The sequence below is a fragment of the Enterococcus mundtii genome (genome assembly GCF_013394305.1).
GTDB lineage: Bacteria > Bacillota > Bacilli > Lactobacillales > Enterococcaceae > Enterococcus_B > Enterococcus_B pernyi.
Window position 1 is genome coordinate 2,925,687 of record NZ_AP019810.1, and the last position, 57,671, is coordinate 2,983,357.

At 35.9% G+C, this 57,671-nt stretch carries 61 protein-coding genes and 1 pseudogene (2 of these 62 cut by a window edge); 44 read left to right on the forward strand and 18 right to left on the reverse strand.

The annotated features are described in order from the left end of the window. Positions 1–467 carry the end of an ATP-dependent DNA helicase gene (locus tag HZ311_RS14025; protein WP_178946763.1) on the forward strand. 1,882 nt of this gene lie to the left of the window's left edge, so the window shows 467 of its 2,349 coding nt (coding positions 1,883–2,349); the start codon falls outside the window, past its left edge; it ends in the stop codon at positions 465–467. A gap of 58 nt (positions 468–525) precedes the next feature. Here the strand turns inward: HZ311_RS14025 and HZ311_RS14030 are convergent, their stop codons facing one another. Continuing rightward, positions 526–1,020 carry a YajQ family cyclic di-GMP-binding protein gene (locus HZ311_RS14030; RefSeq protein ID WP_019723741.1) on the reverse strand — a complete coding sequence of 165 codons (495 nt, stop codon included), beginning with the start codon at positions 1,018–1,020 and terminating at the stop codon, positions 526–528. Between the two features lie 174 nt (positions 1,021–1,194). Here HZ311_RS14030 and HZ311_RS14035 point away from each other — a divergent pair, with 174 nt between their 5' ends. The 4 genes from HZ311_RS14035 to HZ311_RS14050 all read left to right on the forward strand — a co-directional run bounded on the left by HZ311_RS14035 (position 1,195) and on the right by HZ311_RS14050 (position 5,096). Continuing rightward, positions 1,195–2,124: a YitT family protein gene (locus tag HZ311_RS14035; protein ID WP_034691361.1), complete on the forward strand. Its 930-nt coding sequence runs from the start codon at positions 1,195–1,197 to the stop codon at positions 2,122–2,124. A 248-nt stretch (positions 2,125–2,372) separates the two neighbouring features. Then, a complete protein-coding gene (locus tag HZ311_RS14040) occupies positions 2,373–2,711 on the forward strand; it encodes a metal-sulfur cluster assembly factor (protein WP_019723739.1) in 339 nt (112 codons plus the stop codon). Between the two features lie 181 nt (positions 2,712–2,892). Further along, positions 2,893–3,870: a tyrosine-type recombinase/integrase gene (locus HZ311_RS14045; RefSeq protein WP_178946764.1), complete on the forward strand. Its 978-nt coding sequence runs from the start codon at positions 2,893–2,895 to the stop codon at positions 3,868–3,870. Between the two features lie 71 nt (positions 3,871–3,941). Further along, positions 3,942–5,096: an AbiH family protein gene (locus HZ311_RS14050; protein ID WP_178946765.1), complete on the forward strand. Its 1,155-nt coding sequence runs from the start codon at positions 3,942–3,944 to the stop codon at positions 5,094–5,096. A 32-nt stretch (positions 5,097–5,128) separates the two neighbouring features. Here the strand turns inward: HZ311_RS14050 and HZ311_RS14055 are convergent, their stop codons facing one another. Continuing rightward, a complete protein-coding gene (locus tag HZ311_RS14055; RefSeq protein WP_178946766.1) occupies positions 5,129–5,890 on the reverse strand; it encodes a hypothetical protein in 762 nt (253 codons plus the stop codon). Between the two features lie 107 nt (positions 5,891–5,997). Between HZ311_RS14055 and HZ311_RS14060 the strand changes: the two genes are divergently transcribed. Then, on the forward strand, positions 5,998–6,333 hold the full coding sequence (locus tag HZ311_RS14060; RefSeq protein ID WP_156233362.1) for a hypothetical protein: 336 nt from the start codon (positions 5,998–6,000) through the stop codon (positions 6,331–6,333). Here the strand turns inward: HZ311_RS14060 and HZ311_RS14065 are convergent. Continuing rightward, on the reverse strand, positions 6,328–7,044 hold the full coding sequence (locus HZ311_RS14065) for a hypothetical protein (RefSeq protein WP_178946767.1): 717 nt from the start codon (positions 7,042–7,044) through the stop codon (positions 6,328–6,330). The genes HZ311_RS14060 and HZ311_RS14065 overlap by 6 nt on opposite strands. Positions 7,045–7,297: 253 nt before the next feature. Here HZ311_RS14065 and HZ311_RS14070 point away from each other — a divergent pair, with 253 nt between their 5' ends. Continuing rightward, positions 7,298–7,870 carry a tyrosine-type recombinase/integrase gene (locus tag HZ311_RS14070; protein WP_178946768.1) on the forward strand — a complete coding sequence of 191 codons (573 nt, stop codon included), beginning with the start codon at positions 7,298–7,300 and terminating at the stop codon, positions 7,868–7,870. A 36-nt stretch (positions 7,871–7,906) separates the two neighbouring features. Here the strand turns inward: HZ311_RS14070 and HZ311_RS14075 are convergent, their stop codons facing one another. Together HZ311_RS14075 and HZ311_RS14080 are read right to left on the reverse strand one after the other, a co-directional pair. Next, positions 7,907–8,803: a hypothetical protein gene (locus tag HZ311_RS14075; RefSeq protein WP_178946769.1), complete on the reverse strand. Its 897-nt coding sequence runs from the start codon at positions 8,801–8,803 to the stop codon at positions 7,907–7,909. Between the two features lie 524 nt (positions 8,804–9,327). After that, positions 9,328–10,047 (reverse strand): hypothetical protein, encoded by a 720-nt coding sequence (locus HZ311_RS14080; protein ID WP_178946770.1) that lies wholly within the window; start codon positions 10,045–10,047, stop codon positions 9,328–9,330. Positions 10,048–10,393: 346 nt separating this feature from the next. On the opposite strand from HZ311_RS14080, the gene HZ311_RS14085 reads away from it, so the two are divergent. From HZ311_RS14085 to HZ311_RS14105, 5 genes are all read left to right on the forward strand, one after another. Beyond that, positions 10,394–10,960, forward strand: coding sequence for a recombinase family protein (locus HZ311_RS14085; protein WP_178946771.1), 567 nt, complete (start codon positions 10,394–10,396; stop codon positions 10,958–10,960). 218 nt (positions 10,961–11,178) lie between these two features. Beyond that, positions 11,179–12,273, forward strand: a complete 1,095-nt coding sequence (locus HZ311_RS14090; protein WP_178946772.1) for a hypothetical protein — start codon at positions 11,179–11,181, stop codon at positions 12,271–12,273. Then, positions 12,266–12,502, forward strand: a complete 237-nt coding sequence (locus tag HZ311_RS14095) for a hypothetical protein (RefSeq protein WP_177952423.1) — start codon at positions 12,266–12,268, stop codon at positions 12,500–12,502. The genes HZ311_RS14090 and HZ311_RS14095 overlap by 8 nt, the downstream gene beginning before the upstream one ends. A 462-nt stretch (positions 12,503–12,964) precedes the next feature. Next, positions 12,965–13,234 carry a hypothetical protein gene (locus HZ311_RS14100; protein ID WP_142973532.1) on the forward strand — a complete coding sequence of 90 codons (270 nt, stop codon included), beginning with the start codon at positions 12,965–12,967 and terminating at the stop codon, positions 13,232–13,234. Continuing rightward, positions 13,215–15,062 carry a hypothetical protein gene (locus HZ311_RS14105; RefSeq protein WP_178946773.1) on the forward strand — a complete coding sequence of 616 codons (1,848 nt, stop codon included), beginning with the start codon at positions 13,215–13,217 and terminating at the stop codon, positions 15,060–15,062. The genes HZ311_RS14100 and HZ311_RS14105 overlap by 20 nt, the downstream gene beginning before the upstream one ends. Before the next feature lie 1,014 nt (positions 15,063–16,076). Here HZ311_RS14105 and HZ311_RS16085 read toward each other — a convergent pair. Next, entirely contained in the window at positions 16,077–16,289 is a 213-nt protein-coding gene (locus HZ311_RS16085; RefSeq protein ID WP_395531053.1) for a hypothetical protein, read from the reverse strand. A gap of 582 nt (positions 16,290–16,871) precedes the next feature. Between HZ311_RS16085 and HZ311_RS14110 the strand changes: the two genes are divergently transcribed. From HZ311_RS14110 to HZ311_RS14130, 5 genes and pseudogenes are all read left to right on the forward strand, one after another. Continuing rightward, positions 16,872–18,014 carry a recombinase family protein gene (locus HZ311_RS14110; RefSeq protein ID WP_414458099.1) on the forward strand — a complete coding sequence of 381 codons (1,143 nt, stop codon included), beginning with the start codon at positions 16,872–16,874 and terminating at the stop codon, positions 18,012–18,014. Beyond that, positions 18,011–18,436 (forward strand): hypothetical protein, encoded by a 426-nt coding sequence (locus HZ311_RS14115; RefSeq protein ID WP_178946775.1) that lies wholly within the window; start codon positions 18,011–18,013, stop codon positions 18,434–18,436. The genes HZ311_RS14110 and HZ311_RS14115 overlap by 4 nt, the downstream gene beginning before the upstream one ends. A gap of 154 nt (positions 18,437–18,590) precedes the next feature. Continuing rightward, the gene (locus HZ311_RS14120; protein WP_178946776.1) at positions 18,591–21,302 is read left to right on the forward strand and encodes an ATP-dependent DNA helicase; all 2,712 of its coding nucleotides are present in this window, start codon (positions 18,591–18,593) and stop codon (positions 21,300–21,302) included. 95 nt (positions 21,303–21,397) lie between these two features. Next, a complete protein-coding gene (locus HZ311_RS14125) occupies positions 21,398–21,682 on the forward strand; it encodes a hypothetical protein (RefSeq protein WP_178946777.1) in 285 nt (94 codons plus the stop codon). A gap of 347 nt (positions 21,683–22,029) precedes the next feature. Continuing rightward, positions 22,030–22,203 (forward strand): annotated as a pseudogene (locus HZ311_RS14130) (iron-sulfur cluster assembly protein); the annotation flags it as partial. A gap of 290 nt (positions 22,204–22,493) precedes the next feature. Here the strand turns inward: HZ311_RS14130 and HZ311_RS14135 are convergent. After that, the gene (locus HZ311_RS14135; protein ID WP_023519548.1) at positions 22,494–22,997 is read right to left on the reverse strand and encodes a hypothetical protein; all 504 of its coding nucleotides are present in this window, start codon (positions 22,995–22,997) and stop codon (positions 22,494–22,496) included. Between the two features lie 250 nt (positions 22,998–23,247). Between HZ311_RS14135 and HZ311_RS14140 the strand changes: the two genes are divergently transcribed. From HZ311_RS14140 to HZ311_RS14155, 4 genes are all read left to right on the forward strand, one after another. Continuing rightward, on the forward strand, positions 23,248–23,736 hold the full coding sequence (locus tag HZ311_RS14140) for an ASCH domain-containing protein (RefSeq protein WP_010735623.1): 489 nt from the start codon (positions 23,248–23,250) through the stop codon (positions 23,734–23,736). Between the two features lie 73 nt (positions 23,737–23,809). Continuing rightward, entirely contained in the window at positions 23,810–24,184 is a 375-nt protein-coding gene (locus HZ311_RS14145; RefSeq protein WP_010735622.1) for a GNAT family N-acetyltransferase, read from the forward strand. Between the two features lie 175 nt (positions 24,185–24,359). After that, positions 24,360–24,551 (forward strand): VOC family protein, encoded by a 192-nt coding sequence (locus HZ311_RS14150; protein WP_023519549.1) that lies wholly within the window; start codon positions 24,360–24,362, stop codon positions 24,549–24,551. A gap of 24 nt (positions 24,552–24,575) precedes the next feature. Further along, positions 24,576–25,022, forward strand: a complete 447-nt coding sequence (locus tag HZ311_RS14155; protein WP_023519550.1) for a GNAT family N-acetyltransferase — start codon at positions 24,576–24,578, stop codon at positions 25,020–25,022. A gap of 211 nt (positions 25,023–25,233) precedes the next feature. Here the strand turns inward: HZ311_RS14155 and HZ311_RS15845 are convergent, their stop codons facing one another. Together HZ311_RS15845 and HZ311_RS15850 are read right to left on the reverse strand one after the other, a co-directional pair. Further along, positions 25,234–25,488 (reverse strand): hypothetical protein, encoded by a 255-nt coding sequence (locus tag HZ311_RS15845; protein ID WP_023519551.1) that lies wholly within the window; start codon positions 25,486–25,488, stop codon positions 25,234–25,236. 21 nt (positions 25,489–25,509) lie between these two features. Further along, positions 25,510–25,692, reverse strand: a complete 183-nt coding sequence (locus HZ311_RS15850) for a helix-turn-helix transcriptional regulator (protein ID WP_010735618.1) — start codon at positions 25,690–25,692, stop codon at positions 25,510–25,512. A gap of 260 nt (positions 25,693–25,952) precedes the next feature. On the opposite strand from HZ311_RS15850, the gene arsC reads away from it, so the two are divergent. Both arsC and HZ311_RS14170 read left to right on the forward strand, forming a co-directional pair. Then, complete coding sequence (arsC, locus tag HZ311_RS14165) at positions 25,953–26,387, forward strand: arsenate reductase (thioredoxin) (RefSeq protein ID WP_137072347.1); 435 nt, start codon at positions 25,953–25,955, stop codon at positions 26,385–26,387. Positions 26,388–26,731: 344 nt separating this feature from the next. Next, positions 26,732–27,262 carry a ClbS/DfsB family four-helix bundle protein gene (locus tag HZ311_RS14170; RefSeq protein WP_023519553.1) on the forward strand — a complete coding sequence of 177 codons (531 nt, stop codon included), beginning with the start codon at positions 26,732–26,734 and terminating at the stop codon, positions 27,260–27,262. An 85-nt stretch (positions 27,263–27,347) separates the two neighbouring features. On the opposite strand, the gene apf is transcribed toward HZ311_RS14170, so the two are convergent. Then, positions 27,348–27,944, reverse strand: coding sequence for an aggregation-promoting factor (apf, locus tag HZ311_RS14175; protein ID WP_016249999.1), 597 nt, complete (start codon positions 27,942–27,944; stop codon positions 27,348–27,350). 341 nt (positions 27,945–28,285) lie between these two features. Here apf and HZ311_RS14180 point away from each other — a divergent pair, with 341 nt between their 5' ends. Next, on the forward strand, positions 28,286–28,720 hold the full coding sequence (locus HZ311_RS14180; protein WP_023519554.1) for a universal stress protein: 435 nt from the start codon (positions 28,286–28,288) through the stop codon (positions 28,718–28,720). Positions 28,721–28,793: 73 nt separating this feature from the next. On the opposite strand, the gene HZ311_RS16005 is transcribed toward HZ311_RS14180, so the two are convergent. Next, positions 28,794–29,048, reverse strand: coding sequence for a hypothetical protein (locus HZ311_RS16005; RefSeq protein ID WP_010735611.1), 255 nt, complete (start codon positions 29,046–29,048; stop codon positions 28,794–28,796). A 170-nt stretch (positions 29,049–29,218) separates the two neighbouring features. Between HZ311_RS16005 and HZ311_RS14185 the strand changes: the two genes are divergently transcribed. Continuing rightward, complete coding sequence (locus HZ311_RS14185; RefSeq protein ID WP_010735610.1) at positions 29,219–29,482, forward strand: hypothetical protein; 264 nt, start codon at positions 29,219–29,221, stop codon at positions 29,480–29,482. Positions 29,483–29,504: 22 nt separating this feature from the next. Then, entirely contained in the window at positions 29,505–29,693 is a 189-nt protein-coding gene (locus HZ311_RS14190) for a hypothetical protein (RefSeq protein ID WP_010735609.1), read from the forward strand. Positions 29,694–29,856: 163 nt separating this feature from the next. Here the strand turns inward: HZ311_RS14190 and HZ311_RS14195 are convergent, their stop codons facing one another. Next, positions 29,857–30,042, reverse strand: coding sequence for a hypothetical protein (locus HZ311_RS14195; protein WP_019724087.1), 186 nt, complete (start codon positions 30,040–30,042; stop codon positions 29,857–29,859). Positions 30,043–30,201: 159 nt separating this feature from the next. Here HZ311_RS14195 and HZ311_RS14200 point away from each other — a divergent pair, with 159 nt between their 5' ends. Then, positions 30,202–30,573, forward strand: coding sequence for a YxeA family protein (locus HZ311_RS14200; protein ID WP_010735607.1), 372 nt, complete (start codon positions 30,202–30,204; stop codon positions 30,571–30,573). Positions 30,574–30,665: 92 nt separating this feature from the next. Here HZ311_RS14200 and HZ311_RS14205 read toward each other — a convergent pair whose 3' ends face one another. Both HZ311_RS14205 and HZ311_RS14210 read right to left on the reverse strand, forming a co-directional pair. Continuing rightward, positions 30,666–31,088 (reverse strand): hypothetical protein, encoded by a 423-nt coding sequence (locus tag HZ311_RS14205; protein WP_066026276.1) that lies wholly within the window; start codon positions 31,086–31,088, stop codon positions 30,666–30,668. 59 nt (positions 31,089–31,147) lie between these two features. Beyond that, a complete protein-coding gene (locus tag HZ311_RS14210) occupies positions 31,148–31,897 on the reverse strand; it encodes a C39 family peptidase (protein WP_178946778.1) in 750 nt (249 codons plus the stop codon). Between the two features lie 271 nt (positions 31,898–32,168). On the opposite strand from HZ311_RS14210, the gene HZ311_RS14215 reads away from it, so the two are divergent. Both HZ311_RS14215 and HZ311_RS14220 read left to right on the forward strand, forming a co-directional pair. Further along, on the forward strand, positions 32,169–32,366 hold the full coding sequence (locus HZ311_RS14215) for a hypothetical protein (protein WP_010735604.1): 198 nt from the start codon (positions 32,169–32,171) through the stop codon (positions 32,364–32,366). Between the two features lie 240 nt (positions 32,367–32,606). Then, complete coding sequence (locus HZ311_RS14220; RefSeq protein WP_010735603.1) at positions 32,607–33,095, forward strand: hypothetical protein; 489 nt, start codon at positions 32,607–32,609, stop codon at positions 33,093–33,095. A gap of 68 nt (positions 33,096–33,163) precedes the next feature. On the opposite strand, the gene HZ311_RS14225 is transcribed toward HZ311_RS14220, so the two are convergent. Continuing rightward, entirely contained in the window at positions 33,164–33,760 is a 597-nt protein-coding gene (locus HZ311_RS14225) for a nitroreductase family protein (RefSeq protein WP_010735602.1), read from the reverse strand. A gap of 372 nt (positions 33,761–34,132) precedes the next feature. Between HZ311_RS14225 and HZ311_RS14230 the strand changes: the two genes are divergently transcribed. The 6 genes from HZ311_RS14230 (at position 34,133) to pheT (ending at position 47,170) form a co-directional block, all read left to right on the forward strand. Beyond that, positions 34,133–35,596, forward strand: a complete 1,464-nt coding sequence (locus HZ311_RS14230) for a peptide MFS transporter (protein WP_010735601.1) — start codon at positions 34,133–34,135, stop codon at positions 35,594–35,596. 142 nt (positions 35,597–35,738) lie between these two features. Continuing rightward, a complete protein-coding gene (locus HZ311_RS14235; protein WP_023519559.1) occupies positions 35,739–39,269 on the forward strand; it encodes a PD-(D/E)XK nuclease family protein in 3,531 nt (1,176 codons plus the stop codon). Next, on the forward strand, positions 39,266–42,985 hold the full coding sequence (gene addA / locus HZ311_RS14240) for a helicase-exonuclease AddAB subunit AddA (protein ID WP_023519560.1): 3,720 nt from the start codon (positions 39,266–39,268) through the stop codon (positions 42,983–42,985). The genes HZ311_RS14235 and addA overlap by 4 nt, the downstream gene beginning before the upstream one ends. Positions 42,986–43,051: 66 nt before the next feature. Next, on the forward strand, positions 43,052–43,393 hold the full coding sequence (locus HZ311_RS14245) for a winged helix-turn-helix transcriptional regulator (protein WP_019724054.1): 342 nt from the start codon (positions 43,052–43,054) through the stop codon (positions 43,391–43,393). A gap of 308 nt (positions 43,394–43,701) precedes the next feature. Beyond that, the gene (pheS, locus tag HZ311_RS14250) at positions 43,702–44,745 is read left to right on the forward strand and encodes a phenylalanine--tRNA ligase subunit alpha (RefSeq protein WP_010735597.1); all 1,044 of its coding nucleotides are present in this window, start codon (positions 43,702–43,704) and stop codon (positions 44,743–44,745) included. A gap of 4 nt (positions 44,746–44,749) precedes the next feature. Continuing rightward, a complete protein-coding gene (pheT, locus tag HZ311_RS14255) occupies positions 44,750–47,170 on the forward strand; it encodes a phenylalanine--tRNA ligase subunit beta (protein WP_178946779.1) in 2,421 nt (806 codons plus the stop codon). A gap of 70 nt (positions 47,171–47,240) precedes the next feature. On the opposite strand, the gene trpS is transcribed toward pheT, so the two are convergent. Continuing rightward, entirely contained in the window at positions 47,241–48,254 is a 1,014-nt protein-coding gene (trpS, locus tag HZ311_RS14260; protein ID WP_178946780.1) for a tryptophan--tRNA ligase, read from the reverse strand. 253 nt (positions 48,255–48,507) lie between these two features. Between trpS and HZ311_RS14265 the strand changes: the two genes are divergently transcribed. The 8 genes from HZ311_RS14265 (at position 48,508) to cbpB (ending at position 54,923) form a co-directional block, all read left to right on the forward strand. Beyond that, a complete protein-coding gene (locus HZ311_RS14265) occupies positions 48,508–49,245 on the forward strand; it encodes an amino acid ABC transporter ATP-binding protein (RefSeq protein WP_010735594.1) in 738 nt (245 codons plus the stop codon). Positions 49,246–49,258: 13 nt separating this feature from the next. Then, complete coding sequence (locus HZ311_RS14270) at positions 49,259–50,074, forward strand: transporter substrate-binding domain-containing protein (protein WP_010735593.1); 816 nt, start codon at positions 49,259–49,261, stop codon at positions 50,072–50,074. Between the two features lie 12 nt (positions 50,075–50,086). Further along, positions 50,087–50,734 (forward strand): amino acid ABC transporter permease, encoded by a 648-nt coding sequence (locus HZ311_RS14275; protein WP_137072355.1) that lies wholly within the window; start codon positions 50,087–50,089, stop codon positions 50,732–50,734. A gap of 14 nt (positions 50,735–50,748) precedes the next feature. Beyond that, positions 50,749–51,405, forward strand: coding sequence for an amino acid ABC transporter permease (locus HZ311_RS14280; RefSeq protein ID WP_023519565.1), 657 nt, complete (start codon positions 50,749–50,751; stop codon positions 51,403–51,405). A gap of 212 nt (positions 51,406–51,617) precedes the next feature. Continuing rightward, the gene (gene racE, locus HZ311_RS14285; protein WP_019724592.1) at positions 51,618–52,445 is read left to right on the forward strand and encodes a glutamate racemase; all 828 of its coding nucleotides are present in this window, start codon (positions 51,618–51,620) and stop codon (positions 52,443–52,445) included. Then, the gene (gene rph / locus HZ311_RS14290) at positions 52,445–53,797 is read left to right on the forward strand and encodes a ribonuclease PH (RefSeq protein ID WP_041684412.1); all 1,353 of its coding nucleotides are present in this window, start codon (positions 52,445–52,447) and stop codon (positions 53,795–53,797) included. The genes racE and rph overlap by 1 nt, the downstream gene beginning before the upstream one ends. After that, entirely contained in the window at positions 53,798–54,310 is a 513-nt protein-coding gene (locus HZ311_RS14295) for a metallophosphoesterase (RefSeq protein WP_010735588.1), read from the forward strand. A 106-nt stretch (positions 54,311–54,416) separates the two neighbouring features. Continuing rightward, a complete protein-coding gene (cbpB, locus tag HZ311_RS14300; protein WP_010735587.1) occupies positions 54,417–54,923 on the forward strand; it encodes a cyclic-di-AMP-binding protein CbpB in 507 nt (168 codons plus the stop codon). 279 nt (positions 54,924–55,202) lie between these two features. Here cbpB and HZ311_RS14305 read toward each other — a convergent pair whose 3' ends face one another. After that, a complete protein-coding gene (locus tag HZ311_RS14305) occupies positions 55,203–56,120 on the reverse strand; it encodes a mechanosensitive ion channel family protein (protein WP_010735586.1) in 918 nt (305 codons plus the stop codon). Positions 56,121–56,297: 177 nt separating this feature from the next. On the opposite strand from HZ311_RS14305, the gene HZ311_RS14310 reads away from it, so the two are divergent. Further along, entirely contained in the window at positions 56,298–57,311 is a 1,014-nt protein-coding gene (locus HZ311_RS14310; protein WP_023519568.1) for a branched-chain amino acid aminotransferase, read from the forward strand. A gap of 66 nt (positions 57,312–57,377) precedes the next feature. On the opposite strand, the gene fabI is transcribed toward HZ311_RS14310, so the two are convergent. Next, positions 57,378–57,671, reverse strand: partial view of an enoyl-ACP reductase FabI gene (gene fabI / locus HZ311_RS14315; RefSeq protein ID WP_023519569.1) — the 3' portion only. The gene runs 462 nt beyond the window's last position; the window shows 294 of its 756 coding nt (coding positions 463–756); its start codon lies off the right edge, out of view; the stop codon is at positions 57,378–57,380.

The window sequence follows — 57,671 nt, forward strand, 5'->3', positions numbered from 1 at the left end:
CTCGCACACTTATCCAAGGAACCCAGTTGAATGAACAAGAACGAGAAGATTTCTTAGCAGAATTTATAGTCGAACCGCAAGAAACATTAGTAGGCTTTTGTGTACTTGGCGGCATTTTTTCAGAAGGAATCGATCTATGCGGATCACGCTTGATTGGTAGTATGATCGTTGGTGTGGGCTTACCACAAATGAATCATGAGCAAGAGTTGATCAAATCTTACTATGATGAAAAAGAACAACTAGGTTTTGCTTATGCTTACCAGTTACCAGGAATGAATAAAGTATTGCAAGCAGCTGGGCGAGTAATCAGAGATATGGAAGATCAAGGCATTGTGCTTTTAGCAGATCAACGCTTTGTCTCATCAAATTATCGTAAACTTTTCCCGCCACATTGGCACCAAGCAAAAGAAGTTCGAACAGTTGAGGCACTATCACAAACTATCCATCAGTTTTGGCAAGACCACTAAAAAAGGACAAAGCAAAATGCTTGTCCTTTTTTAGTGATATCTCAATAGTACCCATGAACTAACGGTAGTTTGTAAATTGCAATTCGATCGGCAAGTCTAGTTTTCTTAAAAGTGCGATCACAGCTTGTAGATCATCGCGATTTTTACCAGTTACTCGGATCTGGTCTTCTTGGATCTGTGTTTTCACTTTTAGTTTTTCATTTTTGATCGCGGTCGTGATCTTCTTGCCATTATCGCGGTCGATCCCATTGACTAGATCAGCAGATTGGCGTGCTTTACCACCTAAAGCGTGTTCCGTTTCAGAAAAGTGGATATTTTTGATTGGCACATTGCGTTTATTCAATTTTCCAAACAAAACATCTTTGATTTGTTCGATTTTAAATTCATCGTCACTTAGCACAACTAATTTATTTGTATTCTCTAACTTGATCTCAACCGTTGAATCCTTGAAATCGAAACGGTTAGTTAATTCTTTCGTGGTTTGTTGGATTGCATTTTTTACTTCTTCAACAGATACTTCTGAAATGATATCAAAACTTGCATCTTTTGCCATAATGTCCTCCTCGTTCATTCGGTTTTCTTTTATTGTAGCATAGGCTTATTTTTTTTGTGACATCTTTACTAAAATTCTTCTCATTTAAGTAGTCGCTATTTTATTTTCTGGAAGAAACTGTTATTCTTACATTTGGAATAAACTTGAAAAGGAGAGGTGCTTGTGAGCAGATTCATGACTGTCTATCAAAGAAACGAAAATCTTAAGAAAATAGTGGTTATCTTGATGACCGGTTTGTCTGCAGCGGTGGCATTGAATTATTTTTTGATTCCAGCCAACGTCTTTTCTGCAGGAATGAACGGGATTGCCCAAATCATTGCTTCACTATTATCTGAATGGGTCCATATAGATGTCGATACTGGAACGTTTATTTTTCTATTGAATATTCCTGTATTTATACTAGGCTTTTTAAAAGTCGGAAAACGTGCAACTGTACTTAGTTTCATCAACGTTGTTTGTGTGTCAGTCATGACGACAGTTTTACCGACAGGACAGGTAACAGATAATATACTGATGAATGCATTAGTCGGTGGTGTTTTACTTGGCGTCGGTGTCGGTATTTCTCTAAAAATGGGTTTTACGACTGGTGGAATGGACATCATTTCATTGGTTCTTTCTCAAACGACAGGGAAAACCGTAGGAAACTATATGCTGATTTTAAATGGCATTATCGTCGTAGCAGCTGGCTTCCTCTTTAATTGGGAAAGTGCTTTGTATACAATCATCTCGATCTATGCAATGACTCAAGTCATCGATGCGATCCATACGAGTCACCAAAAAGTGACCGCCATGATTGTCACTGTGAAACCAGAAGAAGTGACTGCTGAAATTGCGCAACGCATGGTTCGGGGGATGACTCTCTTACCTTCAGTTGGTGGATATTCAAAACGTGAAGGAAAAATGATCATGATGGTCATCACACGTTACGAAATGTATGATCTTGATCAAATCGTCCATGAGATCGATGAAGATGCGTTCATCAATATTTTACCAACGCATTCCGTTTTTGGTCGCTTTGCCAATGAGAACGAACAAAAAATGTATCGTTCAACAGGGGTTCTTCCTGAAATCAAACATGCATCTAAAAAGGCAAAAAGCAAATAAAAAAGTAATAGGCAAACAAATCTACCTCTTTGTTTGTCACCTTTGAACCGAATAACTGGTGGAAAAAGAAATAAGTTCTTAGGAACTAAGAGGATCTATAAAAAAATTTGAAAAACAATTTGCGTAGCTGTCACCTTAGTTCTTGAGGTGAAAGACTTCTGTCCAGACCTTGCTAGCCAAATGAATATTTACAAACCTCTTAAAAAAAGGTATGATAAACAAAAATTGTGAGAAGGAGAATCCGAAGAATGAGTGAACAAAAATGGTCTGCTGAAGAAGTAGATGAAATCAAAGAGCGAATTCTCACCGCGTTAGAAATGGTGATTGACCCAGAACTAGGAATCGATATCGTGAACCTAGGTTTGATCTATGAAATCGAATTTGACCCTGAAAATGGAGATACCGTTGTTAAAATGACTTTGACAACGATGGGCTGTCCGTTAGCTGATATCTTGACTGAATCGATCCATGATGCACTAAAAGAAGTGCCAGAAGTGTCGAAAGCAGAAGTCAAATTAGTCTGGTATCCCGCTTGGACAACCGATAAAATGAGTCGTTATGCACGGATTGCTTTGGGGATTCGTTAAGGATGCGTGTTGATTTAACAGCGTTTCTCACTCTTTTAGTATGTAGTCTAAGCCGATTTTTCGAACTTCGGATACCAGATAAAATGAGGGTATTTTCGATACGGATACCATATCCAATGAGGAATTAAATTCTGAACTCTTTTATTAACTTTTAGAAAAAGTTGATAAGGGAGTTTTTGTTTTGCAAAATTTCGGGTTAGAGGAACTACTAGAAGAAATGTTGTTCAATGAAAAGGCTAGAGGAATTTCACCGAAAACGATAAAGAAGCATCAGAAGTTTTTGAAACTGTTCTTTGAATTTTTGAAAAAAGAGCAGATATACTTTATTGAAGACGTGAAACCAAAAAGCATTCGGCAATTCATGTTGATGAAATTAGAAGAGGGATGTGCTGAAACATATGTGAATAGCCATCTAAGAAGCATCAGAGCGTATTTTAAGTATTGTGTAGATGAAGATTATGTCCGCTACGATAGAAACCCCTGTATGCGTGTTAAGTGGGTCAAAGAGCGAAAGGTAGTTATTCAGACATTTAATGATACGGAAATCAAAGAGATGTTGGGAGTAGCAAAGAAGTTAACTTCCTTTAAACCTCAGAAAATGGATAAGCAACACACTGGCTATCAAACAAAATTCACAAATCAAAGAGATTACTTGCTCTTACTAATTCTTATAGACACAGGACTTAGAATTAATGAGATAATGAACTTAAAAGATGTTCACATTACTAATAAGGAGTTATTCGTTGAAAATGGAAAAGGGAAAAAAGATAGGATTGTTCATTGCTCACCGTTGATTTACAAAGAATATATAAAATATAAGCGAGTAGCAAACAACTTTTTTGAATATAATGAAATAGAGAATATAGACAATTATGTATTTTTGACAAGAGAAGGCAAACAATACAACTATATATTAGCTGAACGAGCAATCATAAAAATTGGGAATCAATGTGAGATTAGAAAGTCAATTCGGGTAAGCCCACACAGTTTTCGGCATTATTTTGCCCAAAAATTGGTTCGGAATGGGACAGATATTTATAGAATTCAAAAACTACTAGGACATGCTTCAATAAAAACGACTGAGGTGTATTTGAGAAGTTTAAATATTGAAGATGAAATTAGTAAAGCGGTCAATTTTTCACCGCTGCAGACGATTTAGTAGTATTATTATTCTATTTTTATTATTAATGTAATGTATAATAGAATGGACAATATGTTAGGAGTGACAGAATGAATATTACTTTTTTATTGGGGAATGGTTTTGACATTCAATGTGGCTTACAAACTTCATATATTAATTTTTATGAATATATTTTGAAGAAAAAGTATTCTATAGAACTGACCCAAGATAGGAATGATAAATTAGTTTCAAAAATTGATAATATGATATATTCGGAGATTTACAAATCTAAGGATAATATCGACACTTGGGCTGATTTGGAGCTTCAATTAGGGATATTTACTAAACGATTAAAGGAAGAAAATCAGGATACAAAACTAGCAGATAAGTTTTTAGATGATTTTGAGGTTTTACGAGAAGATTTAAACGATTATCTTAAAGGCATTCAAATACAAGATGATATTCAAATTAGCGATGATTTTTCAGATATACTATTTACTACTATGGATAAATTTTTTTATAAAGTATTGGAACAAGAATATGATGAAATTAAATTTATGTTAAGTGAAAACACTAATAGTCACTTTAATTATCGCTTTATATCTTTTAACTACACCAACAGTTTGGAAATAATTTTGCAAAATTGTAAAAAGACTGCAAAAAATAATAGTTTTAATAGTTCAAACTTACAACAAATCCTTAATAAAGAAGTAATCAATGTTCATGGAGTAATTGACCGATTTTTAACATTAGGATTGAATGATGAGACACAATTAGCATCAGATTTTTTTGATAAAGATGATTTAATTGATTTACTTAAACCTGACTCACTTGCGAATAGCAGAGAGTATAGACGTAGAAATGCTGAAAATACTATTGAGAATAGTGATATTATTGTGATTTTTGGAATGTCGATGGGTTCGACAGATAAACATTGGTGGGAAAAGATTGCTGATGTTTTGTTAAAAGCTAAAAATAAAAAACTGATTATTCATCTATATGAAAAAGAACCTAGTTATTTATCTGGTAGAAAAGTAAGATTAAGAAGAGAAAAAAAAGAAGGTGAGTTCTTATCTCATCTAGATGATTTAGACTTGTCAGATGAAAAAATATCTCAATTAAGAAAACAAATCTATATTGTGATGGATAGTCCATACATTGTTAATGCGGATTTAAGAAAATATTTGAATCAAATAGGGGGTAAAACAGACAATATAATTGATTTTGGAACAAAAGATATCGAACTATCTGAAACAGCCACCTAGTTTTTCTAGGTGGCTGTTATGAATTTGATAGATTAGGTTTTGAATGAATCAAAAGAATATTCTTTTATTTCTAAACGAGACCTATATTCTGAGGAATCAAGATATTTTTCATTCATTTTAATTCTAGCTATAGGAGAAAAATATTGTCCATAATTTTTTAGATTTGGCAAGTAGTCAGATGTGCCTGCACAGATTATGCTATTTTTATTATTGCCTTTTAATTCACCCATTCTAAGTGTGACTTCTCTAATGGCTAGTTTCTTAAATCCTTTTTCAAAGAATAAGAAATTAGTTGTTCCAGTTACCATAGATTTATATGCTATACAATCAGGTTTTTCGTTATTAATTTGGTCTATTAGAACTATATCTTCATCGGACAATGGAATATTCTTGTCACATTTCTCTAAAATATATTCAAAACCAAATTGTATTCCATCGACAATAATTAGAGGTTCTTTATTTTCTAAAGTTGGAAAGGAACTTGTTAAATCATCGTATGCCCAGAACGTAAGAATATTGTTATTAGAACCATGCTTCTTAATTTCTTTGCGAGAAGTATCTGAACAGTCTGACCAATAAGACAATTTTTGATTTGGAAATAAATGAGAATATCTATTTGAAATATTACTATTTCTTAAATTACCATGAAATAGCTCACTGACAGTTTTTCCGTAAAAACTTGAATTAAATTCAACACATCTAAAAAAGTCGAATTCTTCAGTTATCAGTATGGGTAAAGTATTATGTTTATAAACCTTTGATAGATAAGAGTGATTGGAATATAATTTGCTCATTAGTTTCTTACTCCTTAAAATAAATTAAATTTGATATTCTATAAATTTGAAATCCTCAAAAAACGATGCTATAACAATAATATAACAATATTATTAGGAGGGAGGATATGATTTCTAGAGAGTATGAGTGGTATCATTATTTAGAATTTTTGATTACTGGAAGTATTATCGGTTCAAGCGTTCCATATAGTTTTTTCAGACTTTGGAATATGGAGAATGGATATTTTTTAATTGGATTAGGTATTCTTCTCTTTATTATATTTATTGTTATTCCCAACTTTAGAGAAATGGCTTTGGTAATACCTTTTCCTATCAGTATATTGTTGATTATTGTTTCAAGTGTTGATTTTAGTATAAATACTTATTTAGCAATATTTTTGATGATATTACTCTTCATATACTTTTTATACGATAGGATAGCTTATAAAGTCATGTTTCTATAAACTATTAATTCTTTCTCGATATTTTTTAATAGCAAAAGGACTCTTTATTTCAGAAATAATACTTTCATCTTTTTTGTTGTAGATATACTCGTATAAATTTTTCCATAGTAGTTCGAGTTCATCTAAATTCTTGTTAGTTAAAAGAAAACTTAAATCTGAGCCTTTTCTTATTTTCCTAAATAAGCTTGAATATCCCATTGATTTATATATTTTTCGATTAGGCTTTCTTTTTTGATAAAAGTCTTGCTTAAACCCACCCAAAGCAATCCTTTTCAAATCATCTATTTTGATATTAGATTTTCTGAAATAAGCAATGCCATTTGCTGACCGAGCTTTTAAAACATCTAATACGGACACTTTTATGGATATATAATTAATTCTATCTGTTTTTTCGTCAAGGTAGAATAGATGATGAGTTCGACAATCTTTTAGTATAATTATTGTGAACTCGTATCCTAAAAGTGTAGCTTCATAGATATGTCCCCACTCATGCCAAAAGGTAATTTGAGCGTTTTTTCCCATTTTTTTACTATTTATAAAGAATTGAATTATGAGTTGAATAAGTAGAGTATAGTTTCTAGTGTTTAAATATGCTATTGAATTCTGATGAATAAATTGTTTTTCAAAAAGTTCAGCTACACTATGTAGTTGTCTTTTTTTATTTAAAAAATCTTTCATTTTTTGCAATTCTTCGATGGTATAAATAGACATCAAATACCCCCCCTAATCAAATTTTATAATAAAATTGTAACTGATAAGAATTTATTAATAAAGCGTGTTCTACAAATTTGCAACCTCCAGATTATGATGCTATAAAGGTCCTTATAAGGGATACTTTTGTAATTTCTATCCATCACAAAGCCTATTCTATCAATAGCTATGATGTTGATTTAGTAAAGATGGATAGATTTATATTACAAGAGATAGAAAGTATCCATAAATCATTCATCATGGAGGGAGGAAAATGACACAGAGAAAAATTAATGTCAAACCAATTAAGTCCAAAGAGGTTCTGAATCAGTTTGCCACGGAATTATTGAAAAACAAACATGGACAAAGAGATTATACAATTTTCGTGTTTGGTATTTTTACAGGACTGCGTATTTCAGATATACTTAACCTAAAAGTTAGTGATGTCAAGGGAAAACTGAAAACTGATATTGTAGAGAAAAAGACAGGGAAGAAACGAACACTGAATCTGATGCAATTAACAAATCAAATCATTATATATCTAAACGAGGAACACGATGGACAAAGCGAGTGGTTATTTCCATCTCCTAGGGATAATACGAAACATTTAGCTACACATCAGTTCTATAAGATTATGCAGAAAACGGCTAATTTCCTTGATTTAGACTATATAGGAACTCATACCTTGAGAAAAACGTTTGGGTATAGTTATTATAAAAAAACAAAAGATTTATCGAGTCTAATGAAAATTTTAAACCATAGTAGTCAAGCAGTAACGCTCAGATATATAGGAATTGAAGAAGAGGAGATTCAGTCAAGTTTAGATAATTTTAATCCGTTTCAATAAAAAATATAGAAGCACAATCAATTAAGACTGTGCTTCTTATTTTGCATTCTTTTTTGTAATGGTATTATATTGTTTTCTATTTTCCCTACTTTTTACATATAGTATTTCTAAAGTTTTGTATTTTTCTTCGTCATTTGAAAAAGTCATTTGTTTACTAGACTTAAAGTAATTAGATAAATAATAAATGAATCCAAATAGACTATCAATCTTATATAAATTCCATTGTCGTTGTTCGTTTTTTACATAGAAAAAGAAACAATCCTCGCTTTGAATATAGATTAAGATATCATCTCGAATAAAGTCCGTATTGTTTTTCACTCGATAAATACTAAAATCTTTCAATTTTTCCTTGACTATAGGTAAATGTTGCATATCAGGAATTGCAACAATATCTAAATTATTTAAAGAATGCGTATGAATTGATTGATTCTTATCATAAATACTAGAAAAGTGAATAGGCACTTCAACATGATGCTGATTTATAAATTTGGAAAACAATTCTTTACTTTCTTTAGATAAGCATTGATTAAATAATTGAAAGGCTTGGGACTTTTGAGTAAAGTTTTTATGATTATAGATATTTCTTACAGAACTATAAAAAGAAGCAGTCACGTGTTTTTGCTGATTCGTAGCTATTGAAAGTTTATTTGTTCTAAAGCCTAAAGTTAGCATTTTTTGTAAGGCATCAGCTTGCAAGTCTAAATAATTTAAATTGTCTAAATCAAATTTTTTAGCATAGTAGAAGTGTTTAGATAACTTCTTTTTAGATACCCATTTATGCTTCTCTAACGTGCTTAAACGACCTTCTAAGCCGGTTCTGTTACATTGTAGCAGTTTTTCTAAGGTAGATTCATAAATCCCATTAGATTCCATAATTAGTTGTAATAATTCAGCACCATCAATCGCTCTTTTGTTGACAATATATTTTTTCAAATTCACTCCCTCCAATAATTTTTTTACATATTTTTTTCAATAATTTTCATTCTCAAAAGTATCCATTTTTACATAGTTGGGAAAGGTCGAAATACTCCAATTCTATGACCCTTACATAGTAGGGAATCCCTCGTTCAAATTTTAGAATTTTTTTTAGGTAGCTGCTGTTTTGAAAAATCACGGAGGTTTCCATTCGAAATTTCTAAAATTTTATCAAAAATCACCTAGTTTTCAAAAAGTTCTCATGAAAGTTCTCAAAAAGTTCTTATCTATAAAATCCGAAAAGTACTTTATGTAGGGTTGATGTAGGGTATGGAAATTGACGATGTAGGGATGAAGTAGGGGTAGAAAAATTAAGAGAAAAAAAGAGAAATTTCTCTTAAGTATCCATCTCGTAATTATCCATTTTCAATTTACTCCTACCTATATTATACCATCGGAAAAATGATGATGGAAATTTGAATGACATATCTAGAATTGTTGACAAAGAAAAAAACCAACAGTTTAATTCTGCTGGTTTACTGTTAGTAATAGTTTACTACTTTAAATCTACTTTCATAGCTTTTTAGTTGTTCTTTTAATTCTTTAGGGGCGTTTAGAGTTATTTGATTTCTTGGAATAGCCATAAACCCATCAGATAAATCTGTTATTGACGTCTTATTTGTTAAAGTTAATTCTTCTAACACAGAATTTTGAAATGGAGCATACCCAAAAGATGTAAAATGTTCCCCTAATGTCAATTTCTTTATTGATGTATTATCTCTTAAAAAATATTGAACTCCTAAATTTGTTACTTTTGTTTTGCTGAAATCTAATTCAAGTATAGTGTCACTTCTCATATTTGCTGTAGAAGTCACTCTATTTAGATTAGAATTTCCAACTATTTTTTCGACCCCTTGAAATCTAGTGCCAGAATTATTAAAATCAATAGTTTTTAAATCCTTACCACGAATAGTATTCGGTAATACTAGTGTTTTTAAATTTGATTTTATACTTCCATCTTCGTTATAAGCACTTGAAGTTAAACCGTTTATTCCAATTCCGTTAGTAGTAGAAAAATTTAAGTATTCTTGGTTTGCGACTCCTGTTAAATAATCTGTTGATTGTCCTAAACTATCGCTAAATACTCCAGATAAACTAGGCTTTAAAGTATCCTTGAATAGTAAATAGCTTATCAAAACAAAAATACCGAATATTACGATTGCTACAACTACAAATAGTCCTTGTGAGCTTCCATTAGTCATTAATAATACCTCCTTTGTGTTATTTTATCACCTCTTTATTATATCGAATCTGAGTGTTTTTACAAATTTTTAGTGTATAGAAATGCTGTGTATAATTTGATAAATAAGCAATTAATGCTTTGTTTAAGGGGATATAATAAAAAAGTAATGGCATGATTCATTTTATAGACAAAGGTTATATTTGATGAGATAATATAGTTACCTTGACGAAAACCATTTATAATGACCTCTAAATCTTTAAATGTTTTTCAATTGCCCTGACTATTCCCCAGTTTGTCAGGGTATTTTTGTATTTAAAATTATTTATTTAAACTAAACTAAGAAAAAGGAAAGGAGGAAACCATTTATGACAAGAACTATTGGTTATATACGCACAAGTAAAAACACACAAGACCTAGGATTGGAAGTGCAAAGAAAAGCATTAGAACGATTTGAGCCAGATGAATTATTTTCTGAACAAATCAGTGGGCGAAAAGAAAATCGAACAGAACTAGAGAAAGCGTTGAATTGCTTGGAAAAAGGTGACACTTTACTTATTTACAATTTATCAAGGTTGAGTCGTTCCTCGAAACAATTAGTAAATTTAATGTCTGAGCTTAATCAAAAAGGGATTCACTTAAAGAGTGTCCAAGAAGCAATTGATACTTCATCAGCAACTGGCAGACTATTTTACACGGTGTTAGCAGCAATAGCTGAGTTTGAAGCGGAGAGCATTAGCATACGAACAAAAGAAGCACTAGCAAACAGTGATAAGCCATTGGGGAGACCACCAATAAAAGAAAGTAAGCGTAAAAAAATCGTTGTTTTATATAAGGGAAATCATCTATCTTTAAAAGAAATTGCAGAAAAATGTGGGGTATCCGAAAAAACTGTTTATAATATTGCTAAAAAAGAAGGTCTTTCAAGAAAATGAGACTTGATAAATTATCAATCTAAGGGTAACATTATTAGAGGGAAGCAAGGTTTTACCGGCAATAATTCAACGTTTTTTACCGATACTAAATTAAAAAAATAATTTACATAAAGAAGACGATTGTATCAACATTTTTGAAGTTGATTCGATGGTCTTATTTTGTTGTGGCAAAAACGTTGATTTATTACCTCGCATGAGAGTGAGAAAGGATTGGTTTTGTGGGACTAAGTAAACGTGCAAAGATTGGTATAGGAATAATAGGAGCAGTTTTAATTTCTAGCTGGGGAGTTTACACCTATGTTCAAAAACAAAAAGAATTGAAAAGAGAGCTAACAATTGAAGAAACAAGAGATTTAAGACCGTTTTCTGCAGTAGATAAAACTTATTCAAATGAAGAAGGTCAATTAGTGATGACATTTAAGTTTGAAAAAGATTACATTGATGAAAACAAACGACAGAAAATGGAATATTATCTATACAATTCTCAAAATGATGAATTGACTAAGCTACCATTAGATTTAGAAGACAAAGTTGAATATACCATTGATTTAAAAGAAGCTATTCGACCAGAAATCATGAAATTCGTTAATACAGGAGATGGTCAATATCCGTATGACCCCTATAGATTTCAAGAATTGTTGAGGAACGAATTTGTGGACGAGCACCTTTATTGGATAGCTACTCCTAAAGATTATATAGAGAAATATACTATTGATAAATACAATAAGTTTGCAAAAGAAAATAGTTTTTTTACCACTAGTTCTGATATTGCTTTTGAATTGGATTTAACAGAGCAAAACAAAGATTCGTATAGAGGCGGTTACTCAACAATCAGTGAATATGTTTCAAGTTTAATTACGAATGACTTATCACCGCAAGATTTTGCCTATTTAGTAACAAAAGTGAGAGGAAATGTTCCAAGAAAAGTAGAAATTTTAAATGCAACTCCCTTTGAAGGTCAATATTCTGCAATATTAAAAAAGGGCTATTTCGCTAGAGGAAATTATGAATTTAGAAGAACAGGATATGTAGTCCCAGAAGATTTTGGCTTGCCAACATACAGTCCGATGAGTTTGTATATGCAAACGTATAGTGTTTCTGAAAGTGAAGAAGAAGCTTTAGCAGGAGATATATCAGAATGGAATCAACAAATTATTGATGACAAAGAAAAGTATGAAAAAGAATCTGACTTGATATTCTTTGATAAAAAGATTCAAAAGTTAGGAAAAATTGAAAATGCTCTATTTACTTTTCGTATAAATGATGAATTAGGACAGTGGTTGGAAATTACAACCGATGATGCAGATGAATAGTTTGGCAACGAAAAAATATGTTATTCATAAAGTGAAAAGGACTTTTTATAAAGCGAATGTAACGATTCCACAGTTGGTTGTAAACAGCATAGCCAATGAATTGTATAAAGAATTTGTCAAATGCTCAGAAAGTGAGCAACAATCTTTGTTGGATTCTGGTGAACTAGTAAAATTACTTTGGGATAAACATGTAGTGACTAAAGAAAAAGAATTGTTAGAACAGATATGAGTAAAATCATGTCTCTTTTTTTCTCGAAATCCATGTCAAAAACCACTTAAAAAATGACCCTTAAAAAACCCTTATTTATCAAGGGTTTTATGATTGTTGACAGAAATACAAGATTACTGTTATATCAACGTTTTAAAGTATAATTTTTTGAAAAACACCTCTCAGATGAAGCGAAACTTTTTTTATGGGGAATTACCCACTAGAATGAATCTGAGAGGTGTTTTTTAGTACGTAGATATATTTGAAATTTAAATAAACATTGGTATATCAGCTTATTTAGACAGTTTATTCTTTCTAAGAAAGTATAGAAATATGGTGTGTTAATCAGGATGGCTTTTTGATTAAAATACACCAATTTTTTTCATTGTCCGATTGTGATAGATTTACTTTACTTCAGCATTAGATGATGGTAATGTAAGGACCCATTTTTGATTAATATAATAATTTACGGAGGATAATTAAATGAATTCAGAAAAATTAACAGAAGAGGAATTAACTGAAAAGCAAGAAAAAGTCAAATCTTGGTTACATGTTTTAGATAAAATCTATGGGGTAAAAATGACCGTTTTTTCTAAGGCAGTTGGTATCCACAATCAAAATCTACATAATTTTCGAAAAGGAAAACGTGGATTGACAGAAGAAAAAACAGTATTATTAGAGAAAGTAATCGTTTTAAAATACGGTAGATTACTAATGCTGGAGGATAGTGAATATGAAGTGTTATCTAAGTAATATTATTAATAAAGAAAAGCCCAATCCAATTACCATCCGCAAAATATCTAACACTATTATGAACACGTTAGTAGAGATTTCTATTCAGGATTTTGCAGAAGAACTAACTTTGAATGGTAAAACCGTTGTTTTAGCTGAATTAAAAGAGCCTAAGTTGTCTAAGTATACAGAGATTATTGGTCAAGAATTAATAATGCTCGATTTTGATAATAAAGATGAAAATAATTTGTATACATTGGAAGACTTGGAATCTGATTCGTTGATGCAGGAATATGCTTGTTTTATATATAAAACGTTTAGCGATAAAAATTCTAACGTAGATAAATTTCGTGTGGTTTTTCGATTAGATAGAGTGGTTATTTCTAATGAAGAAATTGAACAAATATATCAAGAATTATTTAAAATATATCCTCAAGCAGACAGTAGTGTTGGGCAAACGAGTAGATTATTTTTCGGAAGCAATTCTGGATATGAAGTGATTGATTGGGATAATCGTTTAGATACTGTTGCACTGTTACAGGCAGGGAATACAGAAGTCCCTGAGGTTGTAGAAACCGCAAGTGGTGAAATAATTGACGAAAATTTGCCAAATTATTTATTATTAAAGTTAGGTAGATACGATATTGTAAAAGATAAACTAGGGGATAATTACAGTGGGGTTTTTCCCGATGAATATAGTGCTGTCAATCATTTTTGCTCACTGGATTTACGAGAATTATTAGAATTGCCAGAAGATAACCCATTTATAGATATTCTACACGAAGAGGATAACCCTAGTGCAAGTATTTATTTTTCTGAAGCAACAGGAAGTTACTTTTATAAATGTTTCAGTGAGAATAACCAGATAACAACGGACATTAAGGGATTACTTTGTAAATTTCTGAGAAAAGACACTTTTGAAGTGATTCAACTGTTGACTTACATCACAAATTCAAAAATTACTATGGATTCTGACCTAGGTAAAATGAAATTGAATGCTAACTTATTTAAAAAGGAATTGTTGAATGGGAAAATAGCGGAAAAATATCCTGAGCTATATTTTTATTTGAAGAAATACATACTTGAAATTCCTCTTGTGCTTGAATATATGTTTGATTACGTTTATGAGGATTCTGAGGGAGATTTGAAAATCCAAAATTATTATAGTATTGAAACGTTGACGAAAATGTTATCAAGAAGTTTGAATAAGAGAGTATCTATAAATAAAACAAAACGTATTCTTAATGTGATTGTAGTAACAGAAATTATTCAAAAAGTTCCGGAAGAATTGATTGCAGAAGAAATATACAACCGAGTGATTTTAGAACAAAAACAAGATGATAACAAAGTAAGAACCAGCAATATATATCAGCCAAACTTACTTGTAGAAGAGCATAAAGATTATATGGGGGAAATTGGGAAGATTTTAAAACGTAACAATGTCACTATTGATAGTTTGGGTTATGAATTGATTTATCGATTGTTTGGGGAAGAAAAAGCAAATCGAGATTTTCCGCAATCTTATAAACCTTTGGTAAATAAAGGTTTGATAAAAATGAGTAGACAAGATACAAATCTAACAAATAAAAGTATTCAATTAGAAAAATCAATCGTAAAAATCTTGATGAAAGAGTTGGATTATAAAGGATATATGTTTGAAAAAGAACTCATATCTAAGTTGGCTAGAAATAAAAAGCAAAAGATAGCTAGTATTCGTCCACAGTATAATAAGGTTAGAGCAGATATTATAAATAAATATTCTTTAAAACGAACAAAATTAACTAAGGGATTACATCAAGAATTAGGAGTAACAGAGCAATATTCTTCTAAGGTAATATTCTATAAGTAATAAATGAAGTATAAAAAGTGCGTATTGAAAGTAAGAAATTGATGATAAAAGGATAGTAAATTCAAGGGTTATTTGAGGGTAGGCAAATATGATACTAGATAATATATCTTATGGAGGGTCATATTTACCTACCTTAAAATATCTGCCCTTTTTCTAGAAGAAAATGAATGAAAAATACACTTTTGATACGCACTTTTTATAAAAATCTCTAGGCTCATATTTACCTACCTTAATATTTTTGCCTTTTTTCTAGGAGGATTTGAATGAAAATACTACTTTTGATACGCACTTTTTGTTATTGGAAATAAGCATGTCTCTAACTTGCTTACTTAATAGAGTATCTGGATAGGTTTAGTAAAATAGCGAAAATTTGCTTCCTAGAATTTTTAAATATAACAAAATAGTGATAATTCAGTATTGTTTATTCTTTTGAGTGAATTGCCCAGAAACATCATCATATCAATGGTTATATATTTTATTCTATATGGAATTTTCAGGTGGTTAAATAACGTATCGTTAATCCTGTCCAGCCTGTTTTTTCTTCTGATAGCTTTTAAAATCACTTCTGATAAAATTATACGAAAAATTTTAAAATCGCTTAGAACGCATTATAGGCAGCTTAAAATTGATTTTGGTATTTAAGAAGATGATTTGGAATTGGAAATTTCTATAAGGGCTTCTGAGGTTAGTATTTTAAATCGCAGGAACTTTAGATTTTGATAATTAGTTTAAAACGTTGGTACATCAACATTCAATATTATTTCTGGAAAATTAATATTAAAAAACACCTCTCAGATAAAAGTTAGTGAGTAATTCCCCACATTTTTTTCTTCGTTGCATCTGAGAGGTGTTTTTTGAAAAATACATTGAAAAATCGTTGATGTTACAGTAAGTTTGTATTTTTGTCAACAAGTATAAAACCCTTGATAAATAAGGTTTTTTTGAGGGTCATTTTTTAAGTGATTTTTATCATAAAATTTGAGATAAAAAGAATCATAATTTTGAATAATCAATTTAGATTAATTTCTTTAATTCGGTTCCAACCATTTTAGTGCTGATAAAATATTCTGGCGTTTGGCTACGATAAGGAGTATTTGCTAATACTTTCATAATAGTTGGTTGTAGATTTGTTTGAAAATCAATAGCTTCAGTAAAGAATTGAAAATGTTGAAGCATGTTATTGTTGATACTGAGAATTGAACGATTATTATTTGAAGAAATTTCCAATCTACCAGCTTTTAGAAAATACTTTTAATCTGAACAGGGAGTATATTACTATAACAAAATACTTCTTCAATTCCTACTTTATTCAAATCGTTTAAATCTTTTTTATTTTTAGCATTCATTTCAGCTAATACAATAGATGAAAAGGATTTGTCATTCACTATCGCCAAAATTTTTTTTGATTAAAAATAAAGTAGTTTGCGTGCCTAGAATAAAAAGAACGTTCTAAGTTAGGCGATTCATTTTGTGATTTTGGAAAAACTGAAAATAGAGGTAAGGCTTTTTTAGTCGGTATGAGATTCATAATGTCCTCCAAGTGCCTTTCTTTTATTATACCATATGAACTTCTGTTACAAATTGATTAAGATATACATATATGTTTAAACCAATATACCACCTTTTACTTCCTTATAAAAAATAACAAATATCGAGATTTTTATATAAATAAGGTGAACGAGACTTGAAATGCTGACACGACAGTTAAACAAGTAGATTATTCTACTTATATTTTTCATTATTTTACTTGGTATTAAAAGACTATCATAATATAATGAAAATGTAGGTTTTTCAATTAAGGGTGTGAGAATTGTGAGAAGAAATGATTCTGGAAAGGAGAAGAAATTAACTAAGCAACAGAAAAAAATACAAGATGCGTTTGATAATAAGCGTGAGGTAGAAGTTATTCCTGCAAAAATATCTGATTCGTATATCCAGAAGAAAAGAGTAGCTGCATATTGCAGGGTAAGCACGTATGCAGAATCCCAATCGGGGAGTTTCGAGCTACAAATACAATCGTATAAAGAGAAAATTAGGTTGAATCCTGAATGGAAACTAGTTGATATTTATGCGGATAGAGGAGCATCAGGAACCACTATCAAAAAAAGAGAACACTTTAATCGTATGTTAAATGATTGCCGATTAAATAAAATTGATTTGATTATTGTGAAGAGTATTAGTCGATTCTCAAGAAATGTATTAGATTTTATTTCGATTTATAGAGAATTGAAAGCGTTATCTAATCCTGTGGGAGTATTTATTGAAGATTTGAATATAAATACTTTAGATACTACGAGTGAAACGTTGTTATTGATGTTGAGTGTAGTAGCACAAGCAGAAAGCGAACAGAAGAGTGAAGCTATTTCATGGTCTATTATTGAAAGATTTAAAAAAGGATTACCTATAATTCCCACGCATAACTTCTTAGGATTTACTAAGGATAGATTTGGAAAGATTGTTATTGAAGAATCAGAAGCTGAAATAGTTCGTTTCATCTATAAAAATTTTCTTGAAGGAGTTCGGGCTGTTGATATAGCGTGTCTTTTAAATGAAGCGAATATACCAACTGTAGCAGGCAATAACTGGAAATCTTCATCAATTTATCGTGTGTTAAGAAATGAGAAGTATTTTGGCTTAGTTATCATGCAAAAGACTTTCACTGTAGATTGTTTTACTCATAAGAAAAAAGTCAACCGAGGTGAGAAACCAAAATATTTATTAAGAAATGGGTTGCCTGCTATTGTTTCTGAAGAAGATTGGAACTTGATACAAGAATTATTGCTAAATCCAAGAAAAGGATTTAAAAAGAAAACTGTCAAAAATATTGAAAAACCTAAAACTTTTGTTTCTACTATTAAATCAGGTGTATTCAAGGGATTTATTGTGATTGATGTTACATGGTCAAAAGAGGAAGTTACTGAAGTATTGTCGAAAGGAGAAAATCAACAATGAGCAAAATGAGTTTTGATGATTACAATTTTGAAGTGATTAGTGTAGAAACTACAGGGAATTATTTGTTGACTCTCAATAAAAATTCGTTGACATTTGATAAATCAATCGCAGAAGCACTAGGTTATACAAGTCATGTAAAACCACTTTTAGATAGAGGAAATAAGGTATTTGCTATTCAAGCATGTAAAGCAAATTCTCTAAAGTCTATTCCGTTTTCAAAACCTGAAAGTCAACAAAAAGGAAGTATCAAGATGCAGTATGGTGCTATTAGAAATATTCTTAGGTCGCTCATGGGAGAGGAATGGAAAGAAAACACGAGATATCAACTTAAAGGAGATTTAATACCTGACAAAAAAGCAATGATTTTTGAATTAGAAAAATTTGAAGAATTATCGCCTTTCATTCCTAGGAATATAAAGTGATAAATCTTCATAGTATTTGATAGAATAAGATATTTTTGAATATTATTGCGATGTTAAGAAAGTGCTTCTGCATTTAATTAAGTGGAGGATTATTGTGATAAAATTATTCATACTAATATATTTAAAGTAGTTTGAGTACGAAAGGATGACTTTTATGAAGAAGATTGATAAAGCAATATTAAATATTGATAAAAATATATGTAAAAACATTGAGAAAAATCAAGATGATAGAGGTTACTTATCCCAAAATGTTTTAGCACAATTGAGAAATTTTGTAGAACATATATCAATTAAATACTATGTTAATTCGATTAGCGGAGACATAAGTGGTATTCCAGAGGACATGTACGATGAAATTAAACGTGGATTAGGATATATCAAAGTTAATTCTAAATTATATTTCTTAGCTAAATTTCATCAAATGCTTCAAAAATCTGCTTCACATTATACAATGAGTGAGGAAAACTCTGAGCGTTTAATGCTAAAATATTATGAATACCTATTGAGAATAAAGAAAAATTTGAAAACAGATTTTAATTTAGATGTTCTTTCAAATATTGATATGTTTCCAGTTAATTTAGATAATCAATTGAGTGATTATTATAAAAAAATAGTTGATAAATTAGAAATAACATATATATCAGAAATATCTGAGGATAGATACTATATACAAAAAACAAAACCTTTTTTTGTTGATAATGAAATTTATTATGAAATTACATTTAAGGAAGCAAATGACAAAACAAGTAAATTTGAAAGGAATATTGCGTTCACTAAACAAGATATCCTATCAAATTATGCTGTGAAACTATCAATTAAACATGATACGGTAAATATGTATGGTAAACATATGCCAATTCTTATCATTAATGACTGGGAAGTTTCTATACGTCCATGTGAATTAAATAATTTTTCGGAAATTTTGAATAATTTTACAGAAATTCAATCAAATCATAATGAATACAAAAAGTTAATGGAATTCATAAAAAAAAGTAGGTTTAATATATTAGATATTCTTTTATTAGAGACGAGTAGTTACGAAAAAGTAAAAGAATATGTAACCTCCAAATCAAAAAAAGTTTATTTATTTAAAACGCTTGATGCGTGTAGAGAAATCATCCTTAATAATCGTCCTGGATGTAATCTGCTAAGGTATCTTTCTTACAATTTAAATAATAAAATTATGAAGTTGCAAAAAGATAAGTATGGAGATTATTGTAAAAAATTGTCAAATTTGAGAGTAGTATATGGATGTATACCTTTTGATGAAATGCCATTTGTCAGTTCATTGATAGGTCATAATCCTAAGATATATGATTTATTATGGTGTATAGATACAAATGGGAGAGAACATGAACTATTAGCTAGAAAAATTCAAATTAATTCTCAAACTAATGGCAAACTCTACACCTCAATCGATGAACTTAAATCTTTTGAAAATATTAATTTGTTGATAGAGAAGTATAATTCCAATCTTTATTGCAAGCATAGGGAAACTAGAGGGATAGGCAATATTGGAAATAACTACTATATCAAAGGGTTTGAAGATGATGTTACTAATATATTAAAGAAATTAAAAGACATTTCGCAAGAAGGAATAGAAAATTATGAGAACTCAGTTGAATCTTGGTTAAACACAGGAAGTTATATTATTGATTGTAGGGATAAGAAGCAAATTTTGAAGACTATGTTTTCTAATTCTAAAGTGTCTTTAATTTATGGTGCAGCAGGTACAGGGAAATCAACAATGATTAATCATGTCAGTAATTTTTTCGGGCTTCAAAAAAAATTACTTTTAGCTAATACAAATCCGGCAGTGGATAATCTGAAAAGGAAAGTTTCTGCTCCTAATTGTGAATTTAAAACTGTTGCAAAATATTTATACAGCAAAGAGAACCAAGATTGTGATTTGCTGATAATAGACGAGTGTAGTACTGTTAGTAATTCTGATATGATTAAAATTTTATCAAAGGCAGATTTTAAATTGTTAATCCTTGTAGGGGATATTTATCAAATTGAATCAATTACTTTTGGGAACTGGTTTAAATTGGCAAAAAATAACGTTTCAAGAACTTCTGTGTTTGAATTAACAGCACCTTATAGAACAAAAGACAAGCCCTTATTAAACTTATGGACAAAAGTAAGAAAAAATGAAGATGATTTGATTGAATATCTGACTGCGAATAATTATTCCGTTAGACTAGATGAAAGTGTTTTTTTTGCTAATGATTTAGATGAAATAATTTTGTGTTTAAATTATGATGGTTTATATGGAATAAATAATATTAATCGTTTTCTGCAAAGCAATAACTCTAATAAATCAGTGAACTGGGGAGTTGTATCATATAAAATTGGTGACCCTGTACTATTCAATGAAACATCAAGATTTTCTCCAGCACTATTCAATAATTTAAAAGGTAAAATTTCTAATATTGAGAAATTAGATACTGAAATTATTTTTGATATTGAGATAGAAACGGTAATTAATGAGATGGATATTGGAAATTTAGACTTAGAGTTGATTTCCTCAACAAAAAATAATTCAGTAGTTCGGTTTAGTGTCTATAAGTATCTAAATATGAGTGAGACTGATAATGATAGTGATGACACAGTTGTCCCATTCCAAATAGCTTATGCTATTTCTATCCATAAAGCTCAAGGTTTAGAATTTAATTCAGTGAAATTAATAATAACAGACGAAGTTGATGAATTAATAACGCATAATATTTTGTATACAGCTATTACAAGGACTAAAAAGAATTTAAAAATTTATTGGACTCCAGAAACAGAAAAGAAAGTAATAGAAAATATTAAGATAGATGAGAGTAGAAAAGATGAATCGATTTTGAAAAGAAAATTAAAATAACATTATTCAAGTGGTTTCAGAAAGTTTTAATTTTTAATATAGTAGATGATATGTGTTAGAGCTATTTTAAAATCAAAGATGGATAGTCAGATATTTTGGATATCCAAAAAGCATTAATAGAGATAACGATAAATGGAGTAGTTACTTGTAAACAGCTTGCCGATTTTTATGATGCTTTTCATGAAGATAGTGAATTTTCAGATGCAATTGATTTTCTAAGTGGTAGTATCGTTGTAGATATGGCAAAATTAAAAGAAGAATTATATGCATCAGAAGATGCACACCTATTAGGTTTAGTAGAATATATGCAAAAGCATTACCCTTCTGCAATCCTATTGATAGATTTAATCCCTAAGGATAAGAGAAAGTTCATTCATTGAAATATGATTAGTTAATTTAAAACTGCATCTTTGTTATAAAAAAATGAATAATTAACGATGATTTTGAGCTGTATTTAAGGACATATTTCTGAAAGTATTTACACTTATGAATTGTTTGTTTTTTTGAGAAAATTTAATTGGACTACAGACAAGATGCGTAAAAAAATCCTCATTGAGTATGTAGTCCAAGCCATTTTAAGGGACAATTCAACCATTTTTTGAGGTATAATATATCTATAAAAGTTAACAAAAAGAACAGAATGTTGGTTTCTAAGATGCACTAGAATCGAGCAGATACTATCGCTTTAACGCAGGAAAAAGCGATAGAAATGCTGGTATAACAGCACTTGACCTTAACAACAATGGGCTGTCCCTTAGCCGACGTATTGACTGAATCGATACACGAAGCACTAAGCGATATTCCAGAAGTCAAAAATCCAGAGGTGAAATTAGTCTGGTATCCCGCTTGGACAACCGATAAAATGAGTCGTTATGCACGAATTGCGCTTGGTATTCGTTAGAAATAACTAATGATTAAATGAACGCTGAACTCTTTTATTAACTTTTAGGAAAAGTTGATAGGAGAGTTTTTTATTATGCAAAATTTTATGTCGATGATTGGCTAGAAGATAGGTTGTTTTGTGAAAAAGAGAGTAGCTTTCACTTATTTCAACTTAAGATATCCCACTGCTATTTAGCACGTCTGGTAGGGGATTTACTATGGAAGGGTCTCAGTGAATAAAGAGACTTAAACATGAAATAACCAATTATCTTTGAAAAGATAATTGGTTGAAGGCTTCAGAATTTCTCATTACTTATTCTTATTCAAGTACTTTTCCAAATACTCGATCTTTGCTAGATCCTTATGATTATTTTTCTCTGCACGGTAACTATCTTTAGCAGAACGTTGATATACTTTCAAATATTGTTCCGCTGTAGGTAAGTAAAAGGAACAGTCATCGATTCTGATTAGAGAGAGTTCATTAAGTGGAATACCTGCAAAGCCGAGAAGACTGTCCACGCTGCCAAACTGGATGTTATAAGAATCTTTTGCAAATTCATGTTCGTGTAAATCAACTAGTTGGTAATTCAACGTTTCCATAATTTTCATGATGCTTTGCCAATTGTGCAAGCGATCTTTGTCGGGTGCCTCCCAACCCCGTGGATCGCCAGGAACATGGATGTCAATGTCTCTTGGTTGCCAGTCGATATCTGTTAAGTAAGACAAGCCTAATGAACCTAGTAGTAGCGGAGTGATCTGTTGCCTGTTTAATTTTTGCGTGATCAATAAAAACTCTTTGAAATAAAGTTCCATGGATTTTCTCCTTTTCTTTGGTTGCATTTATTGTAACAAAGTAGATGTCTAATTTTCCATTTCATCCTGAAAACAAAACTAGATTCTCTCAAAAAGTGAATCTAGTTTTTTATTTCTTGTATTTAAGAAGTGAAGTTGGTGAGTAACTATAAATGTGACTATCGGAGTTGTAAAAAATTGAGTGTGAATGGCTTAGTTTTCCAATTTTTGGTACACTTGATTTACTATCAATCAGAAAGTTGGTGACAGATTGAACCTAGAAGCACAAAAATATTGGGAAAGCTTTTGCTTAAAAAATGGTGTGTCACAAGCGTCATTATATGAAATTTTTGCTTTTGGAAATACGAAAGAACACGCAGATGAATTAGCAGATCTGGTATTGGAAGGGAAGAAAACAGGGACAAGCTCAGGGTATGAGCTTTACCAAATGGATAACGAACCATTACCTAAAGTTGGTGACTACTCCGTCGTTGTGAATAGCTCTAAAGTACCGATAGGCATTATCCAGATTGTCGAAGTGTTGATCCTACCTTGGAAAGAAATCACCGAAGAACTGGCAGCTACAGAAGGTGAAGGCGACTTATCTCTTATGTATTGGCAAAAGGGGCATTACAATTATTTCAAACCTTACTATAAAGAACATGGACTATTGCTCAATGAAGAAACAAAAATCGTCTTTGAACGATTCCAACTTGTTGATCGATATTTGCCGAAAAAAGAGGAAACCAATGCGTATTAATTTAGTAGAAGAAGCAATAGAAAAGAAAAAAATCGTCCAAGAAGTCTTGAATGATTTGCCAGAATGATTTGGCTTGCCAGATTCGACACAAGAATACATCGAGAACTGCCAAAAATATCCGTTGTGGGTCTTGCAAGAAACAAATGAATCAATAGGGTTTATCAGTTTAAAAGAAACAAGTAAAGCCACCGGTGAGATCTATTGTATGGGGATAAAAAAAGCCTATCATCATCGAGGATTAGGTAAGCGATTACTAGATGAACTAGAATCCTATGCAAGAGAACATTACCTATTTTTACAAGTGAAAACGGTCGCCGAAGGGCATTACGCTATCTATGATCAGACGATTGGATTCTATCGAAGGATGGGTTTTGTTGAGCTAGAAGTGTTCCCAACCTTATGGGATGAATGGAATCCATGTTTGGTAATGCTAAAAATTCTTAACTAAAAAAGAAAGCGAAGTTGGAACTCTCGCACATGACAGTTGTCGTTCGTGGTCGTAAATGTTCGACAGAAGTCTTTACGGAGATCTTTGATGCAAAAGAAGTGTATTCGAGTAAGGAAAACAATACTCATTAATTCCAGAAACATTCTTATTGATCGGTGATCTGTGGGTGGCATTGATGGAAGATAAGCAGACAAAGCTTCTCAAAACCTACAATCATATTGATTTTCAAATCACTCCGGAACAACTTCTTTGTTATACAGAACAACTTCGTCTTCTAGACCTCAAAATTGAAGAAGGACGTTCGCGGGTATCAGTAAACATCCATGCGGGCAATCTAAATGATCGTTTGAAGAGGTATGAAGAATAACTATAAGCTTTCAGGAGTAATGGGATGATTAAAAAAGTGAAGAAACTAGACCAAGAGATAATGGACCGACTACTAGCTATTTGGTTAACGACCAATATCAGTACACATGATTTTATTGATGAGAAATATTGGTATGAGAAAAAAGCGTTGTTGAAAAAAGAATTGCCAAAAGCAGAAATTTATTATTGTGAAATGAATAGTCAGATTGTTGGCTTTATGGGCATCGTAGATGAATCTTATTTAGCTGGAATTATTGTAGAGTCAACATATCAAAATAGAAAAATCGGACAAAAATTGATTGAAGCTGCTAAAAAAGAAAAAGAACGAATAAGCTTGCATGTTTATCATAAGAATAAACGAGCGATCCGTTTCTACTATAAAAATGACTTTAGAAAAGTGGATGAACAAATGGATGAATCGACGGGTGAGAAAGAATACCTCATGGTGTGGGAAAGAAATAGACAGATTTAATGACTACAAACCATGGGCAGTCTACTAACGCCTAGGTGTAAAAAAACAAGATCAATCTTTGAAGGTGGATCTTGTTTTTTTCTATGGGATTACTAGCGATCAAGAAGTATAAACGGCAGACTTGCGAGGAAAGCGATCACTCCACAAATGAGTCCAAACAAAATGACGATGCCTACTTTTTTCGATCCGATTTCTGACCTTGTTTCTTTGTTTACGTAGAGGTGCTACTTCTTTGTTTTCCATGAATGCGACAATTTCTTTGTAGGTTTTGATATTCTCTTGTTTTGAGTCCCTCAACTTTTATTGAGCCGTACATGCTGGCGATCCAAAAGATCAAGGGAAGGGCTAATCGCCAATTACCGGGTAAAAATAAGGATGGGCCTACTGAAATCAAGGTGAGAAGCATGAAAACTAGCATGATCTTAGTATATTTGTTCAGTTCAGTAAGGGTAACATTTTCTTTCATCTTTTCTATATCTCCTTTGATTCATTCATCCAAAGAAACGTCAAATAGGACACTCAGCAATAATAAATTATGAATATCAGGATAGCTACGTTCATTCTCCCAGTTTGAAATCGTTTGTCTTGAAACATATAATTTTTCGGCTAATTCTTCTTGGGAGAAAGCTAGTTGTTTGCGATATTTTTTTATTTGATGACTTAAGTCCATAGTATCCGCTCCTTCTTATCTCAGTGTGATCGAAGAGGTCAAAATCGACGATCAAAGGTTTTTGTCATTGCCAGATTTAGCATGTAAAAAGTCTTTGACATGCTTTAAAATGCTGTTTTGTCTGTATTCTTAGTTTTTTGTTATGTAACTGGCGGATCATTGCTTTATTAAAAACCATACGTTTTTTTTGAATAAACTAACGATCCCTTGAATTTATGATATCATACACTTAATCCTCAAAGGATTAATGGATTGGAGGAATGGTTTTGGAGAAGTCAACAAGTGTAGAAAAAAAGAAAGTTTATTTTTTATGTACAGGAAATTCTTGCAGAAGTCAGATCGCTGAAGGGTATGGCCACGAATATCTGGAAGATCAATTTGAAGTTCGTAGCGCGGGAGTAGAGACACATGGATTAAATCCACGTACAGTAAAAGTGATGGAAGAAGATGGCATCGACATTACGAGTCAAACTTCAGACTTGATTGATCCAGATTATTTTAGCCATGCGGACTTGATCATTACGCTTTGCGGAGATGCGTTAGATAAATGCCCAGTGATTCCTGCTCATATCCGTCATGAACATTGGGATCTAGAAGATCCGGCAAAAGCTACTGGTACAGAAGAAGAGATTTTTGCTGAATTTAGAAAGACCCGCGAAATCATCAAGAAAAAAATAAAGGATATGGCTAACTAAGGAAAAAACGCCTGTCGATAATTAAGAATATGCAGTATTTTTTTGGCAACGAGAATTCAATGGATGATTGAATGGAAGAAAAAGATGCCTTTGCAATTGTAAGCGTACCAAAGTGAGTACCGCTAAATGAATGACTTGCTCAAAAAAGTGTATAGTGATATGTGGTTTTCAGTCAAGACATGGAATGAAAATCGTTGAATCAAGTGGATAAAGACGAGTAATGATCTAGAATGTATATTCATTCTAGGATATTACTCGTCTTTTTTTTGAAAATCAGGCATACTAGAATTATAGTTGGATTGGAAACGTTTTAAAACGAATGTATTTTTAATAAGGAGAAGAAGATGAGACCAAAGTCAAAAGAGGAGTTATTGATACTTGCAACTAAAAATTTCGAAAAATTGCAACAGTTGATCGATTCAATACCTGTGGAACAAAGGGAAGCAACATTTGATTTTGAGGAAGTATTTCTTGAAAAAAGAAAAGAAGCACATTGGCGAAGAGATCAAACGATCAAAGACGTGTTGATCCATTTGTACGAGTGGCATTCTTTATTATTAACATGGGTAAAAAGTAATCAATTGGGAGAAGGCGTATCTTTTTTGCCGGAACCCTATAATTGGCGAACGACAGCCGAGATGAATCGTGGCTTTACAAAAAAACATCAGTCTACTACGTTACGTCAAGCGTCTGACTGGTTGAAGGAAAGCCATGCAGAAGTGATGTTACTGGCGAAAACCTTCGATGACGATCAACTGTTCCAAAAAAACCAGTATTCTTGGGTGGGGAATACAACGCTTGGCAGCTATTTCGTTTCTGCTACTTCGAGTCATTATGATTGGGCAATCAAAAAAATCAAACAAAGTCAAAAGTAGAAGCAAAAACAAAAGGGAAATTAAGTGAAACAAGAACAAAAAAATAGGAATCAATAGGATTCCCATTTTTTCAAAATCGTTCTTTTTAGTACCAACCGTTAGCTAACCAGAAAGCTTTGGCTGCATCCCAAGAACCATAACGAGAAGCAACATATTGTTCTGCCACTCTTTCTTGATTGGCAGCAGAGTAGTCACCGTTCAAGTAAGAAGAGTCTAATTGGTAACGGCCGATATAACGTCCGTTTGTTGCTGTATAAGAACCGCTAGATTCTTTTTGTGCGATCCATTCTTTGGCATCGTTCGTACCAGTTGAAACAGCGACTTCAGTAGCTGGTGCTTGTTCTACAACTGGTGCTTGTTCTACTACAGGTGTTTCCACAACTGGCGCTGTTTCTTGAACAGGTTCTACAGGTGCTTGAGTAGCGACAGGAGCAGTTGCTTGCTCACCAGTAGGAATAGTTAATTCTTGACCTGAAAAAATCAGGTGAATGTTTGAGATTGAGTTAGCTTCGGCAATTGTTTGGATCAAGGAGTTGTCACCAACGTATTTTTGAGAAATCGTTGATAAAGTATCACCTGATTGAACAGTGTAGGCTTCGTCTGCGTGTGCAGAAGTACCCATAAATAATGCAGCGCCGGCGGCCAAAGTTGTTCCAAAAAGAATAGTTTTAAGTGATTTCATGAAAGATCTCCTTCGTATTTTAAAAAGTTATTTTGATTAGCTGTTTTCGCTAACGAGTAATACTTTACCATGGGATTATATTTCATAGGTGAAAGATACGTAACAGTTTGTGACAAATGCTCCTTTTTTGTAACAAGAATGTGTTTAAATAATGTGCGTTTTAATTAGAAAAACATCATAAATGAAGAATTGTGCGCTTCTGACATTTGTTTTTTATTAGAAAGATTCAAAATAAAAAAATAGAAAATGCTCAATTTTAGTTTGAAAAGCCGAGAAAAAAGTGAATTTTTTATAAAATTTATACGAAGTGATAGAATAAAAGAAACAAGGAGATGGGATGGATGACGAATATGTATAAAAAAATAATGGTAGCGATTGATGGTTCGGAAAAAGCAGAGAAAGCATTTGGCGAGGCTTTAGAATTAGCGAGAGATAACCAAGCAGAATTATTGATCGTTTCAATTATCAATAAAATCGATTTGACACATAGTGCCTATGCGTTCTCAAAAATCTATGCAGAAGAAAAACAAAAAACAGAAGTGGAACTATTGAAGAGAATCAATGATGCCAAAGAATTCGGGATTGAAACAATTCATGCAATTGTGGAGACCGGTGATCCAAGAACATTGATCGCCACTGTCTTACCAAAACAAGAGTCAATTGATCTTATCGTGATGGGGGCAACAGGTAAAGGCTCGATCCAACAAGCGTTAGTAGGGTCGACAGCTTCTTATGTGGTGACTCATGCGCCTTGTAATGTGTTGGTCGTTAAATAGATGCCGATTCCTGATAAGCTACGTTGCTGATTTCCAACGTGGCTTTTTTGTTCGTGAAGAGTAGTACTGCTAACTAAGGATGTTTGTAAAGGTAATAAATCCATAAGATCAATATCGTTAATGAAATAATCAACCCTAATTCATGTGAAAGTAGTTTTGGGGTGGGTTCCCAATGCCGAAGGGAAAATATTTTGTGGGAAAAATAAGCGACTGGTAAAAGTGTCAGCAATACGGAAAATTTACGCTTCGTCCATTTCGTGTAGTAGATTGCTAAAGTTGTCATTAGAAAAAAAGGAACATAAAAAACCAATTGTCCCAAAGTGTCCATATAATATACGCCTCCAAGGAAAAAAGAAATCTATAATTAAAAATAGCACTTTGTATGTTTGTGCACAAGAGGATATGTTATAAAATTTCTTGTTTTTTAAATAAAGTTGTTTTTTTGATTCTTGATGTACTTATTGTTATAATTCTTTTAAAGAAAGGGTGTAGTATTTCATGGACCAAGTGATATTAGAAGTTGATCTACATTTAGTAAACAATATCCGTATTTGCTATTATATTGTTAGTAATAGTGTGGAACCGCGAGTGTTAATGAACAAAATCGATGGTATTTTATCAAAAACGGATGTCCATCAATTTAATGATGGAGACGAAAGTTACTACAGTATTCCAGTTGAAAAAGTGATTTATACGAAAGTGAACGTGCGAAAAGATTTAGATACGAAAGAAATACATGCACCGATCTTCACTGAATATTGAAATAAGCTGGAGGCAATCAAAGATGAATCCCTATGAACAAATGATCCAAGAGTTGATGGATGGAAAAATCCAAAAAATAGAGGTCAAACGTGAGGAAGTCATGGCTTTTCGTGAAGCGTGGTTAAAAATTGAGAATCGCAAGTTTGTTGTTGGAAAGGCCGAACTGAATGGTAATGTGACGTACCACTATGACCCATCAAGATTGTATTAAAAGTAGGTTTTGATAGAAGTGTGGCGATTTGGAGATCAATCGCTTATTTTTGAAACACAAGAAATCCTAACAAAAAATCCCCGACAATCCTTGATTGTTGAGGATTTTTTTGTTTCTAGATCATGACAGACTCGCTCCGATCATCCCTATGAAAATATAAATTTTATTTGAATAGATTTTTGAATTTATCCGTTATTCCTTGAAAATCGACATTTTGGAGAAATTCTTGGGCTTTTTCTTTGTAAGGACCTAGTTGTTCTTTATGCTCTTCGAAAAATGTTTTGGCTTCAGTGAAATTGCCACTTTGGACCAGATCTTTAATTTTCTGAAGTATTTCTTCTTTATTCATAATGAAACACATCCTTTCTTTCCTAATATAATAGCAAAAATCTATGAAATTTTGTAAAAATAACTTCTGTGCTAAAGTCCGATAAAAAACTCGATCTAGAGACGGATGAATGTGATTTTTTTACAAGCTATACTCAAAGAGTAAAGAGGAGGTAGAAAAATGAAAGTAATCAAAGTATTAGTAGGTGCCGTTGTATTTAGTGGGTTGGCGTTATTTGGCTTGAAGTTTTATACCCAAGACGCTACTGGAGAATTACCAGCAGTTATAGACCAATTGAATCCGTTAGTCACTAAGGGAGAAGTGTATGTCAAAACAAAACAGCCTGATGAAGTCAATTCGTTTGGGACAGCAAAATATATCCAAAAGGCAGTTGATGCAAATGGCAACGAACGCGAGATTGAATTTAATGGGTTATCTGTTTTAAAAAAAGACCGTTACTTGAGATTGACGAATAAAGGCGCTCATGTAGAAACATACGAAGAAATTCCCAAAGAAGAGGTACCTAAAGAAGCATTAGCTATAATTGGTTGATTTTATTTTTATTATGTAAACTAAATGTTGAATTAAAAAATAAGCCTAAGAATAATTGATTAATAACTTAATCATTCGTTCTTAGGTTTATTTTATTTTCTCGCCATGCTCAATTTCAATTGATCGATCCGCCGTTCCAGTTTTTTGATCAAACCAGCAGGCAAGCCGATGATCTCAGCGGATGCTAAGACAGAAGAGAGCAACTGATATTCAAGTGCTTCTGCATGGATTTTACGATAGATGGTGGCTAGACGTTCGATGTACTCAAAATGAGTATAGCCAGTTTGAATGATCAAAAATTTCAACAAATCAATGGCTTTCTCGTAGTCTTGCTCAGAATAATAAGCCAATGCTTGTCGATAAAGTTTGATTTCAAGTAAATCGAGGGAAGCAGGGCTGTATCGGTTCGTCCATTCATTGACTGACACTTTTTTTTGGATATTACCAGCAGTATCACGGACGAAGATGATTGGGATTTCATTTGGATCCGCCTTTTTATGAATAAATCGTTCCACAGATTCTTGCTCCTTCCATGCGTTGTTAGCTTGAGTATAAGCTATTTTTCTAGGAAATACTAGTTCTTTTCTAAAGTAAGCATTTGTCCGCCCATGGCAGTAAATACTTGCTCAAAGTCATCGATTGGTACCGCACGATTTTTTATGCCATAAGGATCATTGACATAGATTGATTGATCATAGTAGCCAGTTACAACACAGGCATGGACTAATGGCGTGACTTGTACTTCACCGTTTGCAGTCGTCCAAGTCATGAAATCATTTTCTGTCGGCACTTGAAAATCGATCGTGACAGAAGCCCATACAGGTTTTTCTTCTTTTAGTGCATTTTTGATGTCAGTCAAGCTTGCATCCGTTTGCGGTTTGGTATGATAAGCGGTTTGCAGGATTTCTTGGGCTAACGTAGCGATTGGTGGAACATAGACACCCATTGCCCAGTCACCGCCCCAAATCTCACCAACGAACCCTTCATTTGGATCGCCATGAGTGCCATCAGCATTGAAAACGGGGACATAATTTAATTGTTCGGCTAATTGATTCTTGGTAGTTTCGTAGCCATAGAAGCGCAACAACATCGATAAGGCGGTTACTTCACAGCCATTCTCTAGTGCAGGTTCATCGAATTGATTTTCAAGAGGTACGTCGAGTAGTACTTGTTTTTCTTCGGTTTTGATTGTCTGCTCTATGTTTTCCTCCGTTATTGATTTTTTATCTTCTAATTGTTTATTTGTAAAGTAAAAGACGCCTGAAATCAACACTAGCACTGCCCCGCCTAGTAGTAATCGTTTTTTACTTTTTTGTTTTGACATGAAAGACTCCCCCAAACTTCTTTCTATTATAATTGTTTTTCTAAAAAAAACTACATGAATCTGCCTGATCAAATGTAAAAAACAAGGAAAAACAGTCCAAAAAACGATTTTTTTATTATGTTTAGCTGTTAAAATTTGTGAAAACGAAAACAGTACGCTATAATGCGGATAGATCAAATAAGAGTTTGATCAAATCACCACTAACGAAACACACAGATAAAACGAAATGATTTTCTGTGGCAAACTGTTTGAGTAGTTTAGGAGGATTTTGATGACGGAAGAAATGATTAATTTAGGAGAACAATATTCATGTAGGCCCATTGGTTTTACCAAATCAGTTGTTGGAGAAGTTGTTTCAAAAATGACGAATTGCGCCGTAGTCAAAGTTGCCCAATGCGCTATAGAAGATCAAGAATTATTAGAAGAAAAAGCTAGCATGGTAGTAGCTAAATATGATACATTTGAATAAGAAGATATGGACATGCAACATCGAATGATCATGTTGCAGGTCCTTTTAAGGTTATGAAACGAGCATTGAACACTAAGGCATAAGATAGAAAAAACGAAAACGCCTATTTCATTTTTGAGTTTTTTGGCTTATGACCGAAGTACTGCTCCTTGAATACCGTTTGTTCAGTTAGAGGGGATATGATTTACCCCTTTGATTTTCTAGTTTCAAGAGTTGAAAATAAAGGTGTGGATCGATAAGATGGTTTCCTTTTTTACAATAGTTCTTTTTTTATTTGTCATCGTCATGTGCTTATTTCTATGGCTTGTACGACGAGAGATCGTTTATAAAACGGTTCGGAATCGCTGGGTCTATTTAGTTGTTCCGTTCCTTGCTTTACTGGTTTTATGGTATACATTGGTCAGTCAACCAACCACTGATGAGTTAGTGAAAGGCGTCTTGGCTTCTCTTGTGTTATTGAGTTTCTTGTTAGATAGTCGAGGACTTACTACAGATGGGCTAGTTTTGAACAGCTTTGACCATCGTGGAGTGCCATATTCTGAAATCAACAAAGTCGTTCTTTACCAACCAAAAGATTCGAAAGAAGTCAAAATGAATTTTTTCCGGAACGGTTGGCGTGGTCCGTTATTGAAATTTTCTGTCTCATTAGAAGAATTGATTCCTTTTTTAGCAAAACACTTAAATGATGATGCAGAACTTGATATCATGATCGAGCATGAGGATGAATGATCCATTGAAATGACAAAAAGACAGCTCCTTCTTTTAGTAGAAGGAGCTGTCTTTTTGTATTAGTAGAATTAGCCAAACACGCGGAAACGATCAGCATCGTTCATATATTCTTTTTCGCCAGCTGGAGATTCAGGTGAACCAAAGACTAATTGTGCACGTAATTTCCAGTTTGCAGGAATCGACCATTCTTTTGCGACAGCTTCATCGATCACTGGATTGTAATGTTGTAGGTTTGCACCTAAACCTTCTTCGCTTAATGCCACCCAAGTATTGGCTGTAGCAATACCATTTGATTGTTCTGACCAATCAGGGAAGTTATCTGCATATAATGCAAATTGCTCTTGCAAGTTTTTGATCACATCTGTGTCTTTGAAGAATAAGACAGTACCATAACCTTTTTTGAAACTAGCTAATTTGTTTTGAGTATTTGGGAAAGCATCAGCAGGTGTCAGTGGACGTAAAGCTTCTTCTGTCATTTCCCATAATTTTTCATGTGCATCGCCAAATAAGATTACTGCACGTGTTGATTGCGCATTGAAAGCAGTAGGGCTTTCTTTGATTGCTTCTTGGATCAATGTTGTTAATTCTTCATTTGATTGTGATACGTTACGGCCTAGATCATAGATCGAACGGCGGTTTTTTAAGATATTTGTAAATTCAGTCATAGATTAGTTCTCCTTTAATTCGCTTTTCTGCGTTTTTTTCTTGATGACAAAACGAAGTATATCACCTTACAAAAAGTAAGTAAAACAAAACGCTTAACAAAATGTACGAATAGAAAAAAGATGTTTTTTTACATAAAAAATTCGTTACGATACCGTTTACATACTGAATATACCGACATTTAAGCTTTATGACATAAAGTAGACTATATAATTATTAAAAATAACCTATGTTTTTTCTTATTGTTTTCCCATTAAATTTTTGTTGTATTTATAGAAAATAAGTATATATTTCTTAAATAAATATTTTTACACGGATTTTCGGTAAATATGTGTATTATTTTCTGAAAATTAAAAGAATTGGGGTATGGGAATATGGAAAAACAAGACAAAGGGTTCTTCGGTCAGCCGAAGGGATTGTCTACATTGTTCTTCACAGAGATGTGGGAACGATTCAGTTATTATGGTATGCGTGCCTTACTGATCTATTATATGTACGACACGGTAGCAAATGGAGGCCTTGGTTTACCTCGTGCCACAGCGTTGTCGATCATGTCGATCTATGGTTCGTTGATTTATATGTCGAGTATCGTAGGCGGCTGGTTTTCTGATCGTGTGTTAGGAGCCAAAAAAACCGTCTTTATTGGTGGGGTCTTCATCATGATCGGTCATGTTGTTTTGGCATTGCCGTTTGGTGTCTCTACTTTATTTATCTCGATGGCGTTGATCATCATCGGTACAGCTTTCTTAAAACCAAACGTTTCGGGAATGGTCGGGCATTTATATACGAAAACCGATTTACGAAGAGATGCAGGATTTTCGATCTTTTATATGGGTGTCAATTTAGGCGCATTGCTCGCGCCGTTGATCGTCGGTACGATTGGTCAAGAGTATAACTACCATTTAGGTTTCTCATTAGCCGCTATCGGTATGTTCTTCGGGTTATTGCAATATGTGATCCAAGGACGTAAGACATTGGATGGAGTGGGTATGACACCTCCAAATCCTTTGACACAAGGCGAACGTAAAGGATTTATCCGTAATGTTGTGATCGCTTTGATCGTATTTGCTATTATTTTTGGTGGAGCGCAACTGACTGGACATTTGACGATCGATTTCTTTGTTAATACGATCAGTGTCTTAGGAATCGTTTTACCACTCTATTACTTTATCAAAATGTTGACTTCAAAAGATGTTTCAGTGGAAGAAAAACCACGTGTATGGGCATATATCCCATTATTCTTAGCAGCAATCATCTTTTGGTCATTGCAAGAACAAGGGTCATCGATCCTTGCCCTATTTGCAAGTGAACGAACACAATCGACCTTGATGGGTGTTCCGATCCAAGCAAGTTGGTATCAATCATTGAACCCGATCTTCATCTTTATTTTGACACCTGTGTTCGTTACTTTATGGACTCGTTTAGGTAAACGTCAACCATCAACTGTAGTGAAATTCTCTCTAGGGTTGTTATTTGCCGGATTGTCTTACCTATTACTGATGTTGCCAGGAATGTTATATGGAACAGCTGGAAAAGTCAGCCCACTTTGGCTGATCGGTAGCTTTTTCATCATCGTGATTGCTGAACTTTGCTTATCACCTGTCGGCCTATCAGTGACGACGAAATTGGCGCCTAGAGCCTTCGAATCGCAAACGATTGCGATCTGGTTCTTAGCAGATGCTTCTTCCCAAGCCATCAATGCACAAATCGCACGGTTCTATACACCAGGTACTGAATCTGCCTACTTTGGTATTATCGGCGTCGTTGCAATCGTCGGTGCAGTGATTTTATTTGCAATCAAAGAGCCAATCAAAAAATTAATGGGGTCGATCCACTGATTGGATCTACATCATTTGTCGGAGAGGACAGTCGTCCTGCTCCGGCTTTTTTATTTCCAAAATTTAAACGATAATAGAACAAATGTTCAGCTATCTTTGTTATAATGAAGAGGTATATCAACCAGGAAAAGGAGGCAATAAGGTGTCGTTACAATTTATCTTAGGGAATGGTCAAAAAGACCACCGCAAAGCACTGATCGATGAAGCCGCCGCTTGGCTTGACAAAGATGAAGAAAATCAAGTATTTTTCCTTGTACCTAACTATAATAAATTTGAACAAGAGCAAGAATTACTCGCTGAGATGCGTAAAAAAAGCGGAAAAAGCTCATTTAGCACAACCAACATGCAAGTATTCAGTTTCTATCGTTTGGCTTGGTACTTATTGCAACAAACTACGTTGCTGACAGGTAGTGAATTGACCGAATCTGGTTCAGCGATGATCCTCCGCCAAATTTTAGAAAAAAAACAAGAAGAACTGACGATATTTCGAGGAGAAATCCGCAAAAAAGGGTTTATCCGTCAGTTACAAGAGCTATATAGCGAACTACAAGTCGGAAAAATTTCCCCTGTTGATCTGTTAACTTCTGTGACAGGAGAATCTCCAAAAGAAGAAGACCGACAATTGAAAATGAAGGATCTACAACTGATTTTCTCTGCATTTGAAGAAGAATTAGTCCAACGCGCCCTACAATCTGAAGATGCGCTGACGGTGTTAGCGAATTATATGGCGACGCAGGATTATCATAAGATCAAGTTCTTAGTGAGTGGTTTTGCCCGGATCAATGCCCAAGAATACCAGTTGCTGCAAAAAATGATGGAAAAAGGACATCTAGTGGTCGATTTGCTATTGGATCGTCCCTACAAATCTGATCTACCCGATCCGTTGACCTTGTTCTTCAATACAGGAAAGATCTATTTCCAACTTCTCAACGCAGCAAGAGAATTGAATGTTCCTGTGGCTGTCGATCATTATGCACCGAATCGAGAACACCAAAACGAACTTCAAACATTACAACAAATGTGGGAAGAAACATCTAGCCAGCAGAAAAGCCAACCTGTGAAACTTGGCGCGCAAGAGACATTACATCTGTGGGAGGCAGAGAATCCAACGGAAGAAGTTCGCCAATTAGCGGTGGAGATCCGTCGTTTGGTCAGTCAAGAAGGATTTCGCTATCGAGATATCCAAGTGTTGACGAAGGATATGACACTGTATGGCAATTTATTGCGACCAATTTTCCAAGAGATGGCGATCCCTTTTTATCTGGATGAAGAGCAACTGATGGAAAACCATCCATTGATCGAATGGATCAACAGTTTGTTTGCTTTGGATCGTTATCAATATCGCCTAAACGACATCATGCGTTTCTTCAAGACGGAGTTGACGATCGGTCGGACAGATGAAGAGCTCGATCTGGCTACTTGGGAAGCTACTAGAAATCAATTCCGCACGAATTTAGATATCACGGAAAACGTAGCACTAGCGTACAACTACCAAGGGAAGTATTGGCTTCGCGAAAAAGATTGGCAATTTGTTGCCTATGATTTTGAAGCAGAACAGCTAGAAGACGTCAAACAACTAGAAGAGCAATCAAATACGATCAGGAGACTTTTTCGCGACATGGTGCCGGTGTTTTTGAAGAACATCAAAAAATGCCAAACAGGGCAAGAAGCAGTCACTTTGTTTTATCGCTTCTTGATCGAAAGCGGCGTACAACAACAATTGCTTTTTTGGCGAGACCAAGAAGTGGCGCGTGGCGGGTTAGCTGCGGCTAGAAACCATGAACAAACTTGGGGTGCTTTGATGGATCTTCTGGACGAGTATTCATTGATCTACGGAGAAACAGCATTCGATTGGTCATTATTTCAAGAGATCATCACGAGTGGTCTAGAAAATCTCAGCTATGGGAAGATCCCTACAGCAATCGATCAGGTGAGGATCAACCGGTTGGAACTTGTACGTGCCAATCAAGCAAAAGTAACATTTGCGGTCGGCTTGAATGACCAAGTGTTTCCAGATCGCCATGAAACTAAAGGTTTATTATCGAGTGAAGAACGTGAAGCGTTGAATCAAGGGTTAGGCGAGGATCAGTTTTTATTCGATCCAGCAAAAGAAAGTATGTCTTTCGAACCTTTCCAAGCGTATTTAGTGTTTGTTTCGGGAACGGAACGTTTGTACTTGAGCTACGCGCAGAGCTATGATACCAATCGGTTAAAAATGTCTCCGTATTTGAAACGAGTCGTTGACTATCTAGGTGTTCCAGTCGAGCCAAAATGCCAGTTGCAATTGACGAGTAAGCCAGATTGTTACGTTGGCACTTACCGTAGTGGGATCAATACGATCAATCGGGTCTATCGTTTAGCGAAAGAAGCCAAACAAGCAGTACCACTTTATTGGCAACAACTAAAAGAGTTAGTTCTGCGTTCGGATCAACGAAATTTTGCATTGACGATTTTTGAAAGTCAAGATCATCTAAATGTACCAGTTTCCTTATCAGAAGAAATGGCAGAAGCTCTTTATGGCAAAGAAATCTATACGTCGATCTCACGCATGGAAAACTTTTATAACTGTGAATATAAATACTTTGTCCAGTTTGGTTTGAAGCTGAAAGAACGTAATATCTATGGACTGACACCAGCTGCCACTGGAGACTTTTATCATGAATCATTGGATCGCTTCTTCAAATTGCTGTTCTCGAATCAACTGTCACTTGTGGCGATGTCGGAGAAGGAACGACAAAAATTTACTGAAAAAGTCTTACAGGAAGTATTTGGTGAATTACGCTTTGAGATTTTAGATAGCTCTGCCCGCATGAACTATATTCGTTACCAATTAGGGCAAACGATCCAAAAAGTGGCTTGGGCGTTACAAAAACAAAGCAAGAATACGGGCATGAAGCCATTACAGACCGAGATTTTATTTGGTCAGATCGCTGGTGCACGAGGGATACCAGGTTTGGAAATACCTTTAGACAAAGGCGGAAAACTCCACGTTCGCGGAAAAATCGATCGCATCGATGTGGCAACTGAACAAAGTGATACATGGTTAAGTGTAGTCGATTATAAATCAAGTGGTCGTTCGTTTGATGTGACTGAAGCTTACTACGGCATGGCGATGCAACTATTGACATATCTTGATGTGGCATTGATGGATGCTGTACGATTGACTGGGAAAGCTGCAGTCAAACCAGCAGGCTCTTATTACTTGCATGTGCATAATCCAGTCTTGACGGATACGACAGACGTCGAGAAGAATACCTTGAAGAAATTCAGCTATGACGGTGTTTTTGTCGATGATCCTGGTCTGTTAGAAGTGCTCGATCATTCATTGGAAGCAAAAGAAAGTTCGTTGATCTATCCGGTGAAGAAAAACGCCAAAGACGAGTTGCAAAAGGGCAGTTATAGTAAAGAGAATTTCTATACAGAAGAAGAACTTCAATTATTCATGAACCATAATCGTGAGAATATGCGTTTAGCTGGGGAAGCGATCACCTCAGGGGAGATCAAACTGAATCCCGCTTACAAAGACAAACAACGGATTGCTTGTGAGCATTGTCCGTTCAGAAGTATTTGTACGTTTGATGTCATGCTCAAAGAAAATAATTATCATCGTTTAGAAAAACTGGATAAAGATGAAGCATTGCGCAGAATACTAAAAAGGAGTGAAGACGAGTGACATCAATTCCTTTAAAACCGGAAAATGAACGTTTTACCGATGAACAATGGCAAGCGATTTTTGACCAAGGCGACAACCTACTTGTTTCGGCTTCCGCTGGCTCAGGTAAGACGACTGTGTTAGTCCGCCGAGTGATCGAAAAGTTAAAAATGGGTGTCAATATCGACGAGTTGCTGATCGTGACGTTTACAGAAGCGGCAGCAAGAGAAATGAAGGAACGGATCCAAGTAGCCTTGCAAGAAGCAGTGAATAGTGAAAGTGATCCGGTCTGGCAAAAACATTTTACGAAACAGCTCGTTTTACTACCCACCGCCAATATCTCGACACTCCATGCGTTTTGTTTAACGGTGATCCGTAAATATTACTATTTGATCGATATCGATCCAGTCTTTCGGATGTTGACGGATGAAACGGAAACGATCTTGATGAAAGAAGATGTCTGGGATGAGATCAGAGAACAACTTTATGCAGAAAATCGCGAAGCTTTTTTTCAGCTGACGATGAACTTTTCAAATGATCGCTCAGACGATGGTTTGACTAACCTCGTGTTTTCTCTCTATGATTTTGCCAGAGCGAACCCTGATCCGTTGGCTTGGTTGAATCGTTTACCAGAAGCATATCGGCTAGAAGAGGGATTAGCAGCTTCTGCATTGTACCAAGAACAGATCCGACCGCTCGTCTTGGCTGATTTACTTCATTGTACGCAGCTATACGAAGAAATGGTCGTTTTGGCACAAGAAGAAGGACTTGAAAAAATGTTTGATCAAGTCTCACAAGAACAAGCGAGTATCCAACAAATCTATGAACGTTTCCTGAGTGATGAGTTGGACGAAGCTTACCAAGCTTTAGAAAACCTGACGTTTTCGACCTTCAAAAGTAGTCGGAAAGCAGAGTTGAAAGAGCGTTCTGCTGAAGTAAAAACCTTGAGAGACCGTGCCAAAAAAATCTTACAACAAATTGGCAAAAACTACTTCCCGGTTTCACCTGCACAAATTGAAGAGTTGAGTCAAAAAGCGTTCCCCCTCGTGGAACAAATGACCGAAGTCACTAAGCTTTTCATGGAAGGCTTCAGTGCGCGCAAACGTGAAAAAGGCGTACTAGATTTCAATGATCTGGAACACTTGGCGTTACAAATATTGACGAAACAAACAGAGGAAGAGTGGCTACCAAGCGAAGCATCGGTTTATTATCGCAGAAAGTTTAAAGAAGTCATGGTCGACGAGTACCAAGATGTCAATCAATTGCAAGAAGAATTGCTCTATTGGGTCAGAGAGCCAGATGAAGAGAGAGGCAATCTCTTTATGGTGGGAGATGTCAAACAGTCGATTTACTCCTTTCGTTTAGCAGATCCAACTCTATTTATCAATAAATATGAGAAATTCTCGGAAGAAAAAGGGGGACGACGAATCGTCTTAGCTGAGAATTTCCGTTCAAGGCAGGAAGTCTTAGCGTTTACCAACTTGATTTTTGAGCAGTTGATGGACCCAACAGTTGGACAAATCGCTTATGATGAAGCGGCTCGGCTGGTTCTAGGTTTTTCTGGGTTTCCAGAAAATGAACGATTTGCACCAGAAGTCTTGATCTATGAAAAGGAACAAGAAACGACAGAAAGCGAGTTGCCGATGGACGATATGTTGGAAGACAAAACAGAAGGGGAACTCTTGATGACTGGTTTGAAAATCCGTGAATTGATCGATTCAAAATTCATGATCTACGACAAAAAAAGTCAAGAAGAGCGCCCGATCGAATTCAAAGATATCGTGTTATTGACACCAACGAAGAAAAATAATTTGACGATTTTAGAAGTATTCAAAACGTTTGATATTCCGTTGGAACTCAATGATGCCCAAAATTATTTCCAAGCGACAGAAATCAGGATCATGATTTCATTGCTCCAATTGATTGACAACCCTTATCAGGATATCCCATTAGCTTCAGTGTTACGTTCACCAGTCGTGGGCTTGATCGAACCAGAGTTAGCACGTATCCGATTAGCCGGTAAGGCGCATACTTACTATGATGCAGTCTTAGCTTATCAAAATAATAACCAAGATGAATTAGCGGCTAAATTGCTTCATTTCAATGAGCAACTGGAACAATGGCGAGAGTTAGCGCGGCGTTCTTCGATCACGGACTTATTATGGGAAATCTATTACCAAACAGGGTATTTAGAATATGTCGTTGGGTTGCCAGCTGGTGCACAACGTCAAGCGAATCTGTATGCGTTAGTGGATCGTGCCAAAGCTTATGAACAAAGCTCGTTTCGTGGTCTCTATCAGTTTGTACGATTTATTGAGAAAATGCAGGAGAAAGACAAAGACTTGGCGGAACCAGTGATTGCTTCTAGTGACAATGCCGTTCGTGTCATGACTATCCATGCAAGTAAAGGATTAGAGTTCCCCATCGTTTTCTTATTAGATATGACGAAGCAATTCAATCTGCAAGACTTGAAAAACCGTTATGCCTTCGAAGAAAAACTAGGTGCGGGCGTGCGCTACATGGAGCCAGACACGCGGGTCTTGTTTGATACATTGCCTTATCAAGCCATCAAATTAGCCAAACAGAAGAAATTGCTTTCCGAAGAAATGCGTAAATTATACGTAGGACTGACTAGAGCAGAGCAAAAATTGTTTATTGTTGGTTCGTACAAAAGCAAAGAAGACACGTTCAAAGCCTGGTCAGAAGCAAGTGAGCAAACGGATGTAGTGTTAGATCCTGTGATTCGCCTGAAAAGTTCGAGTAGCTTGATGAATTGGATCGGTTACAGCTTGATCCGTCATCCTAAAATGACCGAATATTTTCCAGAAGTCACGCCTTTACCACAACTGAAAAATTCACCGGGAGATTTTACGATCACCTGGATGGATCAACAAGAGATTTTAACCCAACGCCAAGCATTGACAGTCAAAGGAGAGCAAGCAGAAGAGCAAAAAGGAGATCTAACCCCATTAACGACTGAACTACAAGCACGTTTAGCCTTCAGTTATCCTTATGAGGCTTCTGCACAAACAACGAGTTATCAATCAGTTTCTGAGATCAAACGGTTGTTTGAAGATCCAGACGACTCTCCAGAGGCACGTTTGACTTGGGAAAGCAGTGATAAAAAAGCCTTTGCTCAGCCTTTCAGGTATACGCAAGACCAATTAGCTGAACCACGCTTTGTACAAAAAGAGCGCAAAGTTTCTGCCACAGCTGTTGGGACAGCAACACATTTTCTGTTACAAGTCCTACCATTGGAACAGTTGACGAAAGAAAGCATCGAAAAAGAACTGACGACCCTCGTCAAAAAACGTTTAGTCGATGAACAAGTAGCGAAACGTGTGCCAATTGATTCCATCTTATGGTTTTATGAATCTACCCTTGGCCGATCACTGATCGAACATCCAGAAAAAGTGAAACGCGAACAACCATTTTCAATGCTTCTACAAGCAGAAAAGGTATTCGATCACTACCCGAATGAAGACGATGAATTATTGATCCATGGGATCGTCGATGGATATCTTGATTTGGGGGAGTATGTGCAGCTTTATGATTTCAAGACTGATTTTATTTTACATCCTGAAAACCCAGAGGAAATCACTAAGGTCATCAGCAAATACCGCGGGCAATTGAACTTATACCAACGGGCATTGAGTGAAGCGTTGAATAAACCCGTTCAAGATGTCTTTTTGGTTTTGTTACAGGCGAAGAAAATAATAAATCTTAATAAAGAATAAGAAGTGAGCAAACTGGACTTACACTTTGTAAGTAATATGCTATACTCATGAAAAGAGGTGAGTAAGATGGAGCTAACACAGACAGAATTCATTCTGTGTCCCAAATTTGAAAAAACATTCTCGATTTTAGGGAAAAAATGGAATGGATTGATTATCGATGTATTACTCGAAAATGGTCCGCAGCGCTTTGTTGATCTCTCTGCAAAAATCCCGATGGTCAGTGACCGTGTCTTGGTCGAACGATTAAAAGAGCTTGAAAAAGAAAAGATCGTTACCCGTAATTTTTCGTGTAATGAATCCAGTCGTTCAGAATATATGCTGACAGAAAAAGGGGCAGATCTACAAAAAGCGATGGTCCAGTTGCAGCTTTGGAGTGAGAAATGGGTCACACCCGAAGAATGCAGTTGATTTTGCATCAAAAATCTTGTACACTAGTTTTTAGTTGAATAGACAAAAAGAATGTTGACGAAAAAGAGTAGTTTGGCTAAACCAGTATAGGGAGATCTGTCATGGACTGAAAGCAGATTCTGTGTTTGAAAAATGAAGTTCACTTTCCGAGTTCGTCTGAGAGATTTTTCAGACCGGCAGTATGTCTGTCGTTATTAAAATGAGTGTACGATCTCGTTGGGATCGTAAATTAGGATGGTAACGCGAAGACCTCGTTCCTTGATAGGAATGAGGTCTTTTTTGTAGTTGAATTTAAAGGAGGAAATCGCATGTCTTTACAAGCACAACTCGAAAGCTTGAAAGAAGCAACGATCGTCAAGATCAAGCAGGCGCAGGATTTGAAAGAACTAAATCAAATCCGTGTCGAAACATTAGGGAAAAAAGGACCGATTACTGAGGTCTTACGTGGAATGAAAGATCTAAGTGCCGAAGAGCGTCCGAAAGTGGGAAGCTTTGCCAATGAGATCCGTGATCTATTGACACAAGAAATCGAAGAAAGAAAAGCAGTCTTGGAAACCGCCGCAATGAATGAAGCATTAGAAAAAGAAACCATCGATGTAACGCTTCCAGGTAGCTCAGTCAAACAAGGTACACGCCATATCTTGACGCAGATCATGGAAGAAATCGAAGATATTTTTATCGGTATGGGGTATCAAATCGTTGAAGGATATGAAGTCGAGTCAGACCACTATAACTTTGAACGAATGAATTTACCAAAAGACCATCCGGCACGTGATATGCAAGATACTTTTTATATCTCAGAAGAAATCTTGATCCGTACGCATACGTCGCCTGTGCAAGCACGTACCATGGAAAAACATGATTTTTCAAAAGGTGCGCTACGCATGATCTCACCAGGAAAAGTTTTCCGACGTGATACTGATGATGCAACACACAGCCATCAATTCCATCAAATCGAAGGATTGGTGATCGACAAGAACGTGACGATGGGTGATCTAAAAGGAACACTTGAAGTCGTGATGAAGAAAATGTTTGGTGAAGATCGCCAGATCCGTTTACGCCCAAGCTACTTCCCATTTACAGAACCATCTGTTGAAGTCGATGTCAGCTGTTTCAAATGCGGTGGTTCAGGCTGTAACGTCTGCAAACACACAGGTTGGATCGAGATCTTAGGTGCTGGTATGGTTCATCCAAATGTCTTGGAAATGTCAGGGATCGATCCTGAAGAATACTCCGGATTTGCTTTTGGACTTGGCCCAGATCGTGTCGCAATGTTACGTTATGGGGTCAACGATATTCGTAATTTCTATCAAAATGACTTGCGCTTCTTAAGTCAGTTCAAGGGGGAGTAAAAGAATGTTAGTATCATATAAATGGCTGAATCAATACGTTGATTTATCAAATGTGACACCGCAAGAACTTGCAGACAAAATGTCAGTCACAGGAATCGAAGTCGAAGGTGTAACTGTACCTGAAGAAGGCTTGAAGAAAATCGTTGTCGGAGAAGTGAAGGAATGTATTCCACATCCTGATTCGGATCATCTATCGATCTGTCAAGTCGACATTGGCGAAGAAGAATTATCACAAATCGTTTGTGGCGCACCAAATGTCAAAGCAGGAATCAAAGTCATCGTGGCTTTACCAAATTCACGGATTGCGGGCAATGTCAAAATCAAAAAAGGCAAGATGCGTGGACAAGTCTCGAATGGGATGATCTGTGCCTTACAAGAAATCGGTTATTCTGACAGTGTCGTACCGAAAGAATATTCAGAAGGCATCTACTATTTGCCACAAGAAGCGGTCAATGGAGAACCAGTCTTTTCTTATCTAGATATGGACGATGCTATCATCGAACTATCGATCACACCTAACCGTGCCGACGCATTATCAATGAGAGGTGTGGCATATGAAGTTGGCGCGATCTACCGCCAAAAACCAACATTCAATGATGAAAAGTTAGTAGAAGTTGAACGTAAAGCTTCAGAGAAAATTGCGGTAAAAGTAGAAGACGAAGAATTGGTAACAGCATACCAAATCCGCATCATTGAAAACGTCAAGATCCAACCGAGTCCACAATGGTTACAAAATATCTTGATGAATGAAGGAATCCGACCAATCAATAACGTCGTTGATATCACAAACTATATCTTATTATTGTTCGGTCAACCGTTACATGCATTCGACTATGATAAGTTAGGTTCAGAAGAAATCGTGGTGCGTCATGCAGCAGAAGAAGAGAACATCGTGACGTTAGATGGCGAAACGCGTTCATTGACTTCAGAAGACTTGGTCATCACAAATGGACAAGTGCCAGTGGCTTTAGCTGGAGTAATGGGTGGACAAGACTCAGAGATTACGGAAACAACGACAACCGTTGCGTTAGAATCCGCTTTATTCGATCCCATCTTGATTCGCCGCACAGCCAAACGTTTCAATTTACGTAGTGAATCATCTGCGCGCTTTGAAAAAGGCATCAATAAAGGAACCGTCGGCGAAGCAAGCGATGTTGCAGCAGCGATGATCGTTGCTTTAGCAGGAGGAGAAGTGTTACAAGGAGCGGTCAAAGGTTCTGAGTATCAAGCAAAAGAAGTCGAAGTACAGATCACATTGAAGCGCATCAACCAGTACCTTGGCACAATCTTAAATGTCGCTGAAGTAAGTGAGATCTTTGAAGCATTAGGATTCGGCTATCACCTCGATGGAGAAACTTATACTGTTGTTGTACCTCCAAGACGTTGGGATATCCAGATCGAAGCAGACATCATCGAAGAAGTGGCACGTATTTATGGGTATGATCGTTTACCTTCAACGTTACCAAGCGGCGAAACAGTTGCAGGTAGTTTGACACAAGAACAAGCGACAACACGAAAGATCCGTACATTACTTGAAGGCAGTGGTCTAACTGAAGCCATTAGTTATGCACTGACAACGGAAGATAAATCACGTCAATTCGCTTTGAAAGAAACAGCCATCACTCGCTTGGATTGGCCGATGAGTGAAGACCGTTCTGTCTTACGTATGAACTTGATCAGTGGTCTTTTGGATAACGTCCAATATAACACGGCACGTAAAAATTCAGATGTCGCATTTTATGAAGTAGGTCGCGTCTTCTATCAAGAAAACGATCCATTGACTCATCTACCACAAGAAGTCACTCACGTAGCTCTTGCGGTGTCTGGCACATGGGAAGAGAAGAGTTGGCAAAGTAAGCCACAAGCGGTTGATTTCTTTACAGTAAAAGGAATATTAGAAAATGTATTCGAACAACTTTCCATCAATGAGGAAATCACTTATCAAGCGTTGACAACGATCGATGAACTTCACCCAGGTCGGACGGCGGCCATTTATTTAGGTGAAACAATGATCGGGTTTGTTGGCCAAGTGCATCCTATGACTGCTAAAGCTTACGATATTCCAGAAACTTATGTGGCAGAGTTTGATTTAGCCACAGTTGTGGAAGCATCACAAAAAGGCATCACTTTCCGACCAGTCACAAAATTCCCAAGTGTGACGCGTGACATTGCGATGTTAGTAGCTGAACAAGTGACGAATCAAGAAATCGTTCGCACAATCCAAGCAGCTGCTGGCCGATTCTTGACAAATGTCGAACTATTCGATGTCTACCAAGGAGCAAATATTGAAGCAGGGCATAAATCAGTCGCCTATACGTTAAGCTTTGAAAATCCCGAAGCAACGTTGACAGATGAAGAAATCAACCAAGCAATGAGCAAGGTTGAAAAGGCGTTGACAGAAACAGTTGATGCAAGTATTCGTTAAACCTTAATAATAGAAGAAAAAACTGGGACAAAAATCATTCAATGATTTTTGTTCCAGCTTTTTTGTGTGATTACTGATTGAAATAATTGATGCCCATTGCCGCTTTCACTTCAGAAAGTGTGGCTGCCGCAACTTTAGCCGCTTCTTCACTACCATGACGTAAGATATCCATCACGGCTTGTGGGTCCTTCGCCAATTCTTCACGACGTGCGCGGATCGGTGCGAACTCTGCTTCTAATACGTCGATCAAGTAACGCTTGATTTTCACGTCACCGAGTCCACCACGACGATAGTGGGCTTTCATCTCTTCGATTGCTTCTTTGTCTGTACCAAAAACATCTAAGTACGTAAAGACCATATTGCCTTCGACTTGTCCTGGATCTTGGACATGGATGTGATTTGGATCAGTATACATACTCATCACTTTTTTCTGTAAAACATCCGCATGGTCAGAAATGTAGATGCCATTTCCTAATGATTTACTCATTTTTCCGTTACCATCGATCCCAGGTAAACGACCCATTCCTTTAGGAGGGAAGACGGCTTTCGGTTCAACTAGTACTTCTCCATAAGTGTGATTGAAACTTTGGACGATCTCTTGCGTTTGTTCCAACATTGGTTTTTGGTCTTCACCAACTGGCACTAGATTCGCTTTGAACGCAGTGATGTCAGCAGCTTGTGAGACAGGGTAGATAAAGAAGCCTGTTGGGACACTTTCACCAAATTTCTTTTGCTCGATCTCCGTTTTAACAGTCGGGTTACGACGCACACGACCAATACTTACTAAGTTTAAGTAATACATTGTCAACTCAGCTAATTCAGGGATTTGCGACTGGATAAACAATGTTGATTTGGCAGGATCTAAACCAACCGATAAGTAATCTAAAGCAACTTCTAATACATTGGAAGACACTTTTTCAGGGTCTTTCGCATTGTCAGTCAAGGCTTGCATATCTGCGATCATTACGAACAACTGATTGTTCTCATCCGCTTGCATTTCTACACGTTTTTTCAAAGACCCGACATAATGGCCTAAGTGTAGTTTGCCAGTAGGACGGTCTCCTGTTAAAATAATATTTTTCAAAAAAGAACACCTCTTTGTAATTTCTAAGACTAATACTTAATATCTTACCGTTTTTTTGCAGAATTAACAACAGGATAAACCGAAAATCATTGAAAAAATCAGTCAGGAAATCGTTATTTATACAAATGGTAAAAGAAAACGGACAAAGGAATTTTCTTGGAAACTTTACAAGTTGCTTCGCTTTCGGATATAATGTGTTCTATTATATATCTTTAAATGAAATCTTACTAAATAATAATGGGAGTGTAATGTTATGACAATGATTAAATTTGATAGCGTGGAAAAGTATTACGGCAAATTCCATGCGTTGAAAAACATCAATCTTGAGTTTGAAAAAGGGGAAGTTGTCGTTGTCATTGGTCCATCAGGATCAGGAAAAAGTACGATGCTTCGCTGTATCAACGGCTTAGAAACAATCACTTCAGGAAAGCTTTTGATCAATGATGTCGATATTCGCGATAAAAACACAAAATTGACGGAGATTAGAAAAAATGTCGGAATGGTCTTTCAACATTTTAATCTTTACCCCAATAAAACAGTTTTAGAAAACATCACATTGGCACCAATCAAAGTATTAAAACAAGATGAGGCAACTGCTGTAAAAAATGCGGAAAAGTTTTTAAAGACAGTCAATATGCTAGATAAAAAAGATTCCTATCCTTCCATGTTATCTGGTGGACAACAACAGCGTGTAGCGATTGCTCGCGGCTTAGCGATGAATCCCGAAATGCTGTTATTTGACGAGCCAACATCTGCCTTGGACCCAGAGATGATCGGTGATGTATTGGACGTAATGAAAAAATTGGCAAGAGATGGCATGTCAATGATCGTGGTCACACACGAAATGGGCTTTGCGAAAGAAGTGGCAGACCGTGTCATTTTTATGGCGGACGGACAAGTATTAGAAGATAGTCGCGATGTACGCAATTTCTTCGATGATCCAAAAGAGGAACGTGCAAAACAATTTATCAGTAAAGTAATCAATCATTGATAGGAGGAACGATATGCGTAAGACAACATTCACTCGTTTATTATTTCTTTTTGGGCTAGTATTTCTAGTATTGAGCGGCTGTAAAGGTAGCAGTTTGGCAGAAAAAGATATTTTGACTCGTAGTAAAGAAACGAACGAGATCATTTGGGGTGTCAAATACGATACACGATTGTTTGGGATGATGGATATCGAAAGCCGCACTGTTCAAGGGTTTGATATCGATATCGCCAAAGCAATCACGAAGAAGATTTTAGGAGAGGACGGAAAAGCAGAGTTTGTCGAAGTCACTTCTAAAACAAGAATCCCATTATTAAAAAATGGGAATATCGATGCCATCATTGCGACGATGACGATTACCGAAGAACGTAAAAAGCAAGTCGATTTCTCTTCAGTTTATTTTGACGCCGGACAATCATTGCTCGTTGAAAAGGGTAGTCCCATCAAAAGTGTGGAGGATTTAAACGCTGAAACGACTGTTCTAGCGGTAAAAGGCTCGACTTCAGCTGCCAACATCAGAGAACATGCACCTGATGCGCGGATCTTGGAGTTAGAGAACTATGCAGAAGCATTTACTGCCTTACAATCGGGGCAAGGTGATGCCATGACGACAGACAATGCGATCTTACTCGGAATGGCAGCGGAGAACCCTAGCTATGAATTAGCAGGTGGAACATTTACCAAAGAGCCTTATGGTATTGCAATCAACAAAGGACAAGAAAATTTCTTAGATGCAGTCAACCAAGCATTAGCGGAAATGGTTGAAGACGGCACCTACGATAAGATTTATGAAAAATGGTTCCCAGATACGACTCAGGGAAAAATTGATTAAGGAGGGAATACAATGACTGAATTGATACAAACTTATGGGCCAGCCTTCCTTGATGGATTTAAAGTAACGATCCTATCAAGTGTCTTGGCACTTTTATTCAGTTTGATCATCGGAACGTTGATGGCGATTTTTCAATTGTCACACAATAAATGGATTCGTGGTTTAGCGAAAGCCTATGTTGAATTTTTTAGGAATATCCCGTTATTGATCATCGTGATGTTCTTCTATGTCGTATTACCACTTTATTGGATCAGCTTTGATGGTTTTCAAGCAGGAACGATCGGGCTGACGATCTATACTTCCGCATTTATTGCAGAAACCGTTCGTTCGGGCATCCAAACTGTGCCAAAAGGTCAAATGGAGGCTGGTCTTTCATCAGGATTTACTTACTCAGAGACGATGCGTTACATCGTATTGCCACAGGCATTTAAAATCGTTATCCCACCATTAGGCAATCAATTTATCAATTTGGTCAAAAATTCATCGATTTTAGCAATTGTTGCTGGTTTGGATATCATGTATCAAGGGGATTTGATCGCTAGTGAAACTTTCAACACGTTTGATACCTATATCATCGTCGGTTTATTTTACTTGATCATTACCTTACCATTGTCTTATTTGATGGTTTATCTTGAGAAAAAATGGGCAGTTCGTTCATAGAAAGGAGAATCTCAATGGATTTTAGTGGTGCATTTTCATGGATGAATATTCGCTTTTTACTGGAAGGACTAAAAGTAACGATCGAAGTTTCGCTCTTCTCCATCATTTTTAGTTTTCTGATCGGTGGGCTGACAGGTGTTCTTCGTTTTGCGAGTATTCCTTATTTATCAAAAATAGTAGGTTTGATTATCGACATCATTCGTAATCTGCCATTATTGCTGATCATCTTTTTCACTTATTTTGCTTTACCGCAAATCGGTATCCAAATGAACATCTTTTGGTCAGCAGTTGCAGCATTGACGATTTTTGAATCTGCCATGTTATCAGAGATTTTCCGTGCAGGTTTGAATGCTGTGCCGAAAGGTCAGATGGAAGCAGGGCTTTCCACGGGATTAAGCTATGTGGAAACGATGCGTACGATCATCATGCCGCAAGCATTTAAGTCAATGATCCCTGCTATCGTCAGTCAGTTGATCTCGTTGATCAAAGATACTTCTTTAGCGGTGATCATCTCGTTGCCAGAATTGACACACCAAGCGCGGATCGTCTACGGTCAAAATACCAATTATGTCTTACCAATGTTCGTTATGATGACTTTCATGTATTTTGTCGTATGTTACGCACTTTCTTTACTTTCTTCTTACCTAGAAAAAAGAAAGTATAGTTATTAGTAGAAAAAATCGTATTTTAAATGGGAATTAAGAAGGAATCCACGAAATTTTTTTAAAAATTTTTTGTGGATTCCTTCTTACGTTATCCAAAAAATCCATCGGGACACGTGTTGAGTCGTCATGTGGAAAAAGAGCAGGAAAGCAGATTGTAGGACTTGATAAATCACGTCAAAAAGTCCACAATATAGAAGGTAGAATTTTTTTGAAAAAGGATGATTCGATTGACAGATAAACGTCCGATCGGTTTTATTGATTCAGGAGTTGGCGGTCTTACAGTCGTCAAAGAAGCATTGAAGCAATTGCCGAATGAAAACATATTATACGTTGGCGATACCGCGCGCTGTCCATATGGACCAAGACCAGCAGAGCAAGTGATCGCTTATACATGGGAAATGACGAATTATTTAGTTGAAAAAGGCATAAAGATGCTTGTGATTGCCTGTAATACGGCAACTGCGGTCGCATTAGAAGAAATCAAAGCAACACTCTCGATTCCAGTGATCGGTGTGATTTTGCCAGGAACGAGAGCGGCAGTCAAACAAACGAAAAATCACCGAGTAGGGGTGATTGGAACAATTGGAACCGTCAAAAGTGCCGCTTACGAGACGGCCTTGCTGGATAAAGCACCCGAACTGAAAGTCACCAGCTTGGCGTGTCCAAAGTTTGTGTCAGTCGTAGAAAGTAAAGAATACCGATCATCAGTCGCTAAAAAAATCGTGGCCCAAACTTTAGCTCCATTAGAATTAAAAGGGATCGACACCTTGATTTTAGGTTGCACCCATTATCCACTCCTTCGCCCGATCATTCAGAATGTTATGGGGGATAAAGTCATGCTAATCGATTCAGGAGCAGAAACGATTGGCGAAGTTTCGATGTTACTTGACTATTTTGAAATCAGTAATTCACCACAAAATGGCCGAACGCTTTGTCAGTTTTATACGACAGGATCAGCTAAAATGTTCCATGAGATTGCCCAAGATTGGTTAGGATTAAAAGAACTGATCGTTGAATCGATTGATTTAGGAGGAAAAGAGCAATGATGCGTCATGACGGAAGAAATGTCCAAGATTTACGTAAAATCACGATTGAAACAAATGTGCTGAAGCATCCAGAAGGATCAGTTTTGATCAGCTTTGGCGATACGAAAGTGATTTGTGCGGCAACGGTTGAAGAGACAGTCCCCCCGTTTTTAAAAGGGACTGGTAAAGGATGGGTGACAGCAGAATACAGTATGTTGCCCTGCGCCACGAATACGAGAAATCGTCGTGAAAGCAGCAAAGGTAAGTTAAGTGGACGGACGATGGAGATCCAACGTTTGATCGGTCGTTCGTTGCGTGCGGTCGTCGATCTCGAGAAACTTGGTGAACGCAGTATCATCGTTGATTGTGACGTGATCCAAGCAGACGGTGGCACCCGAACAGCAAGTATTACCGGTGCATTTGTGGCTTTAAGATTAGCTATCGAAAAATTATTACAGAAAAAAGTGTTAGCGAATGATCCAATCAAAGAACATTTAGCCGCCATCAGTGTAGGGATTTTAGCTGATGGGACATGTGTGACTGATTTGGATTATCACGAAGACGTTGCAGCAGAAGTCGATATGAACTTAGTGATGACGGAATCGGGCAAATTTGTGGAAATCCAAGGGACAGGCGAAGAAGCTACCTTTGATGGTGAACAATTGAACGAAATGCTTGTTTATGGCAAAACAGCGATCGAATCACTGATTTTTGAACAAAAAAATGTTTTGTTGAGTGAATGGTCAGACACTACGCCTGAACCGACAGAAAAAACGATTGTGATTGCTACTCGAAATGCAGGCAAAGCAGAAGAATTCCGTACCTTATTTGCGAAAGAAGGCTATACAGTCAAAACATTGTTTGATTATCCTGAGATACCTGATGTCGAAGAAACAGGTACAACATTCGAAGAAAACGCTCGGTTAAAAGCAGAAACGATTGCTCAAGTATTGAACCAGCCAGTATTGGCGGATGACTCTGGCCTGAAAGTCGATGTGTTAGGTGGTAGACCAGGAGTTTATTCTGCCCGTTTTGCTGGCGAACATAAGAGTGATGCGGCAAATAACGCAAAATTACTTTTTGAATTAACCGATGTAGCTGATGAAGAACGCACCGCACAATTTCATTGTACGTTGGTTTTCGCTGAGCCAAATAAAGAAAGTTTAGTAGTGGAAGCAGAGTGGCCTGGACGAATTGGTCGGATACCTAAAGGCGAAAATGGTTTTGGCTATGACCCTTTGTTCATTCCTGATGGGTACACTCAAACAGCGGCAGAAATCTCAAGTGAAGAAAAAAATAACCACAGTCACCGAGGCTTGGCTATGGCAAAACTAAGCCAAGTTTGGCAGGGATGGTTGGAAGGAGTGGAGTAGATGCGCTATTTAGTCGTTAGTGACAACCATGGGGATCGAGCAATCATCAAAGAATTGCTGACCCAGTATCAAAATCAAGTTGATTATTTCTTTCATTGTGGCGATTCAGAACTTGACGCAACAGATGAAGTTTGGGAAACTTATCTCGGTGTACAAGGCAATTGTGATTTCGGCACAGACTTTGAGACCAAACGAGTTGTAGATACTGGGCTTGATCGGGTATATATGACGCACGGCCATTTATCGAATGTCCGCTTTGGTTTGACTCAGTTAGCCCTTGAAGCAAAAGAGCAACAAGCAACGATTGCTCTTTTTGGGCACACCCATCAACTAGGGTGTGAATTTGAAGAAGGTATCTTGTTCTTAAATCCAGGAAGCATTTCCCAACCTCGAGGAATGATCCAAATCCCAGCTTACGCAATCATTGAGAGTACGAAAGAGACACTTGCTGTCCAATACTATAATCGATCACACAAAAAAATCGATAACATGGCATTTGAATATAAACGCTGACAAACAAACTCTAATTTTTGCTAAAAAAAGAAATGTTTGTATAGATTTTGCATCCGTTTTCGGTAAAATAGAGATATTGAAAGAATTTGAAATGGAGGGCCAATACATGATTGGACCAATTGTAAGAGAGTTATTACTGCAAAATCAAGAGACATTTTTGGTTCCAGCAGAAAACGTGGCAAATGTTATGTATCAACATCCGTTATCGCATGGACTATTAGTTTTATCGAAAGTTGGCTACACTAAAATCCCTGTCTTAGGGAAAGATGATCGCTTTGTTGGTCTAGTCAGTCTGTCGAATGTTGTCAATAAGATGATGGACCTACAAACAATCAGTATGGAACCATTAGAAGGCCTAACAGTTGCTGATGTAATGGAAACCGATGTACCAACCATTGATGAAAATTGGGAACTAGAAGAAGTTCTTCATTTACTAGTGGATGCTTCGTTCTTGCCAGTTGTCACAGAGGATAAAGTGTTCAAAGGAATCATCACACGAAAAGAGTTATTGAAAGCAGTCAATTACATGGTACACGAATTAGAACGTCAAAATATTGTATCACCAAAAATAGATGTAGATGATTTAAGAGAAAGAATCGATATCGTTAGTTAAAGGTAATTGATCCTACTCACAAAATAGAAAGACATAAAACAAATGAAGCGACGCCTAAAAGTTAGATTATATTTCTAACTTCTGGACGTCGCTTCATTTGAAGTATTAAGGAATGGCACGAGTGGGAATAAAGTTTGTCCTGAGAATCAAATAATTTAGTCATTTTAGACATTTTTCTAATGATTAAAAAAAGAGGTCAAACCTAAACACTTCTGTTCATTCGGTTTTAGATGGTAGGAGAGGGCTAATGTCCCACTCCCAGCGTAGACACTACATAAACTATTTCAACACGATCGGTGTATTTGGGATGCTGTAACCGGCAGCTGTCAGTTCTTTGACATATGAACTCAAAAATTCTTCTTTCAATTCGAACTGTTTACCATTTAAAACGTAACAAATTGTCCGAATCGCAAAGTTACTGTTGCCGATATCGACCAATCCAAAGATCGATGGCTCAGTTTGTAATTCCTCTTCGTATTTTACAGCTAACGTTTCATTAACTTTTTGAATGATCTCATAGATCTTATCATAGCCTTCTTCCGGAACGATCCGAATATCAAGAACGACTTGCATATTGGAACGAGAAAGGTTACTGATCGTTGTGATACTACGGTTTGGAATGAAGTGGACGGTACCGTCAACACCTTTGAGTTGCAGTGTCCGGATACCAACGGATACCACGGTTCCTTCGATCGTAAGATTCGTTAATTTGACATAGTCGCCAACGTCCATTTGTTGTTCCATGATAATAAAGAAGCCAGTGATCACATCACTCATAAAGCCTTGTGCGCCTAAACCGATGGCTACTCCGGCAATCCCTGCTCCGGCTAATAGTGAACCAATCGGCACACCGATCACGGATAGGATGGCATAAATAAAGAAAAAGCCAATCGTATAATTGAAAATGGTATTTAAAAGACTTTGTAACGTTTTTAAGCGGCTACCGTTAAGAACGGTTTTTTTTGAATATTGTTTAAAAGATTTGTCGATCAAGTATTTACCGATTCGATTAATGAGGCCAAAAAGAATAATCAAAAAAATAAGGAATAATCCTTTTTGGATCATTGTAGAAAAAATCCCATCCCAATCAATATTATTCCAAAAACGTTGGAACGCATTGAGTTGACTAACCGCTTGATCAGTCAAATTTTCTCCAGTTGAGCTTGTTGTTTCTGCTGTTGCAATGAATGAAAACATAAAATCCCCTTTTCTAATTAGTCTCTTTTGTATTGTAACAAGAACAGCATAAAAATCAAAATAAATCATTAGATAAGCTACCAATCACACTTGCAATAACAAGTGGTTAAAATAAACGATGACAAATGGGAGAGATAGTGCTAAAATATTTCAAAACTGACGATTGGTGGTATGAACATGCAAATAGATTGGGATAACTTAGGATTTTCTTACATCAAAACACCTTGGCGCTTCGTTGCCAAATGGAGAGATGGCGAGTGGGGAAAAGGCGAATTGACCGAAGATAATTATCTGTCACTTCATGAAGGATCGCCCGCACTTCACTATGGCCAACAGTGCTTTGAAGGATTAAAAGCTTATCGTAGAAAAGATGGAAAGATCAATTTATTCCGTCCAGAGCAAAACAGTCGTCGCTTGAACCAGAGTGCCAGACGTTTATTGATGCCCATGGTTCCAGAAAAAATGTTTGTTGATGCAGTGAAAGAAGTCGTAAAAGCAAATGAAGCCTTTGTGCCACCTTATGGTTCAGGAGCAACGTTGTATTTACGGCCTTTCCTGATCGGGGTTGGAGAAAACATTGGTGTTCATCCAGCGCCTGAGTATTTGTTTGTTGTTTTCTGTACGCCTGTAGGAGCCTATTTCAAAGGTGGATTGAAACCAACGAACTTTATCGTTTCTGACTATGACCGAGCGGCACCTAATGGAACAGGAGCTGCCAAAGTAGGAGGTAACTACGCAGCAAGTCTATTACCGGGGACTGAAGCGAAAGAATTAAATTATTCAGATTGCGTTTACCTAGATCCAGCGACGCACGCAAAAATTGAAGAAGTCGGCGCGGCGAATTTCTTTGGTATCACTAAAGACAACCAGTTCATCACACCGCAATCGCCTTCGATTTTACCAAGTATTACGAAGTATTCCTTGTTGCAGATTGCGGAAGAACGTTTGGGGCTTAAAGCAGTTGAGGGAGACATCTACATCGATCAACTTGATCAATTTGCAGAAGCAGGTGCGTGTGGAACCGCAGCGGTGATTTCACCGATTGGTGGAATCTACTATAAAAATGATTTACATGTCTTTTACAGTGAGACAGAAGTAGGACCAGTAACTAAGCGTTTATATGATGAATTGACGGGTATCCAGTTTGGGGATATCGAAGCACCAGAAGGTTGGATCGAAGTCGTCGAATAATGACTGGCTTTAAAAATAACTACAAAAAAATCAGCTCTCACATTGGAGGGCTGATTTTTTATTGGATCAAGATAAGTGAACACCTTTATCTACGTAAATGATATCACCGATGATCCCGCTAGATAGGGGGCTGATCAAGAAAGCACAAGTATTTCCGACTTCTTCGATCGTCACACCTTGTTGATCGGGGGTGCGTGATTCGGATAACTCGATCAATTTTTGGTAATCCTTCACACCAGTAACTGCTAACGTTTTGATCGCACCAGCAGAGATCCCATTGACACGGATTCCTTTAGGTGAGAATTCAGCGGCTAAGTAGCGAATGGCAGCTTCTAGTGAAGCTTTTGCGATTCCCATCAT

What these genes read in the sequence shown, in the direction of transcription:
- HZ311_RS14030 (WP_019723741.1), bottom strand. Translation starts at nt 1,020, where the DNA reads ATGGCAAAAGATGCAAGTTTTGATATCATTTCAGAAGTATCTGTTGAA.
- HZ311_RS14035 (WP_034691361.1), top strand. Translation starts at nt 1,195, where the DNA reads ATGACTGTCTATCAAAGAAACGAAAATCTTAAGAAAATAGTGGTTATC.
- HZ311_RS14040 (WP_019723739.1), top strand. Translation starts at nt 2,373, where the DNA reads ATGAGTGAACAAAAATGGTCTGCTGAAGAAGTAGATGAAATCAAAGAG.
- HZ311_RS14050 (WP_178946765.1), top strand. Translation starts at nt 3,942, where the DNA reads ATGAATATTACTTTTTTATTGGGGAATGGTTTTGACATTCAATGTGGC.
- HZ311_RS14055 (WP_178946766.1), bottom strand. Translation starts at nt 5,890, where the DNA reads ATGAGCAAATTATATTCCAATCACTCTTATCTATCAAAGGTTTATAAA.
- HZ311_RS14060 (WP_156233362.1), top strand. Translation starts at nt 5,998, where the DNA reads ATGATTTCTAGAGAGTATGAGTGGTATCATTATTTAGAATTTTTGATT.
- HZ311_RS14065 (WP_178946767.1), bottom strand. Translation starts at nt 7,044, where the DNA reads ATGTCTATTTATACCATCGAAGAATTGCAAAAAATGAAAGATTTTTTA.
- HZ311_RS14070 (WP_178946768.1), top strand. Translation starts at nt 7,298, where the DNA reads ATGACACAGAGAAAAATTAATGTCAAACCAATTAAGTCCAAAGAGGTT.
- HZ311_RS14080 (WP_178946770.1), bottom strand. Translation starts at nt 10,047, where the DNA reads ATGACTAATGGAAGCTCACAAGGACTATTTGTAGTTGTAGCAATCGTA.
- HZ311_RS14085 (WP_178946771.1), top strand. Translation starts at nt 10,394, where the DNA reads ATGACAAGAACTATTGGTTATATACGCACAAGTAAAAACACACAAGAC.
- HZ311_RS14095 (WP_177952423.1), top strand. Translation starts at nt 12,266, where the DNA reads ATGAATAGTTTGGCAACGAAAAAATATGTTATTCATAAAGTGAAAAGG.
- HZ311_RS14100 (WP_142973532.1), top strand. Translation starts at nt 12,965, where the DNA reads ATGAATTCAGAAAAATTAACAGAAGAGGAATTAACTGAAAAGCAAGAA.
- HZ311_RS14105 (WP_178946773.1), top strand. Translation starts at nt 13,215, where the DNA reads ATGAAGTGTTATCTAAGTAATATTATTAATAAAGAAAAGCCCAATCCA.
- HZ311_RS14115 (WP_178946775.1), top strand. Translation starts at nt 18,011, where the DNA reads ATGAGCAAAATGAGTTTTGATGATTACAATTTTGAAGTGATTAGTGTA.
- HZ311_RS14120 (WP_178946776.1), top strand. Translation starts at nt 18,591, where the DNA reads ATGAAGAAGATTGATAAAGCAATATTAAATATTGATAAAAATATATGT.
- HZ311_RS14135 (WP_023519548.1), bottom strand. Translation starts at nt 22,997, where the DNA reads ATGGAACTTTATTTCAAAGAGTTTTTATTGATCACGCAAAAATTAAAC.
- HZ311_RS14150 (WP_023519549.1), top strand. Translation starts at nt 24,360, where the DNA reads ATGGAAGATAAGCAGACAAAGCTTCTCAAAACCTACAATCATATTGAT.
- HZ311_RS14155 (WP_023519550.1), top strand. Translation starts at nt 24,576, where the DNA reads ATGATTAAAAAAGTGAAGAAACTAGACCAAGAGATAATGGACCGACTA.
- HZ311_RS15845 (WP_023519551.1), bottom strand. Translation starts at nt 25,488, where the DNA reads ATGAAAGAAAATGTTACCCTTACTGAACTGAACAAATATACTAAGATC.
- HZ311_RS15850 (WP_010735618.1), bottom strand. Translation starts at nt 25,692, where the DNA reads ATGGACTTAAGTCATCAAATAAAAAAATATCGCAAACAACTAGCTTTC.
- arsC (WP_137072347.1), top strand. Translation starts at nt 25,953, where the DNA reads ATGGTTTTGGAGAAGTCAACAAGTGTAGAAAAAAAGAAAGTTTATTTT.
- HZ311_RS14170 (WP_023519553.1), top strand. Translation starts at nt 26,732, where the DNA reads ATGAGACCAAAGTCAAAAGAGGAGTTATTGATACTTGCAACTAAAAAT.
- apf (WP_016249999.1), bottom strand. Translation starts at nt 27,944, where the DNA reads ATGAAATCACTTAAAACTATTCTTTTTGGAACAACTTTGGCCGCCGGC.
- HZ311_RS14180 (WP_023519554.1), top strand. Translation starts at nt 28,286, where the DNA reads ATGACGAATATGTATAAAAAAATAATGGTAGCGATTGATGGTTCGGAA.
- HZ311_RS16005 (WP_010735611.1), bottom strand. Translation starts at nt 29,048, where the DNA reads ATGGACACTTTGGGACAATTGGTTTTTTATGTTCCTTTTTTTCTAATG.
- HZ311_RS14185 (WP_010735610.1), top strand. Translation starts at nt 29,219, where the DNA reads ATGGACCAAGTGATATTAGAAGTTGATCTACATTTAGTAAACAATATC.
- HZ311_RS14190 (WP_010735609.1), top strand. Translation starts at nt 29,505, where the DNA reads ATGAATCCCTATGAACAAATGATCCAAGAGTTGATGGATGGAAAAATC.
- HZ311_RS14195 (WP_019724087.1), bottom strand. Translation starts at nt 30,042, where the DNA reads ATGAATAAAGAAGAAATACTTCAGAAAATTAAAGATCTGGTCCAAAGT.
- HZ311_RS14200 (WP_010735607.1), top strand. Translation starts at nt 30,202, where the DNA reads ATGAAAGTAATCAAAGTATTAGTAGGTGCCGTTGTATTTAGTGGGTTG.
- HZ311_RS14210 (WP_178946778.1), bottom strand. Translation starts at nt 31,897, where the DNA reads ATGTCAAAACAAAAAAGTAAAAAACGATTACTACTAGGCGGGGCAGTG.
- HZ311_RS14215 (WP_010735604.1), top strand. Translation starts at nt 32,169, where the DNA reads ATGACGGAAGAAATGATTAATTTAGGAGAACAATATTCATGTAGGCCC.
- HZ311_RS14220 (WP_010735603.1), top strand. Translation starts at nt 32,607, where the DNA reads ATGGTTTCCTTTTTTACAATAGTTCTTTTTTTATTTGTCATCGTCATG.
- HZ311_RS14225 (WP_010735602.1), bottom strand. Translation starts at nt 33,760, where the DNA reads ATGACTGAATTTACAAATATCTTAAAAAACCGCCGTTCGATCTATGAT.
- HZ311_RS14230 (WP_010735601.1), top strand. Translation starts at nt 34,133, where the DNA reads ATGGAAAAACAAGACAAAGGGTTCTTCGGTCAGCCGAAGGGATTGTCT.
- HZ311_RS14245 (WP_019724054.1), top strand. Translation starts at nt 43,052, where the DNA reads ATGGAGCTAACACAGACAGAATTCATTCTGTGTCCCAAATTTGAAAAA.
- pheS (WP_010735597.1), top strand. Translation starts at nt 43,702, where the DNA reads ATGTCTTTACAAGCACAACTCGAAAGCTTGAAAGAAGCAACGATCGTC.
- pheT (WP_178946779.1), top strand. Translation starts at nt 44,750, where the DNA reads ATGTTAGTATCATATAAATGGCTGAATCAATACGTTGATTTATCAAAT.
- HZ311_RS14265 (WP_010735594.1), top strand. Translation starts at nt 48,508, where the DNA reads ATGACAATGATTAAATTTGATAGCGTGGAAAAGTATTACGGCAAATTC.
- HZ311_RS14270 (WP_010735593.1), top strand. Translation starts at nt 49,259, where the DNA reads ATGCGTAAGACAACATTCACTCGTTTATTATTTCTTTTTGGGCTAGTA.
- HZ311_RS14275 (WP_137072355.1), top strand. Translation starts at nt 50,087, where the DNA reads ATGACTGAATTGATACAAACTTATGGGCCAGCCTTCCTTGATGGATTT.
- HZ311_RS14280 (WP_023519565.1), top strand. Translation starts at nt 50,749, where the DNA reads ATGGATTTTAGTGGTGCATTTTCATGGATGAATATTCGCTTTTTACTG.
- racE (WP_019724592.1), top strand. Translation starts at nt 51,618, where the DNA reads ATGATTCGATTGACAGATAAACGTCCGATCGGTTTTATTGATTCAGGA.
- rph (WP_041684412.1), top strand. Translation starts at nt 52,445, where the DNA reads ATGCGTCATGACGGAAGAAATGTCCAAGATTTACGTAAAATCACGATT.
- HZ311_RS14295 (WP_010735588.1), top strand. Translation starts at nt 53,798, where the DNA reads ATGCGCTATTTAGTCGTTAGTGACAACCATGGGGATCGAGCAATCATC.
- cbpB (WP_010735587.1), top strand. Translation starts at nt 54,417, where the DNA reads ATGATTGGACCAATTGTAAGAGAGTTATTACTGCAAAATCAAGAGACA.
- HZ311_RS14305 (WP_010735586.1), bottom strand. Translation starts at nt 56,120, where the DNA reads ATGTTTTCATTCATTGCAACAGCAGAAACAACAAGCTCAACTGGAGAA.
- HZ311_RS14310 (WP_023519568.1), top strand. Translation starts at nt 56,298, where the DNA reads ATGCAAATAGATTGGGATAACTTAGGATTTTCTTACATCAAAACACCT.